Origin of the sequence: Pseudomonas sp. NPDC089392 (genome assembly GCF_044749595.1) — a bacterium.
Classification (GTDB): domain Bacteria; phylum Pseudomonadota; class Gammaproteobacteria; order Pseudomonadales; family Pseudomonadaceae; genus Aquipseudomonas.
The window spans coordinates 1-56,551 of sequence record NZ_JBIVIF010000002.1; the positions used below are offsets into that span (position 1 = coordinate 1).

At 62.0% G+C, this 56,551-nt stretch carries 46 protein-coding genes, 3 pseudogenes and 1 riboswitch (1 of these 50 cut by a window edge); of the genes and pseudogenes, 26 read left to right on the plus strand and 23 right to left on the minus strand.

Annotated elements, in window-relative coordinates; genetic code table 11:
* Positions 1 to 225: 225 nt before the first annotated feature.
* Complete coding sequence (locus ACIP1G_RS01940; RefSeq protein ID WP_400733152.1) at positions 226 to 1,365, plus strand: glycerate kinase; 1,140 nt, start codon at positions 226 to 228, stop codon at positions 1,363 to 1,365.
* Between the two features lie 134 nt (positions 1,366 to 1,499).
* Here ACIP1G_RS01940 and ACIP1G_RS01945 read toward each other — a convergent pair whose 3' ends face one another.
* Entirely contained in the window at positions 1,500 to 2,411 is a 912-nt protein-coding gene (locus tag ACIP1G_RS01945) for a LysR family transcriptional regulator (RefSeq protein WP_400733155.1), read from the minus strand.
* Between the two features lie 126 nt (positions 2,412 to 2,537).
* Here ACIP1G_RS01945 and ACIP1G_RS01950 point away from each other — a divergent pair.
* Positions 2,538 to 3,146 (plus strand): annotated as a pseudogene (locus tag ACIP1G_RS01950) (SDR family NAD(P)-dependent oxidoreductase); the annotation flags it as partial.
* Positions 3,147 to 3,152: 6 nt separating this feature from the next.
* Complete coding sequence (locus tag ACIP1G_RS01955) at positions 3,153 to 4,262, plus strand: SMP-30/gluconolactonase/LRE family protein (protein ID WP_400733811.1); 1,110 nt, start codon at positions 3,153 to 3,155, stop codon at positions 4,260 to 4,262.
* Here the strand turns inward: ACIP1G_RS01955 and ACIP1G_RS01960 are convergent.
* The 5 genes from ACIP1G_RS01960 to ACIP1G_RS01980 all read right to left on the minus strand — a co-directional run bounded on the left by ACIP1G_RS01960 (position 4,252) and on the right by ACIP1G_RS01980 (position 13,653).
* On the minus strand, positions 4,252 to 5,202 hold the full coding sequence (locus ACIP1G_RS01960; protein ID WP_400733157.1) for a site-specific integrase: 951 nt from the start codon (positions 5,200 to 5,202) through the stop codon (positions 4,252 to 4,254). The genes ACIP1G_RS01955 and ACIP1G_RS01960 overlap by 11 nt on opposite strands.
* A 600-nt stretch (positions 5,203 to 5,802) precedes the next feature.
* Complete coding sequence (locus ACIP1G_RS01965) at positions 5,803 to 6,741, minus strand: phosphate/phosphite/phosphonate ABC transporter substrate-binding protein (protein ID WP_400733160.1); 939 nt, start codon at positions 6,739 to 6,741, stop codon at positions 5,803 to 5,805.
* The gene (locus tag ACIP1G_RS01970) at positions 6,729 to 9,056 is read right to left on the minus strand and encodes a putative bifunctional diguanylate cyclase/phosphodiesterase (protein ID WP_400733163.1); all 2,328 of its coding nucleotides are present in this window, start codon (positions 9,054 to 9,056) and stop codon (positions 6,729 to 6,731) included. The genes ACIP1G_RS01965 and ACIP1G_RS01970 overlap by 13 nt, the downstream gene beginning before the upstream one ends.
* 82 nt (positions 9,057 to 9,138) lie before the next feature.
* A complete protein-coding gene (locus ACIP1G_RS01975; RefSeq protein ID WP_400733165.1) occupies positions 9,139 to 10,122 on the minus strand; it encodes an SCO family protein in 984 nt (327 codons plus the stop codon).
* A gap of 135 nt (positions 10,123 to 10,257) precedes the next feature.
* Positions 10,258 to 13,653 carry an Ig-like domain-containing protein gene (locus ACIP1G_RS01980; protein ID WP_400733166.1) on the minus strand — a complete coding sequence of 1,132 codons (3,396 nt, stop codon included), beginning with the start codon at positions 13,651 to 13,653 and terminating at the stop codon, positions 10,258 to 10,260.
* Between the two features lie 251 nt (positions 13,654 to 13,904).
* A riboswitch (TPP riboswitch) is annotated at positions 13,905 to 14,019 on the plus strand.
* Positions 14,020 to 14,098: 79 nt separating this feature from the next.
* Between ACIP1G_RS01980 and ACIP1G_RS01985 the strand changes: the two genes are divergently transcribed.
* The gene (locus ACIP1G_RS01985; protein WP_400733168.1) at positions 14,099 to 14,746 is read left to right on the plus strand and encodes a TenA family protein; all 648 of its coding nucleotides are present in this window, start codon (positions 14,099 to 14,101) and stop codon (positions 14,744 to 14,746) included.
* Positions 14,743 to 15,408, plus strand: coding sequence for a thiaminase II (gene tenA, locus ACIP1G_RS01990; RefSeq protein ID WP_400733171.1), 666 nt, complete (start codon positions 14,743 to 14,745; stop codon positions 15,406 to 15,408). The genes ACIP1G_RS01985 and tenA overlap by 4 nt, the downstream gene beginning before the upstream one ends.
* Positions 15,409 to 15,623: 215 nt before the next feature.
* Here the strand turns inward: tenA and ACIP1G_RS01995 are convergent, their stop codons facing one another.
* The 9 genes from ACIP1G_RS01995 to ACIP1G_RS02035 form a co-directional block, all read right to left on the minus strand.
* Entirely contained in the window at positions 15,624 to 17,240 is a 1,617-nt protein-coding gene (locus tag ACIP1G_RS01995; protein WP_400733173.1) for a dipeptide ABC transporter ATP-binding protein, read from the minus strand.
* The gene (locus ACIP1G_RS02000) at positions 17,240 to 18,079 is read right to left on the minus strand and encodes an ABC transporter permease (protein ID WP_400733176.1); all 840 of its coding nucleotides are present in this window, start codon (positions 18,077 to 18,079) and stop codon (positions 17,240 to 17,242) included. The genes ACIP1G_RS01995 and ACIP1G_RS02000 overlap by 1 nt, the downstream gene beginning before the upstream one ends.
* The gene (locus ACIP1G_RS02005; protein WP_400733179.1) at positions 18,076 to 19,035 is read right to left on the minus strand and encodes an ABC transporter permease; all 960 of its coding nucleotides are present in this window, start codon (positions 19,033 to 19,035) and stop codon (positions 18,076 to 18,078) included. Before ACIP1G_RS02005 ends, ACIP1G_RS02000 begins: the two co-directional genes overlap by 4 nt.
* A 3-nt stretch (positions 19,036 to 19,038) precedes the next feature.
* Positions 19,039 to 20,640, minus strand: a complete 1,602-nt coding sequence (locus tag ACIP1G_RS02010; RefSeq protein WP_400733181.1) for an ABC transporter substrate-binding protein — start codon at positions 20,638 to 20,640, stop codon at positions 19,039 to 19,041.
* 9 nt (positions 20,641 to 20,649) lie between these two features.
* Complete coding sequence (locus tag ACIP1G_RS02015; RefSeq protein ID WP_400733183.1) at positions 20,650 to 21,969, minus strand: LLM class flavin-dependent oxidoreductase; 1,320 nt, start codon at positions 21,967 to 21,969, stop codon at positions 20,650 to 20,652.
* Between the two features lie 52 nt (positions 21,970 to 22,021).
* Positions 22,022 to 24,457 carry a TonB-dependent receptor plug domain-containing protein gene (locus tag ACIP1G_RS02020; RefSeq protein ID WP_400733186.1) on the minus strand — a complete coding sequence of 812 codons (2,436 nt, stop codon included), beginning with the start codon at positions 24,455 to 24,457 and terminating at the stop codon, positions 22,022 to 22,024.
* Positions 24,458 to 24,629: 172 nt separating this feature from the next.
* Positions 24,630 to 25,598, minus strand: coding sequence for an ABC transporter substrate-binding protein (locus tag ACIP1G_RS02025; protein WP_400733189.1), 969 nt, complete (start codon positions 25,596 to 25,598; stop codon positions 24,630 to 24,632).
* A gap of 10 nt (positions 25,599 to 25,608) precedes the next feature.
* Positions 25,609 to 26,433: a class II aldolase/adducin family protein gene (locus tag ACIP1G_RS02030; protein ID WP_400733191.1), complete on the minus strand. Its 825-nt coding sequence runs from the start codon at positions 26,431 to 26,433 to the stop codon at positions 25,609 to 25,611.
* A gap of 589 nt (positions 26,434 to 27,022) precedes the next feature.
* Positions 27,023 to 27,904 (minus strand): LysR family transcriptional regulator, encoded by an 882-nt coding sequence (locus ACIP1G_RS02035; RefSeq protein WP_400733194.1) that lies wholly within the window; start codon positions 27,902 to 27,904, stop codon positions 27,023 to 27,025.
* Positions 27,905 to 28,089: 185 nt separating this feature from the next.
* On the opposite strand from ACIP1G_RS02035, the gene ACIP1G_RS02040 reads away from it, so the two are divergent.
* A complete protein-coding gene (locus ACIP1G_RS02040; RefSeq protein WP_400733196.1) occupies positions 28,090 to 29,733 on the plus strand; it encodes an acetolactate synthase large subunit in 1,644 nt (547 codons plus the stop codon).
* Between the two features lie 105 nt (positions 29,734 to 29,838).
* Here ACIP1G_RS02040 and ACIP1G_RS02045 read toward each other — a convergent pair whose 3' ends face one another.
* Complete coding sequence (locus ACIP1G_RS02045; protein ID WP_400733198.1) at positions 29,839 to 30,939, minus strand: NADH:flavin oxidoreductase; 1,101 nt, start codon at positions 30,937 to 30,939, stop codon at positions 29,839 to 29,841.
* A gap of 123 nt (positions 30,940 to 31,062) precedes the next feature.
* Here ACIP1G_RS02045 and ACIP1G_RS02050 point away from each other — a divergent pair, with 123 nt between their 5' ends.
* The 6 genes and pseudogenes from ACIP1G_RS02050 to ACIP1G_RS02075 all read left to right on the plus strand — a co-directional run bounded on the left by ACIP1G_RS02050 (position 31,063) and on the right by ACIP1G_RS02075 (position 34,925).
* The gene (locus ACIP1G_RS02050; protein WP_400733200.1) at positions 31,063 to 31,953 is read left to right on the plus strand and encodes a LysR substrate-binding domain-containing protein; all 891 of its coding nucleotides are present in this window, start codon (positions 31,063 to 31,065) and stop codon (positions 31,951 to 31,953) included.
* 292 nt (positions 31,954 to 32,245) lie between these two features.
* Positions 32,246 to 32,673 (plus strand): annotated as a pseudogene (locus ACIP1G_RS02055) (GGDEF domain-containing protein).
* A gap of 198 nt (positions 32,674 to 32,871) precedes the next feature.
* Positions 32,872 to 33,357, plus strand: a complete 486-nt coding sequence (locus ACIP1G_RS02060) for an Hcp family type VI secretion system effector (RefSeq protein WP_400733202.1) — start codon at positions 32,872 to 32,874, stop codon at positions 33,355 to 33,357.
* Positions 33,354 to 34,064: a DUF4225 domain-containing protein gene (locus ACIP1G_RS02065; RefSeq protein ID WP_400733205.1), complete on the plus strand. Its 711-nt coding sequence runs from the start codon at positions 33,354 to 33,356 to the stop codon at positions 34,062 to 34,064. The genes ACIP1G_RS02060 and ACIP1G_RS02065 overlap by 4 nt, the downstream gene beginning before the upstream one ends.
* Positions 34,061 to 34,354, plus strand: a complete 294-nt coding sequence (locus ACIP1G_RS02070) for a hypothetical protein (protein ID WP_400733207.1) — start codon at positions 34,061 to 34,063, stop codon at positions 34,352 to 34,354. The genes ACIP1G_RS02065 and ACIP1G_RS02070 overlap by 4 nt, the downstream gene beginning before the upstream one ends.
* Positions 34,341 to 34,925 carry a DUF4225 domain-containing protein gene (locus tag ACIP1G_RS02075; protein WP_400733210.1) on the plus strand — a complete coding sequence of 195 codons (585 nt, stop codon included), beginning with the start codon at positions 34,341 to 34,343 and terminating at the stop codon, positions 34,923 to 34,925. The genes ACIP1G_RS02070 and ACIP1G_RS02075 overlap by 14 nt, the downstream gene beginning before the upstream one ends.
* Positions 34,926 to 35,313: 388 nt before the next feature.
* Here the strand turns inward: ACIP1G_RS02075 and ACIP1G_RS02080 are convergent, their stop codons facing one another.
* The 3 genes from ACIP1G_RS02080 to ACIP1G_RS02090 all read right to left on the minus strand — a co-directional run bounded on the left by ACIP1G_RS02080 (position 35,314) and on the right by ACIP1G_RS02090 (position 39,441).
* Complete coding sequence (locus tag ACIP1G_RS02080; protein ID WP_400733213.1) at positions 35,314 to 35,715, minus strand: GFA family protein; 402 nt, start codon at positions 35,713 to 35,715, stop codon at positions 35,314 to 35,316.
* The gene (locus tag ACIP1G_RS02085) at positions 35,712 to 38,258 is read right to left on the minus strand and encodes an HWE histidine kinase domain-containing protein (RefSeq protein WP_400733216.1); all 2,547 of its coding nucleotides are present in this window, start codon (positions 38,256 to 38,258) and stop codon (positions 35,712 to 35,714) included. Before ACIP1G_RS02085 ends, ACIP1G_RS02080 begins: the two co-directional genes overlap by 4 nt.
* A gap of 244 nt (positions 38,259 to 38,502) precedes the next feature.
* Positions 38,503 to 39,441 carry a LysR family transcriptional regulator gene (locus ACIP1G_RS02090; RefSeq protein ID WP_400733218.1) on the minus strand — a complete coding sequence of 313 codons (939 nt, stop codon included), beginning with the start codon at positions 39,439 to 39,441 and terminating at the stop codon, positions 38,503 to 38,505.
* A 104-nt stretch (positions 39,442 to 39,545) separates the two neighbouring features.
* On the opposite strand from ACIP1G_RS02090, the gene ACIP1G_RS02095 reads away from it, so the two are divergent.
* The 8 genes from ACIP1G_RS02095 to ACIP1G_RS02130 all read left to right on the plus strand — a co-directional run bounded on the left by ACIP1G_RS02095 (position 39,546) and on the right by ACIP1G_RS02130 (position 46,797).
* Entirely contained in the window at positions 39,546 to 40,298 is a 753-nt protein-coding gene (locus tag ACIP1G_RS02095; protein WP_400733220.1) for an SDR family NAD(P)-dependent oxidoreductase, read from the plus strand.
* A gap of 138 nt (positions 40,299 to 40,436) precedes the next feature.
* Positions 40,437 to 41,090 carry a dTMP kinase gene (locus ACIP1G_RS02100; protein WP_400733223.1) on the plus strand — a complete coding sequence of 218 codons (654 nt, stop codon included), beginning with the start codon at positions 40,437 to 40,439 and terminating at the stop codon, positions 41,088 to 41,090.
* Between the two features lie 76 nt (positions 41,091 to 41,166).
* Entirely contained in the window at positions 41,167 to 41,931 is a 765-nt protein-coding gene (locus ACIP1G_RS02105; RefSeq protein WP_400733225.1) for a hypothetical protein, read from the plus strand.
* 17 nt (positions 41,932 to 41,948) lie between these two features.
* Positions 41,949 to 42,371 (plus strand): hypothetical protein, encoded by a 423-nt coding sequence (locus tag ACIP1G_RS02110; RefSeq protein WP_400733227.1) that lies wholly within the window; start codon positions 41,949 to 41,951, stop codon positions 42,369 to 42,371.
* Between the two features lie 66 nt (positions 42,372 to 42,437).
* Complete coding sequence (locus ACIP1G_RS02115) at positions 42,438 to 43,103, plus strand: response regulator (RefSeq protein ID WP_400733230.1); 666 nt, start codon at positions 42,438 to 42,440, stop codon at positions 43,101 to 43,103.
* Positions 43,079 to 44,431, plus strand: a complete 1,353-nt coding sequence (locus ACIP1G_RS02120; RefSeq protein ID WP_400733232.1) for a sensor histidine kinase — start codon at positions 43,079 to 43,081, stop codon at positions 44,429 to 44,431. Before ACIP1G_RS02115 ends, ACIP1G_RS02120 begins: the two co-directional genes overlap by 25 nt.
* Positions 44,432 to 44,741: 310 nt before the next feature.
* Complete coding sequence (locus tag ACIP1G_RS02125; RefSeq protein WP_400733233.1) at positions 44,742 to 45,065, plus strand: hypothetical protein; 324 nt, start codon at positions 44,742 to 44,744, stop codon at positions 45,063 to 45,065.
* Between the two features lie 55 nt (positions 45,066 to 45,120).
* The gene (locus ACIP1G_RS02130; protein ID WP_400733235.1) at positions 45,121 to 46,797 is read left to right on the plus strand and encodes a phosphoethanolamine transferase; all 1,677 of its coding nucleotides are present in this window, start codon (positions 45,121 to 45,123) and stop codon (positions 46,795 to 46,797) included.
* Positions 46,798 to 46,856: 59 nt separating this feature from the next.
* Here the strand turns inward: ACIP1G_RS02130 and ACIP1G_RS02135 are convergent, their stop codons facing one another.
* A complete protein-coding gene (locus tag ACIP1G_RS02135) occupies positions 46,857 to 47,297 on the minus strand; it encodes an Lrp/AsnC family transcriptional regulator (protein ID WP_400733238.1) in 441 nt (146 codons plus the stop codon).
* A gap of 142 nt (positions 47,298 to 47,439) precedes the next feature.
* Here ACIP1G_RS02135 and ACIP1G_RS02140 point away from each other — a divergent pair, with 142 nt between their 5' ends.
* Positions 47,440 to 50,487 carry an aminotransferase class III-fold pyridoxal phosphate-dependent enzyme gene (locus ACIP1G_RS02140; protein WP_400733239.1) on the plus strand — a complete coding sequence of 1,016 codons (3,048 nt, stop codon included), beginning with the start codon at positions 47,440 to 47,442 and terminating at the stop codon, positions 50,485 to 50,487.
* Between the two features lie 172 nt (positions 50,488 to 50,659).
* Here ACIP1G_RS02140 and ACIP1G_RS02145 read toward each other — a convergent pair whose 3' ends face one another.
* Positions 50,660 to 51,100 (minus strand): Lrp/AsnC family transcriptional regulator, encoded by a 441-nt coding sequence (locus ACIP1G_RS02145; RefSeq protein ID WP_400733241.1) that lies wholly within the window; start codon positions 51,098 to 51,100, stop codon positions 50,660 to 50,662.
* Positions 51,101 to 51,385: 285 nt separating this feature from the next.
* On the opposite strand from ACIP1G_RS02145, the gene ACIP1G_RS02150 reads away from it, so the two are divergent.
* The 4 genes and pseudogenes from ACIP1G_RS02150 to ACIP1G_RS02165 all read left to right on the plus strand — a co-directional run.
* The gene (locus tag ACIP1G_RS02150) at positions 51,386 to 52,174 is read left to right on the plus strand and encodes an ABC transporter substrate-binding protein (RefSeq protein ID WP_400733242.1); all 789 of its coding nucleotides are present in this window, start codon (positions 51,386 to 51,388) and stop codon (positions 52,172 to 52,174) included.
* A 65-nt stretch (positions 52,175 to 52,239) separates the two neighbouring features.
* A complete protein-coding gene (locus tag ACIP1G_RS02155) occupies positions 52,240 to 52,887 on the plus strand; it encodes an amino acid ABC transporter permease (RefSeq protein ID WP_400733244.1) in 648 nt (215 codons plus the stop codon).
* A gap of 52 nt (positions 52,888 to 52,939) precedes the next feature.
* Positions 52,940 to 53,557 (plus strand): amino acid ABC transporter permease, encoded by a 618-nt coding sequence (locus ACIP1G_RS02160; RefSeq protein WP_400733246.1) that lies wholly within the window; start codon positions 52,940 to 52,942, stop codon positions 53,555 to 53,557.
* Positions 53,558 to 53,568: 11 nt separating this feature from the next.
* Positions 53,569 to 54,309, plus strand: a pseudogene (locus ACIP1G_RS02165) (amino acid ABC transporter ATP-binding protein); the annotation flags it as partial.
* 55 nt (positions 54,310 to 54,364) lie between these two features.
* Here ACIP1G_RS02165 and ACIP1G_RS02170 read toward each other — a convergent pair.
* Both ACIP1G_RS02170 and ACIP1G_RS02175 read right to left on the minus strand, forming a co-directional pair.
* Positions 54,365 to 55,636, minus strand: a complete 1,272-nt coding sequence (locus ACIP1G_RS02170; RefSeq protein WP_400733247.1) for a cation:dicarboxylate symporter family transporter — start codon at positions 55,634 to 55,636, stop codon at positions 54,365 to 54,367.
* Between the two features lie 108 nt (positions 55,637 to 55,744).
* Complete coding sequence (locus ACIP1G_RS02175; protein WP_400733249.1) at positions 55,745 to 56,170, minus strand: VOC family protein; 426 nt, start codon at positions 56,168 to 56,170, stop codon at positions 55,745 to 55,747.
* A gap of 150 nt (positions 56,171 to 56,320) precedes the next feature.
* On the opposite strand from ACIP1G_RS02175, the gene ACIP1G_RS02180 reads away from it, so the two are divergent.
* Positions 56,321 to 56,551, plus strand: the beginning of a protein-coding gene (locus ACIP1G_RS02180; protein ID WP_400733251.1) for a LysR substrate-binding domain-containing protein. It continues 648 nt past the right edge of the window; 231 of the gene's 879 nt are visible here — the first part of the coding sequence; it begins with the start codon at positions 56,321 to 56,323; its stop codon lies off the right edge, out of view.

Consider the following 56,551-nt stretch of genomic DNA (forward strand, 5'->3'; position numbering starts at 1 on the left):
CGCGCGCAAATCCCACAGGAATAATTGGCCCGAAACAAACGTAGGAGCGGCTTTAGCCGCGAAGCGCCGCGCGGGCGGCGCTCGATTTCACAGGCAACCAAAAATCCCAAGGAGGCAGGCAAAAAGGCATCTGCCCAATCAACCCCGCCAGCGTTTTGTGCATTTGACCGAGGCCACCTTGGCGAACAACTGTCAGCATGCCGCTCTCAGGACAGGAGAATCCCCATGAAGATCGTCATTGCCCCCGACTCGTTCAAGGACAGCCTCGACGCTGCCGGTGTCGCCCGCGCTATTGCCGCAGGCCTGGGCGAGGCGTGGCCAGACGCGGAGTTGGTCGAGTGCCCGATGGCCGACGGTGGCGAAGGCACCATGGATGCGATCCTGGCCGCCAGCCACGGCGAATTGCGCCGCCAGGCCGTGCGTGGCCCGCTGGGGCAGAGCGTCGAGGCCGGTTGGGGCTGGTTGCCACAAAGCCGCACGGCAATCATCGAAATGGCCCAGGCCAGTGGCCTGCAACTGGTGCCAACCGGGCAGCGTGATGCCTGCCGCAGCAGCACCTGGGGCACCGGCGAATTGATTGCCGCAGCCCTGGCTGCTGGCGCACAACGGGTAGTGCTGGCCATCGGCGGCAGCGCCACCAATGACGCCGGCAGCGGCATGTTGCGGGCACTGGGCCTGCGCCTGCTGGATGCCGACGGGCAAGCGCTGGAAGAGGGCGGCCTGGCCCTGGCCAAGCTGGCCCGCATCGACGCCAGCGACCTCGACCCGCGCCTGGCCGAGGTGCAGTTCGAAGTGGCAGCGGACGTCGACAACCCGCTGTGCGGCGCCAACGGCGCGTCGGCAATCTTCGGCCCGCAGAAGGGTGCCAACCCACAGCAGGTGCAGGCGCTGGACCAGGCGCTGGGGCATTTTGCCGACCACTGTGCGCAACTGCTGGGTGAAGATGTTCGCGACTACCCTGGCTGTGGCGCAGCGGGTGGCATGGGCTTCGCGGCCCGCGCATTCATGGGCGCACAGTTCCGCCCGGGGGTAGAGGTGGTGGCTGAACTGGCCGGGCTCGATGCCCTGGTGCAGGGTGCCGACCTGGTGGTAACCGGCGAGGGCCGTTTCGATGCCCAGACCTTGCGCGGCAAGACGCCGATGGGCGTTGCGCGGGTTGCCAAGCGCCATGGCGTGCCGGTTGTGGTACTGGCCGGGACCTTGGGTGAGGGTTACCAGCAGTTGTATGCCCATGGGGTCGATGCCGCCTTCGCGCTGGCGAGCGGGCCGATGAGCCTGGAGCAGGCGTGTGCCAATGCCGCTGAATTGCTGCAGGCGCGGGCTTGTGACATTGGCCGCCTGTGGCGCTGCGCGAAGCGAACTTGATCAATATCCAAAAACCTGCGCTGAACCCTGTGGGAGCGGGTTCACCGAGGCGTCGAACCGCCGCGAACAATGCAACGCGGTGTATGACACTGGCTTCGCCGGTGTTCGCGGGTAAACCCGCTCCCACAGTGTTGCTAGTGGCGTGTGATGCCCTGGTTTTCGAACATGGCAATAAAGTTGGCCAGCGCCGGCGAAGCATTCTGGGCGCTCCACTTCATGTACAGGCCCAGGCCAGGCGAGGGTTGCTCGTCAATCGGGCGGATCGTACAGAAGCGCACACGGTCGCGCGGGGTGGACTCGGCGAATGACGCCGGCACCAGGGCCACGCCAAAACCACAGGCCACCAGGCCGAGCAGGGTATGGATCTGCGCCGCTTCCTGCACCACCTTGGGGTAGAACCCTGCCGCTTCGCACAGGGCGATCAATTGCGCATGGTAGCCGCCGCCCAAGGCTTGCGGGGTAAACACGAAATCTTCATCGGCGAATGCGCGCAGGTCCACTTCACCCTGTTGCGCTTGCGCGTGGTTGGCGGGCAGGGCCATGACAATCTGCTCGTCCAGCAGCAGCCGTGATTCCAGGGTGCCTGCCGGCAGCGGCAACCTGCGCATGAAACCGATGTCGGCCTCACCGGCCAACAGGGCCTTGGCCTGCGAGGCCGAAGGCATCTCGCGGATGGTCAACTGCACGTCCGGGTAAGTTTCGCGAAAGCGCCGCAAGCTGCTGAGCAGCGAGTCGTAGTAGGCAATGGAAATGGCCGTGATGGTCAGCTTGCCGCTGACCCCCTGCGATACATTGCGCGCGTATTCGATACCCTGTTCCAGCTCGGCCAGCGTGCGGTAAGCGGTGTCGAGGAAGGCCGCGCCCGCCGCCGTCAAGCGCACCCCGCGCTTGTTGCGCACCAACAGGCTGAAGCCGAGCTTGTCTTCAAGGCGGCTGATGGCCTGGCTCAGGGGCGGCTGCGCCATGTGCAGGCGCTCGGCAGCCTTGTGAAAGTGCAGTTCTTCGGCAACGGCAATGAACTGCCTGAGCAGGCGTGTCTCGATCATCCAGCATTCCTTCTGCGCGCTGACCTGGCAGTGATATCCATGAGATATCAAAGTTGCATGCTTTTAATATTAAGTCATTGATTTTTTTATTGTTATCGTAAAAAGGAGAAGCGAAGGTAGTCAGAAATGCCCGTTACAGACCCTTTCCACAACAAAGTTGCGGTCATCACCGGTGCCGCACAGGGCCTGGGCTTGGCCTATGCCATGGCGCTGGCCGAACGCGGCGCACGGCTGGTAATCAGTGACCTGGGCACCGACCGCTCTGGCCAAGGGCAGGATGCGTCGGCCCTCGAACACGCGCTGGCGGCCATGCGAGCCAGGGGCTTTGCGGTGGTCGGGCATGCCGGCCAACTGCAAGACGAAAGCGCCTGCCAGGCGTTGATCGCGCTGGCCATCGAGCATTTTGGCGGGCTCGACATCCTCATCCATAACGCTGGCTGGGTTGATTACCAGCGTATCGAAGACCAGCAAGAAGCTTTTCTGCAACGCGCCCTGGGCATCAACGTGCAGGCGCCCGTGTGGCTGGCCAAGCACGCCTGGCCACACCTCAAGCGCTCTGCCGCGCCGCGTGTGGTGCTGACCACCTCGGACCGCGCCATGTACCAGCGCTATGCACAGCCCGGCCTGGTCGCCTATGCCGCTGGCAAGATGGCCCAGGTGGGCATCATGAACGCCCTGAGCATGGAGGGCCTGGAACACGGCATCCTGGTCAATGCGATTTCGCCAGTGGCCAAGACCCGCATGTGGGGCATCAGCCAGCCGCCGCAAGAGCTGAAACCCGAATGGGTCACCCCCGGCGTGCTGTACCTGGCCAGCGCGCTGTGCCATGACACCGGGTACATCTTGCGCGCCAGCAATGGCCAGTTCACTGCCACGCGCTTCAGCGAAAACAGCGGCGTCAGCTACCCCCGCGACCTCGGCCGTGTGCAGGCCAGCAACCTGGCCGAAGTGGCGGAACGCTGGAGCCGTATCAAGGAATGCAACTACGTGCCAGTCAAAGTCGCCAACACGCGTGCCGACCTGGGCGAGAGCCTGGTGTGGGATGAGCGCAACGGCGCGCTGTACTTCGTCGATATTTCTGGCGGGCGCATCAATTGCCTGACGCCCGAGGGCGAAGTGCAAAGCCTGTACGAATCTGCCGCGCGCATCGGCGCCCTGGCACTGACAGACCAGGGCAACCTGATTTTCACCGAGGATGCCAGTGTGGCCATCTTCGACATGCTGCCGCGCAAGGTGCGCCAGCATTCGGCGTCGGTGCATTACCGGCCGACCTACCGCTTCAACGATGGTGCCTGTGACCCGCAGGGGCGCTTCGTCACCGGGCTGATGGATGAAGAGTCCAGTGGCAACAGCGGGGCGCTGTTCCGCTTTGACGGGCAATTGATCGACCAGGTCATTCACGACGACATGGCGCTGCCCACTGGCCTGGCCTGGTCGCAAGACGGCCACACGGTGTACTTCGTCGACTCGGCCGCGCGCACGATTTACCGCGCGCAATACTTGACCGAAGGCCGCCTGGGTGCGGTAACGCTGTTTGCCGAAACCCCCGCCGAACTGGGGCGGCCGGACGGCATTGCCCTGGACCGCGAGGGCGGGCTGTGGGTGTGCCAGTTCAATGGCAGTTGCCTGTTGCGCTATGACCGCAACGGCCACCTGACCGACCAGGTGCTGATGCCGGTACCACACCCTACCAGTTGCTGCTTTGGTGGGGCCGGGATGAACACCCTGTACATCAGCACTGCGCGGTTCGGCATGAGCGCCTCAGACCTTCACCACTACCCGGATGCCGGCGACCTGTTTGCCATCCGCCCGGAAGTTGGCGGCATCGCCCGGCACTGCTTCAAGGAATGAGGTGTTGGGCCTGGCTGGCCGGTAGCACGGCCAGCTCGCCGAAGCGTTGCGCCGAGTCGATGTATCGCAAGGCCGATTTGGCATCTTTCCAGCCCACGTAGCTCATCAGCGACTTCAGTTCCCAACCGTTGGCCGTGGCCCAGGTGGCAAAGCCGCGGCGCAGTGAGTGGCCGGTGTACAGCGATGCGGGTACCCCGGCGCGTTCCAGCATGCGCCGCAACAGGCCGATCAGGCTGTTGCTGTTGAGCGGGTTGTCGCTGAGGTTGCCCCAACGGTCGAGTTTGCGGAATACCGGGCCGTGGGCGATGCCGGCGACCTCCAGCCATTGCATGTAGGCCGTGACCGGGCACAGGGCCTTGAGGGCAGGGGTGCGGTGTTGCACGCCCAGCGCCTCACGGTCGCCCTTGCTGCGCGGCAGGAACAGGGTAATGCCGACACCGGCCTCGGCCTGGATATGCTCGATGCGCAGGCGCGCCAGTTCATCACCGCGAAAACCACGCCAGAAGCCCAGCAGCAGCAGCGCCGCGTCGCGACGTGCCCGGCGCAGGGTGGCCAGGTCGTGGTGTTCACGTGCCTGGCGGGCTTCTTCTTCGAAGCACGCCACGGCGGTTTGCAGGTGCTGCAGCAACAATGGGGCCGCCTGTTTGGGTGGCGTCGGGTGCAAGGTACGGATGCCCCGCAATACCTGACGTACCAGCGGTGCCTTGGTCGGGTCGGGGAAGCCTTGGGCGACGTGCCACTGGCTGAGCGCGGCCAGGCGCTGGCGCAGGGTGCTGACCGCATGCTGGTCGGCGTGGTCGGCCAGGTAGCGGGCGATGCTCTCGGCCGTGGCCGGAAGAAAGCCGCCCCAGTGGGTTTCGAAATGTTCGATGGCGGCTTGGTAACTGCGCCGGGTGTTGTCACGGGTGGCGGCGCGGAGGTAGCGCTCGATGTCGGTCATGGTGCGGGTGTCGGTGTGCGATGGGCACACGATAAACCGAAATGGTTTGCCTGTCCTGCCTCTTACCCGATGTAGGAGATCTTGCAGGCGCTGCGTATTTTTGTAGGAGCGGGTTTACCCGCGAAGAATCCAGCGTGGTGGATGGCACCGGCTCCGCCGGTGTTCGCGGGTAAACCCGCTCCCACAGGGACCGCGCGAGCTTGAAAGGAGATCTTGCAGGCGCTGCTTATCTTTGTGGGAGCGGGTTTACCCGCGAAGAATCCAGCGTGGTGGATGGCACCGGCTCCGCCGGTGTTCGCGGGTAAACCCGCTCCTACAGGTACCGCGCAAGCTTGAATGGAGATCTTGCAGGCGCTGCTTGTTTTTGTAGGAGCGGGTTTACCCGCGAAGAATCCAGCGCGGTGGATGGCACCGGCTCCGCCGGTGTTCGCGGGTGAACCCGCTCCCACAGGGACCGCGCGAGCTTGAAAGGATATCTTGCAGGCGCTGCTTATCTTTGTAGGAGCGGGTTTACCCGCGAAGAATCCAGCGCGGTGGATGGCACCGGCTCCGCCGGTGTTCGCGGGTAAACCCGCTCCTACAGGGACCGCGCGCTTGCAGTTATTGGGGCGGCAACGCCGTATCCATCATCTGCTGCAGCGGCGCATAATTGGCCTGGCTGACGGGCACCAACCCACTGGCATCCTGCGAGGCAACGAACGCCGCGAGCGCCTTCGGGTCATCAAGCATGGCCTTGCGAATACGGCTTTTCAGCGCCGGGCACAGGCTGGCACTGAACACGTACGGGTCGTAGTAGATCGGCCGCGAACGCCACTGCGCCTTGAGCCGTGTTGGCGCGATGGCATGCTGGGCCAAATACGCATCGGTGCGCTCGCTGGCGACAAACGCTGCATCGACCCGGCCTTCCAGCAAGGCTTGCAGCGCCTTGTCATGGTTACCGGCATACACCAGCGCGCCAAAGAACTGCGGCAACGGCATGCCTACCCGGGCGGCAAATTCGACACTGGGCACCAGGCTGCCCGAAGTGCTGGCGGGGTCAGTCAGGGCCACGCGCTTGCCTTGCAGCGCTTCGACACCATCAGGGCTGTCGCCACGGGTGAGCAGCAATGCCTGATAATGGTTACCTGCCGGGGTGTAGGGGCCGGCACTCAAGGTAAAGGTGGCAAACGGCTCGATACGCGGATCACGACGGTGGGCCAGCGCATACGAGGCGGGGCCAAGACGGGCGATGTCCGCACCACCGGAAACAATCGCATCGACCACGCTTTCGTAGGAGGCGGCAATCACCAGCTCCACCGGTACCCCGGCGGCCTGGCTCAGGCGCTGCAGCAGCGGCTGATGCTCACGGGCCAGCTCCACCGGTACCCCGGCGGCCTGGCTCAGGCGCTGCAGCAGCGGCTGATGCTCACGGGCCATGTCTTCGGCGCTTTTTATCGGGATTACCGCCAGGCGCAGGCTGCGCGGCGTGCAGTCGGCCAGCGCGGTACTGACCAACAGGCTGGCCAGCACCAGCGTGGCCAGGGCTTTCAGTGCACGCATGCCTTGTCCTCGATGCCGTTGAAGGGCGGGTATTCACGCAACTGCGCTGGCGACAGCGGGCGGCTGAAGTGGTAGCCCTGGGCGATATCGCAGCCTGCGAGCTTCAGGCACACCACCTGTTCGCGGGTTTCCACCCCTTCGGCCACCACCTCCAGGCCCAGGCGTTTGGCGAGAATGATGGTGGAGGACACGATCGGGCTGTCGTCAGGGCTGTTGGACAGCGGCGCAATCAGCGAGCGGTCGATCTTCAGTTTGCTCAGTGGCAGCGAGTGCAGGTGGGCAAAGCCCGCGTAACCGCGGCCGAAGTCGTCCAGGCTGATGCCCAGGCCGGCGCCGCGCAGGGTGTGCAAGTGCGCCACTGCCGTGCCTTCGGGGTCGAGGATGGTGGTTTCGGTAATTTCCAGCTCCAACCGCTGCGGGGCGATCCCATGGCGCTGCAATTTGCTCAGCAGCCGCGCCGCGAAGTCGGCCTGGCGCAGTTGCAGGGCGGATACATTGACGGCCAGGCGCGTCTCCCGGCCTTGGGTATGCCAGGCCGACAAGGCTTCACAGGCCAGGCGCAGCACCTCCCAGCCCAACTCGACAATAAAACCGCTGCGCTCGGCCAGGCCAATGAAACGGTCCGGGTAAAGCAGGCCGAACTCGGGGTGGTCCCAACGTACCAACGCTTCGTAGCCCAGCACCTGCTGGGTGTCGAGCCGTATCCGCGGCTGGTAGTGCAGCACGAACCGGCGTTCGGCCAAGGCGCAGCCAAAGGCCTGTTCCAGGGTGAAGGCCTGAATGTCGGCCAGGTTCAGCGACGGGTCGAAGAAGCGGTACTGCGCGCGCCCGGCTTGCTTGGCCGAGTACATCGCGGCATCGGCACTGCGGATCAGGCTGTCGATGTCCTGGCCATCGCGCGGGCAGATGCTTACACCTACGCTGGGGCTGGTGTTGACCTCCTGGCCGTCCAGGGCATAAGTGGCCGACAGTTTCTGTACCAGTTCGCGGACCCAGTTATTGATCTGTTCTTCGCTGCGCTCGCCGGCTAGCAGCACCACGAACTCGTCACCGCCAAAGCGCGAAGCCTCGTCGCCGGGCTCCAGCAGGCGCTGGATGCGCCCGGCCACGGCCTGCAGCAGCAGGTCGCCGATCTTGTGCCCGAGCGAATCGTTGATCGACTTGAAACGGTCCATGTCGATGAACAGGATCGCCATCAGCCGGCGCTTGCCACGTTGCCGGGTCAGTGCCAGGCCGGCCACCTCGACGAACTGGCGGCGGTTGTGCAGCCCGCTGAGGTGGTCGGTGGCGGCGGCATGGCTGCTGCGCCGGTGTTCGTCCTCCAGGCGGCCGATAAGCTGCTGGTTGACCTGCTGGGCATGTTCCAGCGCACTGAAAGCCTCCTGGCGCTTGCGCAACAGGCGCAAGGCCCACAGCAGGCTGGCGAGAATCATCAGGGTCATGCTCAGGTTCAGCCAGAACTGCCGGGAATAGGCCAGCGCCGAGGGCGCGAGGATTTCGTCCTGGCGCTGGCTGACCACCACGCTGAAGCCCCGCTCAGGCACGCGCCGGTACAAGCTCTGGTACGCCTCACCGGCCGCGTACTGGTTCAGTATGCCCGCTTCATTGCCGGTGTCTGGCAGCGCGGGCTGCAGCAAGTCACCGGCCACTACCACACCGCTGGTGTCGATGCGCAGCCGCTCCAGGCCGTCCTCCTGCAGCAGGCGCACCAGCCCACTGCGGCCCAGGTCGATATGCTGGAACAGCACTGCCAGGTAGCCGATGTCCAGCTGCACCACCAAAATGTTGTCGATTTCGCGGCCAGGCAAGTCGGTCAGTGGCAGCAGGAAAGGCAGGCGCCAGTTGGGCAGGGTGGCCGGTTGGCCGGGCGCTTGCACGCTGGGTAGAAACGGCTTGAAACCGTAGCGGGCAACGTGCCGTTGCAGCTGGCGTAACCAGTCTTCGGGCAGTGCGGCGGCCTCGTCGGCATGGCTTGCCGACAACAGCCGGCCTTGCCGGTCGTACAGGCTCATGCGTTTGAATACCGGGTCCTCGGCAAGGATACGCGCCAGGCTGAAGTTGCCCTGGCGCAGGACCTTCATGTCGTCCTGGGTGACCCGGCCCACAGCCTGGGCGCGGTCGACCAGCTGGCGCAGGCTTTCGCCGACGATGCTGGCCAGGTTCAGGTGCTCGGCGGCCTTGGCCGACAGCGCGTCCTGGCGGGCGGCGGCTTTTTGCGAAACGTGCAGCCCCCAGACAAAGGCCAGGGTGGCTGCACACAGCATCAGTATCAGCAGCCGCAGGAGGCTGGCGGATGAAAGCGAACGGCGAATCAATGCTGATAGTTCCCGACCCTGGGTGATGGTCGAAAAATACGACAGTAAGATGACAGCCTAATGACTTGATGGCCAAGTGCCTTTAAGGGTTTCCCGTAGCCGCCAGCGGTGCTTGCACGCGCGCGGTCTCCTCCTCGATGTAGCTCATCAATGCGCTGACCTCGGCGTCGCCCAGACGCATGTTAGGCATGGCCAGCCGGTTGTACTGTTCATACAGCAGCATGGCCAAGGGGTCTTTCTGGGCCAGCATCACGTCGGGTTCCTTCAGCCAGCGGGTCAGCCAGTTGGCGTCACGCTGACGGGTCACGCCCAGCAAGTCCGGGCCGATGCCAGGTTGCCCTGGCTCGGTATTGCCCAGGGTATGGCAGGACGAGCAGCGGGTGCGGAAGATCTGCTCGCCACTGCTGGGCGGGCGGACCACGGGGGCCTGGGCATAGTCATTGGCCATGGCGCTGGCTTGCTTCCAGTTGTGCAGGCTGTTGCCCAGGCGGTCGGCGAGGATGTAAGGGCTTTCGAAGGGCGAAGCCTTCATCCAGCGGCCGGTGGCCTGGTTGCCGATGATCAGGCTCAGGTTGTGGTCCTTGGAGCGGCCGTTTTCCAGGCCGTCGATCCACAGCCCCAGGCTACGGCGCAATTGCTCGATGTCGGCGGGTTCGCCGGTGAGCAGTGTCCAGCCAGGGCCGATGCCGAACTTTTCGGCGTAGCGCTTGAGGGTGGTGGGGGTGTCGTTGTAGGGGTCGATGCTGATGGAGTAGAGGAAGATGTCCTTGCCGACCCGGTCGCCGAGAATTTTCTGTACCTGGCGCAGGCGGGCGGTTTCCACCGGGCAGGAGTCGGTACAGCCGGTGAAGATGAAGTTGATGGCGACTACCTTGTCTTTGATCAGGTCGTCGAAGAAATGCACTTTTTTACCGTCCTGGGTGAGCAGGGGGATGTTGGGGAAGTAGTTGGCACCCCAGGGGGTGGCGGCTTCTTCGGCCACTGGTTGTTTTGGCTGCAGCGGCCAGAACGGGATGCTGGCGGCGAACAGCGCGAGTACCAGCAGGAAACGCCATGAGCCGGGCATGATGTGGTCCTCGTCAATTATTGCGACGCGGTGGATGGCACCGGCCTTGCCGGTGTTCGCGGGTGAACCCGCTCCTACAAACCCTGTAGGAGCGGGTTCACCCGCGAAGGGCCGCAGAGCGGCCCCCGCTTCTAGTTACTTGATGCTGATCGGCACAGTCATGCTTTGCCCCAGTGTCGACTTCACGGTCACCGTTGCCGGTGTGGCCGGGCCGTTGCCGGTGGTGGTCGCCGACAACCGCCAGCGGGCGCCGCTGGTGGCGGCGGTCAGCGTGGCATTACCCAGGTTCAGCGGGCCACTGGTGGTTGCCGCCGTCACACTGATGCTGTTGCCGGTGGCCACCGAGGTGGTGCCGGACACGTCCCAGGTGTAGCGGTTACCACTGCGCACCTGCACCACGGCACTGGTGACCTGGATCTGGTCGACCGCCGCCGCCGGGCTTACCGCAATGCTGACCGTGGCCGGGGTTACCGATTCGGCACCTTTGGCATCACGCGCCGTGTAGCTGAAGCTGGCGGTGTACGCTGTGTCGACCGTGGCCGGTGGGGTGAAGGTGACCGTGGTGCCGTCGGTGCTGACAGTACCCTTGCCGGAGTCAGGCTGGTTGAGGCCAGTGACGGTCAGCGGTACGTTGCCATCCGGGTCGGAGTCGTTGGCCAGCACGTTCAGGGTGATCGGCTTGCCAGCGGTGGTTGCCGCACTGTCGTTTGCCGCGACCGGTGGCTTGTTGGCCGGGTCCTCATTGCCACCGTGGCCTTTGGTGCGGAAGGTTGGCAGGCCCACCGAAGGCGCATATTCCACGCCATCCCAGCCAGGCAGCGGGGTTGGCATCACCTGGAACTGCCCCGGGTGTTCAATGTCCCAGCGCAGCAGCATCGACGAGTCCTCATGCTGGGTGTTGTGGCAGTGCTCCATGTAGGTACCGGCAAACTCGCGGAAGCGGATGGCCATTTCCACCTCTTCCGACGAATCGGCGTCTGGCCCGATGCGGTACACGTCCTTGCGTGCCCATTTTTCCCACTCTGGCGGTGCCTTGCCGTCGCGGCTGAGGATCACGCCTTCTTCGAAGTGCACGTGTACCGGGTGGCTCCAGCCGTTACCGCCGTTGACGATTTTCCACACTTCCATCGTACCGTCGCCACTGAAGCCGCCGTCGGTGGACTGGTTGGCCAGTTGCGGTGCTGCGCTGATGCGCCGTGGGTCCATGCTGTAGCCAAAGCCGCCGTCGGTCTTGATGGTCCACGGGTTGGTGTCGGTACCATCGGAGCGACCAAAGATGAACTCGCGGTGGCGGGCATCCTTGATCTTGGCCTGGTCAGCCGCCGAGTTGCGGTCAATCGGCAGCGGGATCATCTTCAGGCCTTCAGCCTTGCCCGGCTTGGCCGGCTCGTAGGCGACCGGGTCCATGCTCAGGTCCTGGCCGCTGTAAGGCTGTACCACCAACTGCAGGAACTTGCCGATCGCAGGGTCGCCATTGTCCCACTTCGGGCCCTTGCTGGTCTGCTTGATCACGGCCTTGTATTTTTCCGACAGCACATCGGCCAGCGAGATGGCGCCTTCCGGGCCCTTGCCGGTCTGGTGCTCCATCAGGTTGACGAAGTACAGCTTGTCGCCGACCTTGATGCCGTTCTTGGCGAAGTTGATGATGATGTCGTAGCGCTCGGCGATGCCTTGCAGCGGCAGGATGCCGTTGTTGTCCTGCAGGTTGCCGTCGCCGTTGAGGTCCATGGTGCCGTCGAACGGCACCGCGTGTTCCATGATGTTGCCGTCGTTGGCGATCATGTGGAACGGCACCCGCGCATACGACACGTTGGAGCCGGACGGCCCTTTGAACTCACCACTGGTACCGGCAATTTCACGCACCACGGCAAACTTGAAGTAGCGCGACACCGAGCCGTTGAGGATACGGAAGCGGTAGGCGCGTGCGCGCACCTTGAGCTTGGGCTGGTACTGCCAGTTGACCAGGATCTGGTCACCGAGGAAGCCGTCGGTGTTGAACGGGTTGAACCACAGCTGGCCGTTGGCATCCCAGGCCTTGTCGGCGATCACCAGGTTGACGTCGTAGTCGCGGTTACCCCACGGCATGGCCGAACCACTGGGGAAACGCAGGTTGACGTTGTCCTGCAAGGCTTCGTTGCCGCGGTCGATGGCGCTGTAGTAGTTCATCATCACGGCGTTGCCTTTGTAGACGTTCTGCGCCGTGAAATCCATCATGTGGTCGTGGAACCAGTGGGTACTCATGGTTTCGCGCCAGTCACCACGAATCTTGATGCTGCCGTTCTGGCAGGTTTTCAAGCCGGGGGTGGCGTCGTTGACGAACAAGGTTTCCCCTGGCGAGCAGGGGAAGGCCGCACGCGGGTCCTGGGCACGGGTGTTGATGGTGTCGTAGCCGGCCAACTGCAACGGCCAGCGATAGTCATAGTACTGACCGGGGAAGAAGTAGGCGTTGGCAAAGCCGTCGCTCTCAGCCGGGGAGTGGCCGTTGTGCTCGTGGGTGGAAATGGTGTGCAGGCCAAAGCCGCCGTTGGCCGAAGGGTCGATCGGCAGGGCGTTGTAATGGCGCATCAGGATCGGCTGGCCATAGCGCACCATCAGCAGCTTGGGCGGGAAGGTGCCGTCGAAGGTCCACACTGACTTATGGTTTTGCAGCGGGAAATTCGGGTGGAAGCGGGTATCGATGCCCTTGGTGGTGCCCAGCGTGGTCGGGATGTCGGACGTCTGGTAGTACAGCCCGCCCGGTGCGAACTCGCCGACCGCATAGTTGTGCATCTGTTTGCGGTCACGCAGGCCGAGGTTGATACGCGCACCAGCCTGTGCGGTCTTGAACCCGGCCTGGGGATAGAACTCGTTCCAGCGCTGGTGCGACCAGCCTTTTCCTGGTGGCCGGCCTTCTGCCGGCGAGCCCACCGGGTGGCGGTTGAGGAACATCTCGATCTGCGCCTTCCACGGGTTGCGATCCAGCACGTTGGCGTACTGGGTCGGGAACGGGTACAGGCCCGGTTGCTTGAGGAAGGCTTCCAGCGCGTTGCCGCTGGGGCCGCTGCGGGCCACCACGTTGGGGTCTTGCGCGGGGGCTGCGCCCAGTGTGGGCACCGGGAAGGTCAGGTCTGGCGCCGGCAATGTCGGGTCAAGTTTTTCCGGCCCGAATTCTTCGAACAGCAGCAGTTGCTGGGTAAACGGTTGCGCACCGAACAGCGGGCTGGGTTTGCCGTTGGTGGGGTATTTGTCGGAGGTCTGCAGCGCCGGCGGCAAAACGTTGTCGGTGCGTACCGTGTTGCGGTCACCGTACACGCCATCGGTCAGCTCCAGGGAGCCTTCGTTGGCCTCTGGCAGGGTGGACAGGTTGAGCAGCGCCTGGGTCGGGTCGGCCGGCTGGTCGGTATAGGCCGACGGGTCGGTCGGCGGCGGCATGCTGTTGTCGTCCATGGGCGCGGCCATGGCCGTGATCAGCCCGAGGCTGAGCATCAGCGCAGTGACGGAAGACAGCTGGAAAGCATGCCTTGCTGGGTGGATCACGGCAGGTGTTTTCATTGACTGATGCCTCGCTTGCGGCTGTATGGCTTTCGGCCATCAATGGCGTTTTGCCCGGTAAATGGCCCCGAGCAACCGCTGTGCCAACAGATATTTCCGTAATGCTTTGTTAAACAAATCCTTGCGGCGCTTGAGGTGCGCTAAATAACGGGGCGTCAAAAATGGGTATAAGTCCCCACTAGCGGGTCACCCATTGCCCAGGGTTTGGGTACTTTGGGTAGTGACAGCACCGGCGCGCTGGGGTATACCTGAGCGCCACCAAGGGGAGCCCGGCAACGGGCTGAGAAACCGCTGGATGCTGCAGCGCGGTGACCCTTCGAACCTGATCCGGATCATGCCGGCGAAGGGATGGGGACTTGAAACCTGCCTTTTTGCCGGCCTCACTGCGAGGCCAGTCCATGCCACCTTCCACGGTCTCGCTGTCACCCCCATCAAGGACAGCAACATGACCGAACGTTTCAGCCAATCCCTGCGCCGCCATAGTGAGCCGACCTGGTCGGCGGCCGTTGGCCACCGCTTCGTGACGCAACTGTGTGATGGCAGCCTGCCGGACCCGATCATGGTCAATTACCTGGTACAGGATCACCGCTTTCTCGACAGCTTCCTGACCCTGCTGGGCGCAGCCATCGCCACCGCCGACACCTTCGAGGCGCGCCTGCGCTTCGGCCGCTTTGCCGGGATGATCTCCAGCGACGAGAACACTTACTTCCTGCGCGCCTTCGAAGCCCTGGGCGTAAGCCCGGCACAACGTAGCGAACCGGCCGATACCGCGCCAACCGCAGATTTCAAGGCCATCATGCGCGAAGCGGCGGCGACTCGGTCCTACGCGGCGGCACTGGCGGTACTCAACGTTGCCGAAGGCCTGTACCTGGACTGGGCGCTGAAGGCGCCAAAACCGATGCCAGACAACTTCGTCCATGCCGAATGGATCACCCTGCACGACAACCCGGCGTTCCAGGACTTTGTTGCCTTCCTGCAGGCCGAGCTGGACCGCGTCGGCCCACAGGAAGCTGCGCTGGCCGGCGACTTCTACCAGCGCACCGTGGCGCTGGAGCTGGCCTTCTTCGATGCTGTGTACCCGGAGGGCAAATGAGCGTGGATATCTTCGACCGCCTCAAGGCGGCAGCCGCACCGCAGTGGAACAGCTACGTGGACCACGACTTCGTGCGTCAGATGGGCGAGGGCACACTGAGCGAAGAAGCGTTTCGGACTTACCTGGTGCAGGATTACCTGTTCCTGATCCAATTCGCCCGCGCCTGGGCGCTGGCTGCCTACAAGAGCCGTCGCCCGGCCGACATCCGTGCTGCGCAGGCCGGGTTGGCGGCGATTCTGGATGAAACCGAGCTGCACCTGCGCCTGTGCGCACGCTGGGGGCTGACCCAGGCCGATATCGAGGCCGCGCCAGAGCACCAGGCCACGGTGGCGTATACCCGCTACGTACTGGACTGCGGCGCCGCCGGCGACCTGCTGGAGCTGCATGCAGCGCTGGCGCCATGCGTGATCGGCTATGCGGAGATTGGCCGTACGCTGGCCGAGCGGATTGGCGACTTGAGCAACCACCCGTACCGCGAGTGGATTGGCGAGTATGCCGGGGAAGGCTACCAGGGGGTGGCAGCGGCCGCGCGCAAGCACCTGGATGAGCTGGCGGCGCGGAGCATGACCGAGCAACGGTTTGCCGAGCTGGTGGGGATCTTTGGCCAGGCTTCGAGCCTGGAGGCTGATTTCTGGCAGATGGGGCTGGACGGCTCGGTCTAGTTCTAGATCGCGACACAAGGCCGCTCCTACACGGGTCTGTGGGAGCGGGTTCACCCGCGAAGAATCCAGCGCGGTGGATGGCACCGGCGTTGCCGGTTTTCGCGGCTAAAGCCGCTCCTACAAAGGGAAACGCGTACCCTTGTAGGAGCGGCCTTGTGTCGCGATGGGCTGCAGAGCAGCCCCACGATCTTCGATCCAGCCCATTTACAGCAGGCTCACCCCACCTCCCGCGCCAACTCCGGCGCCCCTTGCAACACCCGCCCCAACCCCGGCATATCCTCCAGCAGCCGCCGCGTGTACTCACTCGTGGGCCGCTCGAACACCTGCTCGGTAGGCCCCTGGTCCACCAGCCGGCCCTGGCTCATCACCAGCACGTGGTCGCTGATCCCGCGCACCGTCGCCAGGTCGTGGGAAATGAACAGGTAAGTCAGGCCCAGTTCAGCTTGCAGACGCTGCAACAACGCCAGCACCTGTGCCTGCACCGGCGCATCCAGCGCCGACAATGGTTCGTCTAGCACCAGCAGTTCCGGTTCGGCTGCCAAGGCACGGGCGATGGCCACCCGTTGCCGTTGCCCGCCCGACAATTCGCCAGGTCGGCGCAGCAGCAGCTCGGCAGGTAGCCCGACCCGCTCCAGCAGGTCCAGTACCCGCTGCCGATCATTGCGCCGTGCGCCGATGGCGAAGGCGCGCAGCGGCTCGCTGATGATCTGTAGCAGGTTATGGCGCGGGTCCAGTGCCGCCCAAGGGTTCTGGTAGACCAGCTGCACCCGCCGCCGATACGCATGCAACTGGCGGCGCCCGGCACCCAGCACCTGCTGGCCAGCGAACAGCACGCTACCGGCACTGGCCTGCTCCAGGGCCAGGATGATGCGCGCGGTGGTGGACTTGCCCGAGCCAGACTCGCCCACCAGGCTGGTGGTGCTGCCACGCGGCAAGGTGAAGCTGACACCGTCGACCACCCACGCACCGTGCCGGCTGAAGCGCCGCTGCAGGCCACTGACCTGCAACAGCGGTTCGCCAACCGTGCTGGCCGGGGGCGTGCGGCGCTGTTGCAGGCGGGCCAGCGGCGAGGCGGCCAGCAATTGGCGCGTATAGGGGTGCCTGGGGGCGTGCCACAACTGCGCGGGCGTACCGCTTTCCAGCAGCTGGCCGTTGCGCATGACTACAATGCGGTCGGCGCGGTCCAGTGCCATCGCCAGGTCGTGGGTGATCAGCAGCAGGCTGCTGCCGCGTGCGCGCACCAGTTGCTGCAGGCGGTCGAGGATCTGCCGCTGAACACTCACATCCAGGGCGCTGGTAGGCTCATCGGCAATCAACAGTGGCGGGTCGTTGGCCAACGCAATGGCGATCAACACACGCTGGCACATACCGCCGGACAGCTCGTGAGGGTAACGGCCGTACACGTGCTGTGCAGCCTTCAGGCCAACCTGTTGCAACAGCACCAGCCCGCGCTCGCTGGCCTCAGCGCGTGGCACACCGTGCACGGTCATGGCTTCGATCAGCTGCGCACCAATGGTCTTGACCGGGTCCAGCGAGGTGCCGGGGTCTTGTGGTACAAAGCCGACCAGGCGGCCACGGCGCTGGCACCAGTCGCGCTCACTGAAGTGTTCCAGCGCCTGGCCCTGCAGCCATAGCTGGCCGCGCTGCCGTGCCGACGGCGGCAACAGCCCGGCCAAGGCTGCAGCCGTGGTGGATTTGCCCGAGCCGGACTCACCCACCAGGCAGACGATTTCACCGGGGTCGATCTGCAGGTTCAACGCCTGCACGGCGGCCTGGCTGCTGCCTGGGTAGTCGACGCTGAACTGCTGGATACGCACCAATGGGGCGTTCATCACGCTTCTCCCTGTAAACGTTGCAACCCGCGCGCCAGTTGCTGGGTGGCCAGTACCACGGCTGCAACGACCAGCCCCGGCAGGGTGGTGTACCACCAGGCGACGACCATGTAGTTGCGCCCTTCGGCGATCAGCAGGCCCCATTCCGGTTGTGGTGGTGGTGCGCCAAAACCGAGAAAGCTCAGTGCCGACACGGCCAGCACGGCGCTGGCGAATTCCAGCGCGGCCAAGGCCAGTAACGGCCCGGCAGCGTGCGGCAGTACATGCCGCCAGAGGTTGCCCCAGCTGCCCACGCCGGCCACCTGCGCTGCCTCGACAAAGCTGCGGCTGCGCCAGCGCAGCACCTCGCCACGGGCCAGCCGGGCAAAGATGGCCACGGATGACAGCCCGACAGCAACGGCGATTTCCACGGTGCCGAAGCCCAGGGCGGTGACAATTGCCATCGCCAACAACAATGCGGGGATGGCCATCAGTACTTCCACCAGCACCGCCAGTACCCGGTCGGCCAGGCCACCGAACCAGCCGGCGATGCCACCCAGCAAGCTTCCGGCCAGCAGCGCGATCAGCACGGCGATGCTGGTCGCTTGCAGTGACAGCGCGGCGCCATGCACGCAGCGTGCGTACAGGTCGCGGCCAAGGTGGTCGGTGCCGAACCAGTGCAGCGCGGAAGGACCTTGCAGGGCTTGGGTGGGGTCAGCCAACAGGGGGTCGATGCGGCTGAACAGTGCCGGCCAGAAGGCCCAACCCAGCACCACCAGGAACAGGGCAATACTCAGTGTCAGCGGCAGGCTGGGCCAGCGCCTTGTTTGCGCGAAGCGGTAGGCAGGTTGCAGGATCATGCGCGGCCTCCTTGGCGAATACGTGGGTCCAGCAGCGGGTAGACCAGGTCGGTCAGCAGGTTGGTCAGCACATACAAGACGGCGGCCAGCAACACCACGCCCTGGACCACGGCGATGTCCTGGCTGGCGACGGCGGCCTGGGCCAGGCGGCCGATACCGTCAAGCGAGAACACGGTTTCGGTCACCACCGCCCCGGCCAGCATGTTGCCCAGCAAGGTGCCCGCCAGGCTCAGCAGCGGGATTGCCGCATTGTGCAGCACGTGCCCGCACAGCAGCCGCCAGGGCCCGAGCCCCTTGCTGCGCAATGCCTGGACGAAAGGCTGGCGGCTGACGCTGGCCAGCGAGCGGCCAAGTACCTGGGCGATCATCGCCGCACAGGGCAGGGCCAGGGTCAGCGCTGGCAGCACCAGGCTGGCCAGGCCTTGGCTGCCCATGGCCGGCAGCCAGTGCAACTGAAAGGAAAACAGCTGCAGCAATACCAGGCCGACCCAGAATGTCGGTAGCGATACCACCACGGCCGGGGCGTTGTGCAAGGCGCTTTGCAGCGCAGGCTGGCGCACCTGATGCGCCGCCAGGGCCACACCGATGCTCAGTGGCAGGGCCAGGGCCAGGGCGGCGAAGGCCAGCGCCAGGGTAGCGGGCAATGCGTCAGCCAAGGCCTGAACCACCGGTTTGCCGCTTTGCAGTGAATGGCCAAGGTCCAGGTGCAGCAGGCGCCAGAGGGCACCGGCGTACTGTTGCCATAAGCTGCCATCGAGGTGATAGCGGGCACGCAGTTCGGCCACCTTGGCCGGGTCTACGGCGCCAGGCTCGCCGCTTTGTGCCAGCAGGATCGCCACCGGGTCACCCGGTAGCGCATACAGAATGGCAAACGACAGGGTAAACGCCACCCACAGCACCAGCAGTGCCTGGGCAAGCCGCCACAGCACGGCATGGTGATTGGTCAGGGTCGTCATGGTTCAGTGGCCCCCCGGTTGTGCCAGCCAGGTGTCGTAAAACTGCAGGCGGGTCGAGGCTTCGTAGTGCAAGCCGCGCACGGCATCGCGAAACGCCGTGACCGTCGCTGCTTCCACCAGCGGGATGACATGGCCTTGTTCAAGCAGTGCCTGGCTGGCCTGGGCAATCAGCTCGCCGCGGTTGTGCGCTTCCAGGCTGGCCGCCGAGTCGAGCAGGGCCTGGTCCAGTGGCAGCGCGCCGCGCACGTTGACGTTGCGGCCACTGGCGAGGAATACCGTGCGCAGCACGTCCGGGTCGGCGCGGGTCAGGTTGAAGAACCACAACTGGTAGTTCTGCGAGGTCTGCAGCAGGCTCACCTGGCCGATAGTCGACTTGTTCAGGCGCAGCTCCACGCCCGCCTGGCGCAGTTGCTGCTGCACCAGCTCCAGTACCGGGGTGGTGGCCTGCCAGTAGTCGAGGGCAAAGCTCAGCCGCTGGCCATCGCGCTGCCGCCAGCCATCGGCACCTTTGACCCAACCCGCGGCATCCAGCAGCCTGGCGGCGCCTTCGGGGTCGTAGGCGAGGCTGGCACTGAGGTCCTGGTAATACGGCGTGCTGCTGGCCAGTACCGAGCTGGCCGGTTTCTGGTAGCGCGAGATCACGGCCTGCAACTGGCTGCGGTCGATGGCCTTGTTCAGGGCCCGGCGCACGTTGGCGTCGTCCAGCGGCGGGCGCGATTCGTTGGGGGTCAGGTTGAAGACAATGCCTGGGTTGGAACGGGCAATCGACGGCATGCCCTGGGCTTGCAGCACGGCCTCGTCCTGCACCGGTACGCTGGTGTTGACGTCGATCTGCCCGGACAACAGGCTGCCGAGGCGCACGCCGGATTCCGGCAAGATGTGGAACTCGATGGCGTCGAGCCAGGCCCGGCCCTGGTGCCCGGCCAGCGACGATGGCCAGGCATAGTCGGGGCGGGCTTCGATGTGCACCTGGCGGTTGTGCTCGAAGCGTTTCACGTTGAACGGCCCGCTGCCCACCAGCGCACCCTGGCAACGTTCCTCGGCGGAGCGCTGGAGGGTCGCTGGGGCCAGCAAGCCCAGGCTCATGGTCGAACTGGCCTGCAGGAATTGCGCATTGGCCTGGTGGAAAGCGATACGCACGCTCAGCGGCTCGAGCACTTCAATCGACGCCAGGCCGGCCAGGTAGGTACTGGCCAGCTGCGCCTGGGCGCCCAAGGCAACGATGGCCTCGAAGTTGGCTTTCACTGCCGCTGCATCCAGCGGGCTGCCGTCAGCGAATGTGACGCCCTGACGCAGGTGGAAGGTGAACTGGCGCGAATCGTCACTGACCTCCCAGCGCTCGGCCAGCCACGGCACGATGGCGGCCGTTTGCGGGTCCTGGTCGGTCAGCGAGTCGACCAGTTGCCGGCCCACGTTCAGGGCCGTGTTGTTACCCGCCTGCTGGGGGTCGATGCAATTGGGGTCACCGTCGAACGCCACCCGCAGCACGCCGCCAGGTTGCGGGCTGGCCGCGTCGGCGCTGCTGGCGGATTGCGCCGGTTTGTCATCGCAACCGGCCAGGCCCAGGGCAATCGCCAGGCTCAATGAAGCCAAAGGTCGGAACATGAGCACTCCTTAGAAAAAGCGGTTGGCGCGGTAAGGCAGGCCGAGGTTTTCCCGCAGCGTGCTGCCGGCGTATTCGCGCTGGAACAGCCCGCGCCGTTGCAGCTCGGGCACTACGCCGTCGACAAAGTCGTCGATGGCCGAGTGCAGGCCGCTGAACATGATGTTGAAACCGTCGGCGGCGCCGGCCTCGAACCAAGCCTGCAGGTCATCGGCAATGCTCTGCGGGGTGCCGATCAGGATGCGGTGGCCACCGGAGGTCAGCTGGTTGAACAATTGCCGCACCGTCGGCCGCTCGCGGCGGATCAGGTCGAACACCAGTTTTTGCCGGCTTTGGTGGGTGTTGGTGGTGAAGGTTTCCGGCGGCAGTGGTACCACCTCATCGAACGGCAGCTCGGACAGGTCGTAGCCCAGGCTGGCGAAGCGTGAAATGGAACTGAGGAAGGCCTTGGGCTCCAGCAGTTCCTGCTGGCGGTCGTACTTGGCCTGGGCTTCGGCGAGAGTCTTGCCCACCACTGGCGCAACGCCGGGCAGTACCTTCAGCTGGTTGGCGCCACGGCCAAAGCCGGCGGCGGCCTGCTTGGTCTCGCGGTAAAACGCCTGGCCCTGTTCAAGGGTGTGCTGGGCCGTGAAAATCAGTTCACCAACCCGCGCCGCCAGGCGTTTGCCGGGCGCGGAGGCACCCGCCTGGGCGACCACCGGGTGGCCTTGTGGCGAGCGTGCGACGTTCAGTGGCCCACGTACCTGGAAGTGCTCGCCCTGGTGGTTGAGGACATGCAGCTTGTCGATGTCCAGCCAGGTGCCGCTGGCCTTGTCCTGGACGAAGGCGTCGTCGGCCCAGCTGTCCCACAGGCCGCTGACCACGTCGTAGAACTCCTCGGCACGGGCGTAGCGGTCGTCGTGCTCGACATGCTCCTGGCGGTTGAAGTTTTCGCCACCGCCCAGCGAGGTCACCAGGTTCCAGCCGGCGCGGCCAGCACTGAGGTGGTCCAGTGCGGCGAACTTGCGGGCGATGTTGTAGGGCTCGTTGTAGGTGCTGCTGGCCGTGGCTATCAGGCCGATATGCCGGGTACTGGCCGCCAGCGCCGGTGCCAGGATCAGCGGGTCCCAGCGCACGCTGTTGGGGCCGCGTTGCAGGGCGAGGTCGAGCTTGACGTCGAGGGTGTCGTTGAAAAACAGCGAGTGAAAGCGCCCGGCCTCCAGCTTGCGGGCGATGTACTGGTAGTGCTCAAGCTGGCGGAACGTGTCCAGCGGTGCCTCGGGCAGGCGCCAGGCGCTGCCGCTGAGCGTGCCCGGGATGAAGGCGCCGAGCAGGAATTGGCCTTGGGTCATGAAAGGGTCTCCTGGCGCCCGCCGAGCGCGGCGGGCGCGTTGTCGGTGGGGGTCAGAAGTTGTAGGCGATGCGCGTGTACCAGAAGCCGCCGTAAGGGTCGAACGGCGAGATCGCGCCAAATTTCGGGAAGCCGTTGATATCGCCTGCGGGGTAGCCATTGTTGTCGGCGCGCACGTCGAACAGGTTGTTGGCACCCACGGCAATGTCGAAGTGGTCGGTCAGGGCGTAGGCCACTTCCACGTCAGTGAGCCACTTGGCACCGTAGGTCACGTCAAAGTCGGGGTTGGCATCCCGTGCGATGACTTTGTCGTAGCGGGTCAGTGCGGCATTGATGGTGAAGCGCTCGATCTGCCAGTTGGTGCTGAGGATCAGCTTGGTCTTGGGGTTGGCCACGGTCAGGTAGCCCTGGGAGACGCGGTCGAACAGTTCCAGGTTGTTGCCCGCGGCGCGCAGCGAGGCCGGGGTTTGCTTGATGTCGTCGATGTCGGTCTTGTTGTAGTTGAACCCCACGCCGTACTTGGCCCGGCCATAGCGGCCGTAGTCGACCCGGTAGTCGGCCACCAGGTCGACCCCGCGGGTGGTGGTGTCGGCGGCGTTGGTGAAGTACTTGACCCGGTAGCCGGGTTTGTAGCCGTTGGCGACCAGCACCTGATCGACGCCGTTGCCGTACAGGAAGCCGGTGAGGGCGATGCGGTCGCGGATTTCGATCTGGTAGGCATCGAGGGTCACGCTGGCCTGGGGCAAAGGCTGCCAGGTCAGGCCGATGCTGATGTTGCGCGACTTCTCCGGGCTGAGGTCTTCGGCGCCCAGGGCCCTGGCCAGCGGCGAGTCGACACGTACGGTCTTGGCCTCGACAAACTGCGCCACGCCGTTGACGGTGGTGTACTGGTTGGAGGTTTGCGCGTACACCGACTGCGACAGCGACGGCGCGCGGAAACCGTTGCTGATGGTGCCGCGTACGGCGAAGGTGGGGGTGAAGTCGTAACGGGCCGAGAACTTGCCACTGCGCGTATTGCCGCTGCTGTCGTCGTATTTTTCGAAGCGTGCGGCCACCCCCAGCCACAACTTGTCGGTGGGGTTCAGGCCCAGGTCCAGGTAGCTGGCGTAGCTGTTGCGGCTGAGCTGGCCTTCATCTTCAGGGGTAAGCGTGATCGCGCCCTGGGCACCCACCGCGCCCGGCTGGCCGGCCAGCGGGCCGCTGGGGTAGATGTAGCCGCCATTGATGTACGAGAGTGGGTCGTCGGACTCGGTCTTGTAGCGCTCGTGGCGATGCTCCAGGCCCCACGACACCTGCAGCGGCTTGCTCAGGCCGACCTCGAACGCGCGGGTGAGGTCGAGGTTGTTGGTCCACTGGTCGAAGTAGTTGGTGTAGGTGTCGAAACGCGTCGGGCTGGCCGGGCCGAGCGAGGCGTTGAGGGTTTCGTCGGCGCCGGCCTGGCCCTTGTCGCGGCCAAAGGTAGAGCTCAGGTCCCAGTGCCATTCGGCCAGCTCGCCGCGGCCACCGGCAGCGGCCTGGTAGTCGGTTTCTTCCAGGGTGTAGAACGGCGCGGTGCCGTCGGGGTAGATCTCGGGAATGATGTTGGTCGAGTTCGGGCGGCGGTAGTTCTGCCCACCACGGGCGTCACGCTTGCTGAAGGTGGAGAACGAGTACAGGGTCAGGTCGTCGCTCACCGGCAGCTCGGCGTTGTACGACAGGTTGATGGCCTTGATCTTCGGCAGGCCGTTCTTCTGTACATGGCGGCTGGCACTGTCGTTGCGTGGGTCGCCGGCGAAGTACAGGTTGCCGGTGGCCTCGCGCGAGCGGGTGGCGGTTTGCACCGACTTGGCGTCCAGGGCGTAGTTGAAGAAGCCGCCGTTGTCGCCCAGGGCCAGGCCCTGGTTAAGGGTTTGCCGCAAGTTGTCGCCGTCGCCCTTGTAGTACTGGCCGTATTGGGTACTGGCCGAGCCGCCGTTGTCGCGCTGCTTGAGGATGATGTTGATCACCCCGGCGATGGCATCGGAGCCGTACTGCGCCGATGCGCCATCGCGCAGCACCTCGACGTGGTCGATGGCGCTGATGGGGATCATGTCCAGGTCGACCGGGTTGGTGCCGTAGGCTGCCGTGGAATCGAGGTTGATCACCGCGCTGTTGTGGCGGCGCTTGCCGTTCACCAGCACCAGCACGTTGGAACCGTTCAGGCCGCGCAGGCTGTAGGGGCGGGCGATGCTGTCGTTGGAGCTGCCGGAGGGGCGCTGGGAAAACGACGGCAAGGTCCTTTGCAGCGCGCCGCGCAAGCTGGATTCGCCGGTTTGTTCCAGTTGCTTGCTGTCGATCACGTCGATCGGCGCCGGGCTGCTGGTGACGGTGCGTACTTCGCTGCCCCGCGAGCCGGTGACGATCACCGTGTCGAGTGCGGCGTCATCCTCTGCCGCCATGGCCAGAGGGGTAAGCAGGTGGCCGGCGAGCAAGGCGGGTGCCAGGGTTAAAGGGGTAAACACAGACTTCATGACTGTTCCTTGGGTTCGATTGGCAGATCAGGCCCTGGATGTGCGATCGAACGGGCTCTCATAGGTGTTCATGCAGTGCAGGCGCAGCCTGGCCCGCGGAAGGTCCATTGCTCCCGTGGTTGGCGTGCCTGTGGGTCGTCCGGCGCGCGCCGGTGCGTTTGCTGCGGGGTGGCTAGCCGCTAAGCAAGAGGTTGAAGCGCTCGTCCCAGAAGCGCCGCACCTGCAGCGGCTGGCGTAGCAGGCCGCTGTCATGGAACAGGTCGGCAATACGCTGCTGGGCCGCGATGGCGTCTTGGCTGACCGGCAGCAGGCGGCAGGGCAGACGGCGCTGGTCGAACTGCTGCTGGTAAAGTGCGCGGGGGATGCCGGTCAGGCGCTCGTTGCGCTCAGCCCAGGCTTGCGGGTGCTGCTCGACCCAGTCCCAGGTGGCTTTTTCGCGTTGCAGGAAGTCGCGGATCGCAGCTTGTTTGCCCGGCTGCTGCAGCACCTGTGCGGTGGTCGCAATCAGGTAGTTGCCGCACTGGTACCGGCTGGCATCGGCCAGCACCTCGCCGTCCATGCCCACCTGGGCCTGCAGTGCGCCGATACCGCCGGCAACAATCGCATCGAGATGGCCGTTCTGGAACGCCACCAAGGCATCGCGGGCTGGCATCGGCCGGGCCTGGATGTCGGCCAGCGAAAGTTGCTGGTCGTGCAGCAGGTTGAGCAGCAGGTAATGGGTGTCGGTGGCGCGCACGAAACTCACCCGCTTGCCCTTGAGGTCGGCCAGCGTGCGGATGCCGCTGCCACGTTTCACGATCACGCTGCTACGGTTCTGCTCACCCTGGTAGCTGGCGATCAGCACCAGCGGGTTGCCGGCGGCACTGGCAAACAGGGGCAGTACCGGGCTCATGAAGGCGTAGTCCAGGCTGTTGCTGGCGAAGGCTTCCAGCACCATGGCGCCACCGGGTACGTCTACCCACTGCACCGGGTAAGGGGTAGTGGCTTGGCCGGCATCGGCCAGGAAGCTCGCCGCCTGGCCTTTGTAGCGCCACACCCGCAAGGCGTCACTGGCGTTGGCCAGGCGCGGGCACATGCCCGCAGCGAGGGCGGCAGTGGCACTGTACTGCAGGAAGGCGCGGCGGCTAATGGGGTTGGCCATGGTCAGCACCTCAGTCCAGCAGGTCGGGCTGTTGCTGGACGATACGGTCCCACAGCGGCAAGAAGTTCAACCAGGCGAACAGTTCGCGCTGGGCGGGGCTGCTGGCCCCTTCGAGCAGTTCCGGAATGCGTGGCTGCCCGGCGGCGTACGCCAGCAAGTGGGCGCGGGCTGTGTCGTCGGCCAGGATGAAGCGCCAGGCCGCGCTCTCCACCGACTGCCCGGTGACCCACAGCCCGTGGTTCTGCCAGACCAGCAGGTTGTGCTGGGCAAAGGCTTCGACGAAGGCCTGGGCGACCTGGTCGCGGTCTTGCAGCAGGCCACCTTCGGTATTGCGCAGGGCGTGGCGGTCGAACAGCACCTGCTCGCCACTGAAGGCTGAGGCCTCGGCGGTGATGGGCTGGAACAACTGCCCCAGCGACGACCAGACCCGGCCATGGAAGCCATGCAGGTGGGCGATCCCGACCACCTCAGGGCGGGCCCTTTGCAATTGGTAGTGCAACTCCAGGGCGCTGGTGTTGAGCAGGCCTTCGCCTTCGACCACCTGGCCCTGGCCATTGACGCGCAGCAGGTCGCGGGTACGGATTTTCGAAAACGGCACACCCAGCGGGTTGATCCAGTAGTGGTCGGTGTCGATCGGGTCACGGGCGGTGAAGTGGCCTGCCAGGCCCACTTCGAAACCCAGTTCGGCGAACAGCCGGTATGAAGCGGCCAGGCGCTGCTTGCGGTGCAGGCGCTCGGCGGCCGGGTCGTTGAAGGTAGGTGGGGCGCTGAGTTGCAGGCGATGGGCTTGGTTGGGCAGGTTGCGGATGCTGTGGCGCGGGGCGGGTTGAGTCATGGCAGTACCTCACGGAGGGAATGATCGTTGTGCCGGTCATCCGTCCTGCCATGGGCGCTCGCAGGTGGATGAAACGGGGCCTCCACCGTGCGAGGGGTCGGGTCTGAAGGGACTGTAGCAAGGGGCTTGGGGTGGGAAGAAATACTGTTTTGATCTATTTTTATTATTATTTTTTTGAATATAAAAACAGATCTATATTTTAGTTGTGCATTTTTGGTTGTTGGGCGGCGGGGGGGGCGGGGTTGGGGATTCCAGGTGCATGTCTTGGGATTTGAGGTGGTGCACAGATCGAGCGCCGCCCGCGCGGCGCTTCGCAGCACAAGGCTGCTCCTACATCTGTTTCGGGCCAATTATTCCTGTGCCAGGTGGGTTGCAGCCTTGGTGCATGGCTGTCAATCGGTGAAGAGCAACTGCGTCCCCTTCGATATCAAATGGTACGAACAAGGCGGACAGCGGTGACCTCACAGGCGTGACTGGCCCGAAACAGATGTAGGAGCAGCCTTGTGCTGCGAAGCGCCGCGCGGGCGGCGCTCGATCTCAAAGGCGCTGAAAATCTTGTGACGAGCACCAGGGCCGCCACAGCCCGCCATCACCGCTCCAGATAATGCGTCTGCGCCGCAAAATCAATAAACCGCTTGCTAGCCAGCGACAGATACTCCCCCGAGCGCCAGCACAACCTGAAGCTCATCAACTGCGCTGGCTTGAAAGGCACCCCGACAATGCCCGGCGTACGCTGCTGCACCGAACGCAGCAGGGTGGCCACGCCCATGTTGTCCAGCGCCGCCTGCACCACCAGCGAAACGAAGTTGCTTTGCAGTGCTACCTGATAAGTCATCCCATGCTCGGCGAAGAACGCGTCGAGCATCTGGCGTTGCACGAAGGTGCGGTCGAACACCACCATGTCGGTGTTGCGCAGGTACTCGGCGGTGAGGAAGGCCTTGCCGGCATAGGGGTGGTCGGGGTGCATGCACGCCAGCATCTCGTCGCTGCCCAGCAGGATCGACTCCTTGTCGGGCGGCACACGCCGGGACTCCAGCAGCGCCAGGTCGATTTCCCGTTGTTCCAGGCGCTGGCCAATGTCCTCGGCACTGCCTTCGAACACGGTCATGGCAATGCCTGGGTACAGTTGGCGGAAGGCGTTCATCAACCCAGGCACATAGTGCAGGCCGAACATCGGCGGGATACCCAGGCGTACTTCTCCACGCTTCAGGTCGGCCATGTCGCGCAACTCTTGCCGGGCCACATCCATTTCGCGCAGGGCCGATGCAATACGGGGCAGGAACCGCTCGCCCTCGGCCGTGAGAATGACTTTGCGCGTAGTGCGGTTGAACAGGGTCACGCCCAGTTCTTCTTCCAGCCGGGTAACGGCCATGCTCAGCGCCGGCTGGGCGATATGCAGGTGCTGCGCGGCCTTGGTAAAGCTGCCCTGGCGCACGATTTCGACGCAGCAGCGCAATGCCTTGAGGTTCATTGTGGGGGACTACCCATCCTAGGAGTTACATTCATAACGAACTGTGATGCCAAGCATCATAACAATATATTTATTATTATTAACCAGAGGGCCTACGATGCGCGGCACTGAGACATCCTGCAACATCTCAGTCACGCAGCTTAATAAATCTGCAATCCCACAAAGATTTTGAGGTAGTACCCGAAATGGCCAAGGCCGCCGATGTCGTTGTGCAATGCCTGGAAAACGAAGGTGTCGAGTATGTATTCGGCATTCCTGGTGAGGAAAACCTCGACCTGCTCGAATCCCTGCGCAAGTCGAAGATCAAGCTGGTACTGACCCGCCATGAGCAGTCTGCAGGTTTCATGGCTGCCACTTACGGTCGCCTGACCGGCAAGACCGGCGTCAGCCTGTCGACCCTCGGCCCTGGCGCGACCAACCTGGTGACCGCCAGCGCCTACGCCTACCTGGGCGGCATGCCGATGATGATGATCACCGGGCAGAAGCCGATCAAGAAGTCCAAGCAGGGCCGCTTCCAGATCATTGACGTGTGCGGCATGATGGACCCCATCACCAAGTACACCCACCAGTTCGCCTCGGCCGACAACATCCCATCGCGCATGCGCGAAGCCTTCCGCCTGGCTGAAGAAGAAAAGCCAGGTGCGGTACACCTGGAGCTGCCGGAAGACATCGCCGCCGAACAGACCGACGCCCTGCCGATCCCGCGCAGCCTGCACCGCCGCCCGCTGGCCGAGCACGTGGCCATCGAAGCTGCTGTAGAGAAGTTGCTGGCCGCGCGTAACCCGATCCTGGTGATCGGCGCCGGCGCCAACCGCAAGATGACCGCCAAGGTCCTCAAGCAACTGATCGACAAGACCGGCATCCCGTTCATCACCACCCAGATGGGTAAAGGTGTGGTCGACGAGCGCCACCCGCGTTTCCTGGGTAACGCTGCGCTGTCGTCGGGTGACTTCGTGCACCGTGCGGTTGAAGCGGCCGACCTGATCATCAACATCGGCCACGATGTGATCGAGAAGCCGCCGTTCTTCATGGTCCGTGGCGGCACCGAAGTCATCCACATCAACTTCCGCTCTGCCGAAGTCGATGCGGTTTACTTCCCGCAAGTGGAAGTGATCGGCGACATCGCCAACGCCGTGTGGCAGATCAGCGAAGCGCTGAACGACACTTCGCACTGGGACTTCACCCGCCTGATGGCGATCCGTGAAGCCAACGAAGCACAAATCGCCGAAGGCGCCGACGACAACCGCTTCCCGGTCTACCCGCAGCGTATGGTTGCCGACATCCGTCGCGTGCTGCCGTCCGAAGGCATCGTTGCCCTGGACAACGGCATCTACAAGATCTGGTTCGCCCGTAACTACAAGGCGCACAAGCCGAACACCGTGCTGCTGGACAACGCCCTGGCGACCATGGGCGCCGGCCTGCCATCGGCGATGGCTGCGCACCTGGTACACCCGGACCGCCCAGTAATTTCCGTATGCGGCGACGGCGGCTTCATGATGAACAGCCAGGAGCTGGAAACTGCAGTACGCCTGGGCATGCACATCACCGTGGTGATCCTGCGTGACGACGGCTACGGCATGATCCGCTGGAAGCAGGCCAACATGGGCTTCACCGATTTCGGCCTGGACTACGGCAACCCGGACTTCGTCAAGTACGCCGAAGCCTACGGTGCCAATGGCCACCGCGTGGAAAGCGCCGAAGGCCTGCTGCCGCTGCTGGAACACTGCATCAATACCCCAGGCGTGCACGTGATCGACTGCCCGGTCGATTACAGCGAGAACGACCGCATCCTCAACAGCGAGCTGCGTGAGCGCGCGCTGGCGGTGTAAGCCCTGAGGTCCGGCGCCATCCGCAACGGCTGGCGCCGATCCCCTGTAGGAGCGGCTTTAGCCGCGAACACCGGCAAAGCCGGTGCCACCTATCGCGTTCCCCGCTCAGCGAGCAAGCTCGACATCCTTGATATTGGCAATCGGCCCGAGAATCGCCGGATCGAATGCAGCCATCGGCTGCTTGCTGTCCAGCCGTTGCGGGTAATCCGGGTTAGCCAGCGCGGCCTTGCCGAGGGCAATGATATCGGCACCCTCGTCCAGTGCCGTGTCGGCATGTTGTGGATCCTCCAGGCCACCATTGGCAATCAGCAGGGAACCAGGCGCGTAGCGGCGTGCCAGTTTCACCAGGCTGGCGCCGTTGTCGGCAAAGGCGGGCTGCCAGGCTTGGTGTTCGGTGACATGGATGAAATCGACGCCGGCAGCATGCAGCGAGCCGAAGATCACCTCCGCGTCCTGTTCGCCCTGGGCCCATTTGTGCCCGAAGTCGTTCACCTTGCCTTGGGAAATCCGCACCCCCAGCGGTACATCGCCGACGCTGGCGCGAACCGCCTTGATAACCTCCAGCGTCAGTTGCACGCGCCGTTCGCTGCTACCGCCCCAGCGGTCAGCGCGCTGATTGCTGTAGTCGGTGAGAAACTGGTCAAGCAGGTAGCCATTGGCGCCATGAATCTCGATGCCATCGAACCCCGCGACTTGCATGGCCCGTTGCGCGGCGCTGGCGAAGCCGCCGATAGCATCGGCGATGTCTTCATCGCTCATGGCCTTGGGCTCGGCATAGCGCCCCTCGCCGTAATAGAAACGCATCTGCTCGCCGGTGGGCCTTACCGCCGAGGGTGCGGCGGTTTCATGCCTGAAGCGGTTGCCCTGGCTCAGGGCGCCGGCATGCATCAGCTGCGCAAACACCATGCCCTGGTGTGCATTTATTCCTTGAATAACCGAGTGCCAGGCATGCGCCTGCTGGTCATTCGCCATGCCGGGCTGGTTCAGGTAGCCCTGCGAGTAAGCCTGGTCGGTATACAAACCTTCGCTGATCACCAGGCCGAACCCGCCCTTGGCGAAGCGCTCATAGTAATCGGCCATTGCCGCAGTGGCGTCGCCTGCTGCGGTGGCGCTGACGCGGGTCATTGGCGCTACTGCCAGGCGATTGCGCAAGGTGCGCCCCGCAATATCAATTTGAGTTAAAGTGCGTGCTTTGAAAGCTGTCATCGGGGTTCCTCTCCGGCCAGGAATGGCGCATGCGGTAGCAGTTGTGTAGCAAGGCTACTGTTGGCTAAAGGCCTGACCAAGTGCGGCTGTAGAGAAACCGGCTTAACCATAAAGGATATAGTGATGCTCGTTGCAGACCTGCGCGTATTCCTCGCTGTCGTCGCTGCCGGCACCCTTTCGGCGGCTGGCCGCCAGCTCGATGTCTCACCCATGCAGGTTTCCCGCAGGCTCGCTGCACTGGAAGAGGAGCTGGGCGTGCGCCTGTTCCATCGCACCACCCGTGCCGTGGCCCTGACTGCCGAAGGGGAGGCCTTGTTGCCCTTTGCCAGAACGATGACCGACGCCGAGGACAGCGCGCTGGGTGAGCTGCGGCCATCCTCAAGCAACGTCAAAGGCGTGCTGCGCATCACCGCCCCCAGCGTTTTCGGCCAGGGCATCGTGGTCGGTCTGCTGCCGGGATTGCTGGAACAGTACCCAGACCTGCGCATTGACCTGGATGTGTCGGACAAGGTGGTGGACCTGGTCGGGCAGGGCCTTGACCTGGCCTTGCGTGTGGCGCCCCTGGCCGACTCGGAGCTGGTCGCGCGCAAGCTTGCTCCCAACCCGCGGGTACTGTGTGCCTCGCCGGCCTACCTGCAACGCCACGGCCAGCCCGGCACGCTGGCAGCGCTGGAGCAGCACGCCTGCATCATGTTGCAGGCGGTGCCGCGCTGGCCGTTCGTGGTCGATGGGGCCCCGCAGTATCGGCGCCTGCAAGCCCGGGTAAGTACCAGCAGCGTGGACGCTGTCAGGTCGGCCGCTGTCCAAGGGTTGGGCATTGCCATGCTGGCCTATTGGGATGTGTTTCAGCAGATCCGTGATGGCGTGCTGGTGGAAATTGCGCTGCAAGATGCACAGATGGAGCAGCTGGCCGTCTGGGCGGTGATGCCGACCCGCCGCTATGTACCGGCGCGTGTGAAGGTGTTCCTGGCCGCGCTGGAGACCGCGTTGGCGCGCTACAGCCAAGGCATCTGAGCCAGTTCTTGCACGGATGCCGGACTCTTCTACGCTCTGAACGGGGCTGGGGGAGATCCTGGCGGTATCGACTCTGGTCACCCGGCCACTGCGCCAGTTGGCCAGCAGCGCGCAGCAGGTTCACGACCATGACGCCAGCCTGCAGTTGAAAACGGTCAATGCCTGGTACGCCGAGGCCGCTGCCATTCGCAAGGCCCTGATGGCCGGGGTACGTTCGCTGGACCAGAAGATCAGCGACCTCAACCACGTTGCCGAAAGCGACCCGTTGACCGGGTTGATCAACCGCCGGGGCATGAACGCGGCATTGGCCATCCTCGACCAGCAGGGCCAGCAGTATTGTGCGCTGGCGCTGGATATCGACCACTTCAAGCGCGTCAATGATACCTGGGGGCATGACGTCGGCGATGTCGCCCTGCAACATGTCGCCGGCATCATCCAGGCTTGTTCGCGCGCCGGCGACCTGGCCTGCCGTGCGGGGGGGGAAGAGTTTGCCTGCTGTTGCCAGACACCCGCCTGCCGATGGCGACTGAAATTGCCGAGCGTATTCGCACGACGATTGCCAGCAGCCCGCTGGACAAAATTGGGTTGATGACGATTTCCATTGGGGTTGCCTGCCGCGACAGCGCGGAGCAAGCATCGGCTGCCGTGCTGAAAAGTGCGGATGAGCGCTTGTATATGGCGAAGAAAACCGGGCGCAACAGGGTTATGGCGGATGGCTGATCCGTTGGAGCGGGCTTGTCCTGCGATTGCCGGCGCAACCGGTGCCATATCCCGTGTTGCTTGCTTTGCGGGCGCCCCCCGCAGGGCTCCGAATAAACACATCGTTTAAAACATACGCAGCAAATTTCAGACGGTGCCGACATACAGCCTTTCCCTTGCTCCGTAACCTTGGGCGCCCACCTACAAGGAAATATGGACATGGCTAGTAACGGATACATGCGCATCAATGGCGAGCGACAAGGCTTGATCTCCGCAGGCTGCAACTCACAGCCGTCCATTGGTAACCGATGCCAGCTTTCTCACCAGGATGAGATCTTGGTGCTGGCTTTGAACCATGCAATGTCCAACACCGATAACACTCAACGCGCCACTCACCATCCCGTGTCAATCACCAAACTGGTCGACAAGGCTAGCCCTTTGCTGGCTCAGGCCGTGGATTCTCAAGAAGCGCTCGTCTGTGAAATAGACCTCTACCGCACTCACCCCGGAGGTCATCAGGAAAAGTATTTTTCCATCAAGCTGGAAGGCGCCGTGATCGTCGCTCAGGAGCTGGACATTCCCCATACGGTGCTAATGGCCGATCAGCAGGCGCAAGAGCAGTTGCTTATTCGCTACCGCTCGATCAGGTGGACTCACCATGCTGCCGGGACAACCGGGCACGCGGCTTGGGGGCAAATGCCATGAACCGCCAAGAATATGGTGAGCGGCTGGACCAGGCGTTTTGGGAGGTGAATGCTGCGGCAGCCGGGTTGGTCAGTCACGGTTGCACTGTCAGTGCCCGGTACCTGCAGGATCGCAGGTTGCGTATGCAGTTCAATCGGGAGCTCGCCTATTACGCGCAGCGAGTGGTGGACGATGTCGTTCAGCGACGGATCAGTCCGGAAGAGGGGCTGGGGCGCATTCAGGCGGAAAGCTCTAGTTTGGTACCAGAAATACGCCGCGTACTTGAGCAAGTCGTTGGTATGGCTGGCGGCGCTTCGCAAGTTGTTACTGGTGCGGGGAGCTGTATTGGCAGTATGGGCACCCTGTGTGTGGTGCATGGAATGCCTTTGATAGCGCACGGAGGTAATAATTTTTATGAGAATGCTCGCGGTTTATATGAAGGTCGGAGTGATGTGGTCGGTCCGGTAAGGGCGCTCTACCAAAGTGCAGCCAAGGAAATAGGATACAGCGAGAGAGAGGGGAATATTGCATACTACGCTGCCGATCTTGTTCTCTCTGGCAGCGCTCTGGCCCGTAAAGTCCCTAAGCGAGGTTCCTGGAGGTTATTCCGGTATATTAAATCTGATAAAGAATCAAAAATAATGCAGTTGGGTGGTAAGGGACTTATTTTCGAATCTGCTACTTCTTGGTTGGCGCTGAAGCAGCTAGCGGCTGAGGCTGAACAATGAAAGTGTTGGCGCTGATTCTATTTATGGTTTGTGATATTGTATTGAAAAATTTGCTGGGTAAGTATGTTTTCAAGGATTTCTCTGTTGGATGGCAACGCTTGGGTGCTCTCGGTTATTGTATTTTTGTAGGTGCACTTTATTTCGAGCTAATGAGTGGTAGGGGTTTTATTTATTTTGCCGATGAAGGAGAAACGCTTTTCGGGTTTGGTTTCGTGACTTGTCTGTGTCTGGCAATGCTTTATTTTCACGCCCATAGCTATGTAACGCGTTTGTACGATGGACAGTTATGAAGGAATCAAACAGTGGGCAATGGGAGCCTGGCGGTTCCTGCTGCGACACCCTCAGCGACGGATTAGCACTGAGGAGGGGCTGGGGCGCGTTCAGGCGGAAAGCTCTAGTTTGGTTCCAGAAATACACCGCGCTCTTGAGCAAGTCGTTGGTATGGCTGGCGGCGCCTCGCAAGTTGCTACTGGGGTGGGGAGCTGTATTGGTAGCTTGGGCACCCTGTGCGTGGTGCATGGAATGCCTTTGATAGCGCACGGAGGTAATAATTTTTATGATGGCCGAGGGCTCTATGAAGGGCGCACGGATGTGGTGGGGCCAATTCGAAAACTATATCAGGAGGCCGCCAAGTCGGCGGGTTATGGTGAGCGTGAAGGGAATATGGCCTACTATAGCGCAGATCTGGTCTTTTCTGGGCGGGCTTTAGCTCGCAAGGTTCCCAAAAAGGGGACTTGGCGTTTATTTCGCTATCTGGAATCTGATATGGAGAGAAAGTTTCGTCAGCTAGGTAAGGGTGGCCTGTTGTTTGAGTTTGGTGCGTCGGCTTTGACATTGGGGTCACTACATGACGAGTCATAGCAAATGAAAGTGCTTTTATTTGTTGTTTTTGCAATGTGCGATGTGGCATTTAGGATGTACTTGAATAAAACAGTCTTCAGGTCGCTTATGAGTAGCTGGAGGTTGAGTTGTGCGGTCTGTTATTTTGTTCTCATGATGAAGATTTATATGGATATAGTTGGCGGAGAGGGCTTTTTTAGTTTCTCATATCAGTCCGGCGACTTAATCGCTGTATCGATAGTTACTGCTGTTTGTGTTTTAATGCTCATCTTCCATGCTTGGGCAGTTACTTCACGGATGGATAAATAGTTATCCACCCAAGCAAATTTTCCGATTGGGCGTTCGTCCTGCCTTGGGTTCACCGGCCTGTTGCGCGAGTGGTGCGGCCAGCAACACCGTTGACCGGCGTTTACAGCTTGTCCTGCGGATGGTGCGCGCCATCGCTCACCGGTACAGCAGCTTCCAGGTCGTAAGGGTTGACACCTTCCAGGCAGCCAATGTTGTAAGCGCACTGGCTAGGGTCGATGCGTCTTATGTGGTGGGTGTAAACCCCGCACTCAGCGCAGAAAAAGTGGCAAGCCTGCTGGCTGTTGAAGCGATATTGCTTGAGCAACTGTTCACCTTGCAGCACGCGTAAGCCGCTCAGCGGCACACTACCCATCACCGCGCCCCTGCGCCTGCACAATGAGCAGTTGCAGCGTTTGGGATCTACCACGCCATCCGGCAGGTCCAGCTCAAGTATCACCTGCCCGCAGTGGCAGGTGGCCTTGTGGGTGGCCTGGATTTCCGCATTGCCGATTCGCTTGATCATGAACCCGTCCTCAACAAGCCCTGCAGGCTGGCCAGGATAGCGTTGGCATCGTAAGGCTTGCGCGTTACCGGAACGTGCTGCAGATGCTCGGGAATGCTGATGCCTTCGCCATAGCCGGTGGCAAACAGGAACGGAATCTGCCGGCGCGTCAGTTCATCGGCCACGGAAATGGACGTGCCGGTGCCCAGGTTTACATCCAGTATCGCGGCGTCCGGTGTGCGGCTGGCAAGCAGCCGAATGGCCTCGTCCTCGGAACTGGCAGTGATCACGTCCTTGATTTGCGCATCGTTGAGAATCTGCTCCAGGCCAACCGCAATAACCAGTTGGTCTTCAAGTATCAACACGCACAAGCCTGCCCGGGTCGCGAGGGCATCGGCTGCACGTGCAATGGGCGCGGTCAGGCCGGCAGGTTCGGCGGCGTCGGCTACGGACAGGTGTTTGGCAGGAATCCTGAACAACCCTTGCAGGCCTTCGGCGTGATACTCCACCGCGCTGGTGCCGCCAAGGTCGAACGGGATGCTGCGGTCGATCAACACCGAGCCAAAGCCACTGCGGCTGGGCGGGCGCACCGTTGGCCCGCCGCTTTCACGCCAGCTGATGGCGCAGGCGTTGCTGGCGTCGATGGCCCAGCTTACCGCAAGCTTGCCACCGGCCCGCGACAGCGCGCCGTACTTGGCGGCATTGGTAGCCAGTTCGTGCAGCACCAACGCCATGACCGAGTAGGCGCGGGCATCAAGGGTAACGTTGGGGCCCTGCAGTTCGATCACGCCGGCAGCGGTGCGATAGGGCGAAAGCTCGGCTTCGAGCAGCATGGCCAGGCGCCCGCCACCGTCGCCACGCACCACTTGATCGTGAGCCAGGGATAGCGCCTGGATGCGCCCCTTCAGTGTCGCCACGTAGTCCTGCAGTGTCTGGCTTTCCGAGGTCGGGTGGGCAACCAGTGCACCGATCAGCGAGAGGATGTTCTTGACCCGGTGGTTGAGCTCCTCGTTGAGGATGCGCTGACGCACTTCAGCCTTCGAACGCTCGCTGGCCAGCAGCTCGCTGTTGTACAGCACCACTTCGACGATGGCGGTGCGGATGGCATCGCCAAACTGGCGGTCCTGCTCGGTCCAGGGCAGCGACTGCTGTTGAACGGTTTCTTTCCAGATGGCAAAGCTCTTGCGCGGCGTCAGGCGGTCGCCCAGTACGCCGCTGTCATAGGTCTTGTTCGGGTCCCCGGCCCAGTCGAGTGTCTCGACCACCTCCTTGCGGAAGAAAATCAGGTAATCCCTGGGGTGTTGTGACATCGGGATGATCAACACGCCAGACACGTCGGTGAAGTACGCCTGGGCTGAGGGCAGCACCATGGACAGGCGATTGGACGCCCAGGTGCGGCCTTCGCTGACCATATCCGCCAGGCGCAGCAAGTCGGGTACAGCCGACTTGGGTGGCGCCAGCCCGGCGGATGACCAGCGGCCTTGCAGCGACATGCCGATGCCGTCGCATGGGATCAGTGACATGAGCCGGGGCAGGCGTGCGTGGAAGAACGCATCGATGTCCGCAGCCTGGTTGGCAGCGTGAAGCATGTCGTCCAGCGCTTGGTGGACGTGTACGGCAGCTTCGAGCTTTTGCCGGCTGCGCAGGGTCTCGATATGCAGCGAGAAGAACTCGCCGAACATTTCCGCTGCCACCCGCTGCCCCATGGCCAGGGTGCGCGGCGCGTAGTGATGGCAGGCGATCATCCCCCACAGTTCGCCGTTGACGATGACCGAAATCGACATCGAGGCACCTACGCCCATGTTGCACAAGTATTCGCAGTGGATCGGCGAAACACTGCGCAGGTGCGCGTAGGACAGGTCGAGCGGTTCGCCTGACGGGTCGAGCACAGGCTCGATGGCCACTGTCTTGAACTGCGCGTCGGAGATGACCCGGATCGGGTTGCGCAGGTAAAGCGCGCGGGCCTGCTGGGGAATGTCGGAGGCGGGGAAGTACTGGCCCATGAAGCTCTCCAGGTCGCTGCGCCTGGCCTCCGCGACCACCTTGCCGGCACCGTCGGCACCCAGTTGGTAGATCATCACCCGGTCGTAACCGAGCACGGCCCGGACAAAACGGGCCGCGTCGCGGAACAGCTTGCTGGTCTGGTCGATCTCGCGCAGTTGGGCGATCAGGGTACGGGCCAGTTCGATGGGTTCGGCGATGCTGGCGCCAGCGGGTTCGAACTCCAGAATCGCCGTGCCTTTGAACAAGTGCGCGGCGATATCGACGGCTTGGCCGTTGGGCAATATCACGCCAAAGCTGAGCGCCGGGCGCGAGGCTTCGCGGGTACGGGCCAATGCGTTGCGCAAGGTATGGGCTACCTCGTCCCCCAGCACCGTATGCAGCTTCTGGTTGTTGATGTCGCCGGTTACACCCAGTAGTTCCCGCACGTTGACCGAGTGGCGCAGGACCACGGTGGCCGATGCATCACAGGCCAGCAGGTAGCCATGGGGCTGGATGCTGCCGGGGATCTGAATGGGTTCGCGGTCGCAGTTGGTCAGGTTGACTTGGGGGTCGGAGGTCATTGGCCCGTGCCTGAGAAGGAATGAAAGGTTGCCCGACAAGGCCGCAGCACTGTGGCGCAATCTTCGTCAGCCTAGCAGGCATCACCATTTAGGTATATTCGGCAGAAGAGGGCAGATGAGCCTTCTTACCTCACTACTCAGGCTATCTCATTACCCTGCAGGAGCAGCCTTGTGCTGCGAAGAGGCCTGTAGGGCAAAAGATCCTCTATGGCTGTAATGGCCTCTTCGCAGCACAAGGCTGCTGCTACAGGTCCCATGCTTCCCTTGAAGTTGATGCCGGCCAGGCGGGCTGTGACAAATGCTCCAGGAAGAACTCTGCCAAGGCCTGAACCTTTCTAGGCCGGCTACGCGCCGAAGGCGTGACGAAATACAGCCCTCCCTGGGTCATGCTCCATTCAGGCAAGAGCTGCTCAAGGCGGCCATCGGCCAGGTACTCGGCAGCGATGAACTCAGGCAACTCGGCAATCGCCAGGCCTGCCAGCAAGGGGGCGACAAGGGCATCGGCGTTGGTGACCCGCAGCGGCCCACGCGGCACCACATCCTGTTCACTGCCATCGGCATGGGTAAAGCGCCAGACCTGGCTGCGGGCGCGGTAGGCATAACTCATGCAGGCATGGTCGGCCAGTTGGCGCGGGTGCAAGGGGCGGCCATGCTCGGCAAGGTAGCCAGGCGCCGCCACCAGATACTGGGTAACCGGGCAGATGCGCCGTGCCACCAGGGAAGAGTCGGGCAGGGCAGCAATACGTAGCGCGGCGTCGAAGCCGTCGGCGACCAGGTCTACCGTGGAGTCGGACAAATGAAGATCGACCTCCAGCTCTGGATAGCGGGCCAACAGCTCAGGTAACAACGGCGCGACCCAGCGCAAACCGAATGACATCGGCACGGCCAGGCGCACCAGCCCCCGTGGCTGCACAGCCATCTCCTGCGCGGCACTCTCCATTTCCTCCGCCTGGCGGTACAGCGCGCTGGCCTGGTCGACCATGCGCTGGCCGAACTCGGTCAGTGAAAGCTGGCGCGAGGTCCGGTTGAACAGGCGCCCGCCCAGGCGTTCCTCCAAACGTGCCACTGCCCGCGACACGGTCGGTACCGACACCGCCATGGCGCGTGCGGCGGCTGCATAAGAGCCTTCTTCAGCCACCTTGGCAAACATCGCCAGGCCTTCGAAATCCGGGATTCTTGCCATTTCAAATCTGCAATGATGTGTTGCCAATGATTCTATTTTGAAATTAAGCCGGGGTCGATACGCTTCTTCTCACACCCACTCACCCACTCAACGGGAGCAACACCATGAGCAAGAAACTCGCAGGCAAAATCGCCCTGGTCACCGGCGGCACCACCGGCATCGGGCTTGCCACTGCAAAACGCTTTGCAGAGGAGGGCGCCCACGTCTATATCACCGGCCGCCGCCAGGCCGAACTGGACAAGGCTGTGGAACTGGTTGGCAACGCCACAGGTGTTGCCGTGGACTCCACCCAGCTCGATCAGCTGGATGCGCTGTACGCCCGGATTGGCCAGCAGCATGGGCGCCTGGACGTACTGTTTGCCAACGCTGGCGGTGGTTCCATGCTGCCATTGGGCGACATCACCGAGGCTCACTATGACGATACCTTCGACCGCAACGTCAAAGGCGTGCTGTTTACTGTGCAAAAGGCACTGCCGCTGCTGGCGCGCAACGCTTCGATCATTCTCACCGGCTCTACGGCGGGCAGCTCCGGCACTGCGGCGTTCAGCGTGTACTCGGCCTCCAAGGCCGCCGTACGTGCCTTTGCCCGCAGCTGGATTCTGGACCTCAAGGACCGTGGTGTAAGGGTCAACACCCTGAGCCCAGGTGCAACGCGTACGCCTGGCCTGGTCGACCTCGCGGGGCCGGATGCAGCGCAACAGCAAGGCCTGCTGGATTACCTGGCGGCGCAGGTGCCGCTGGGCCGGGTAGGGGAGCCGGTTGAAATCGCCAATGCCGCGGTGTTCCTGGCCAGTGACGATGCCAGCTTTGTCAACGGTGCGGAGTTGTTCGTCGATGGCGGGCAGGCACAGATCTGACGGGCGTTGGAGCGAGGGCAAAGGCGGTATGTTACCCATATCGCCTGTGGAGTACAGATGTTCTCCTGTCGACTAACCCTTGAAGGCAGGCTGTGATCAATGGTCTTATCGCGCGCCTAGCCCAACTGGTACTGAAGCATGAACCGCCCGCTGTTTGTTTCCATGGATGGGCCCAAGGGCACCGGCAAGACCACACTGCTGGAAGCCGTTACCCAAGCCCTGAGGGCGGACAACATGAAGGTGATCCGCCTTTGCGAGAAAAAGAGCGACCCCTTCAGGGGGGTAACCATGGCCCTCGTCAACCAGCTCGTCAGGCACCCCTCGCGGGAGCTGGAGTGGCAGGTGTGCGAGCGCTTTGCCGATAGCCGTGCCTGGATTTCCCAACACGTGCTGCCTCGCCAGCCCCAGGGCAGCATCATCCTGATCGATCGCTGGTACCCGTCCGATGCCGCGTTTCGCCGCACCGTGCCGTTTGCCGAGATCTTGCGCTTGAACATCGAGCGCGGTGTGCAAGTGCCAGATTTGCATGTGGGGGTTGTCACCAGCCCTGAAACCTCTTGGTCAAGGGCTGCGGCACGTACACGGGGGCTGGGGAGTACGGTGCTCCTCAGGCTGGAGGAGCAGGTTGCCTGTACCGATGCGTTCGAGCGTGCGGTTGCCGAACAGGGTTGGATGCTGTGCCGTAACGAAGGCAGCATCGAGGCCGCAACGCAGCAGGTGGTCAGCGAGATAAAGCGTGTGCTTGGGGAGGCCAAGGAACGCCAGCAGCATCAACACCTGCGGGAAGGCTGAGGCGCTCAGGCTCACCTAAGTTTTCATCAGTAACCTCGCGCTCAGATACCCCGGTGGGACCTGAGGAGGTCACTCGATGGATGCCCCGAACAGAGGATGGCTGAATAAAGTACCGGAAGTGACGTTGTCCTTCTGGATCATCAAGGTCATGTCCACCACGGTGGGAGAGACGTTCGCCGATTTTCTCGCCGTCGACATAGGGTGGGGGCTTGCCATCACCAGTGCAGTGATGGCCGTGCTATTGGCTGGCGCGTTGGCGCTGCAGTTGCGTAAACGCCACTGTGAGCCCTGGATCTATTGGCTTTGCGTGGTGCTGGTGAGCATTCTGGGTACCCAGATCACCGACATCCTGACGGACGAACTGGACGTCAGCCTGTACGCCAGTACGGCGTTCTTCTCGGTGCTGCTGGCGGCCAACTTTACGGTCTGGTATGCGCTGGAGCGCAACCTGTCCATACGTGAAATCGTCACAGCCAGGCGTGAGTGGTTCTACTGGAGCACCGTGCTGTGCACCTTCGCGCTGGGCACTGCCGGCGGTGACCTTGCCACCGAGGCACTGGGGCTTGGCTTTGATATCGGTGTTGTGATCTTTGCCGCAATGATCGCCGTTTGCCTGCTTGCCTGGCGCCTGGGGGCCAACACGGTCCTGGTGTTCTGGGTTGCCTACATCCTGACTCGGCCGCTCGGGGCTTCCCTGGGGGACCTGCTGACCCAATCGCATGACTATGGCGGCCTCGGCATGGGGGCCACCTGGACCAGTGCAATCTTCCTTTGCGTGATCTTCATCCTGGTTGGCGTTGCCCAGTTCAGTGCCGAACAAACCAAGCGGCTCGCCCGTTGATAATGAGGTAGTAACCCATGATTTCGATCCGTTCCTGCAAAATGACGGCGGCTATTGCCTGCACTGTCGGTGTACTGCTGCTAGCCCAAGGTTGCTCCAAGCCAGAGCAGGCGCAACAGCCGGCTGCAGGCGCCCACGCAGCGACCAAGCTGGGTGACCTGAGCACATTCCGCGCCATTGCCGAGGATGTCGCGGCCAAGGTCGATGCCCAGGACCTGCCCGCTGCCAAGGCGCGCATCAAGGACCTGGAAAAAACCTGGGACGATGCCGAAGCCGGGATCAAACCCCGTGCCGCGAGTGACTGGCATGTGCTGGACAAGGCGATCGATCGGGCACTGGATGCCTTGCGCGCTAGCCAACCAAAGCAAAGCGACTGCAAAGCCGCCATGGATAACCTGCTGAAAGCCTTTGACAGCTTGCAAGGGCCGCGACAAGGCTGAGCGAGGTGCAGGCAACACCTTTGCACTCGGCTATCGTTCCTTCACGCGCTGAAAATGGGGAAGGCAATGCGGGTTTTACTGGTCGAGGATGACAGCATGATCGCCCAGGCACTGCAGGACGCGCTGTCAGCGGCAGGTTATGCCGTGGATTGGGTGGGTGATGGCCTGGCGGCCGAGGCAGCCTTGCGCGCGCAAGCCTACGACCAGGTGCTGCTCGACCTGGGCTTGCCCGGGCAAGATGGCCTGCAGTTGCTGCAACATCTGCGCGCGGCCGAAAACCCGGTACCCCTGCTGATCATTACCGCGCGCTCGGGGCTGGATGACCGTGTGCGCGGGCTGGATGGCGGGGCAGATGACTTTTTGCAAAAACCCTTCGAAATGGCCGAGTTGCTCGCCAGGATGCGTGCCGTCATGCGGCGCAGGGGCGGGCGCGCGGCACCTGAACTGGGCAATGGTACGGTCAGCCTGGACCCGGTCAGCAAATGCGCTCGCGTGCTGGCTCAGCAGCCTGTCCAGCTTTCCAACCGAGAATTTGCCTTGCTTCAGGCCTTGCTGATTCGCCCGGGGGCGATCTTGTCTCGGGCTGAACTCGAAGACCGGCTTTACGGGTGGGGCAATGAGGTTGAAAGCAACGCGGTCGAATTCATCATCCATGCCTTGCGCCGCAAGCTGGGCAAGGATGTGATTCGCAATATCAGGGGGTTGGGATGGATGGTCGCAAAAGACACCTGAACCAGTCCCTCCAGCTACGCCTGTCGGTAGGGTTGTCTGTGGCGATCCTGCTGGTAGCGACGTTGAGTGGGGTATTCAGTTACCTCTCGGCCTACGATGAGGCGCTAGACCTGCAGGACAACAGCCTGCACCAGGTTGCGGCCTTGTACATGCGCCAAGGCCTGGCATTCAGTTACCCGGCCAGCGTACAGCCAGCCGTGGGCGACGATGAAGAAACCCGTATCGTCATCCAGTATCTGGCCGATGGCCAAGCCGTCAGCCATGCCGATGACAGCCGGCTGCCGTTGCCCATTGCGGGCTCTGTGGCCAACGGTTTATCTACGGTTACCGTTGGTAGTGAACCCTTCCGCGTGCTGGTGAGCACGGACACGGCTGGCAAGCGCTTTGCCGTGGCGCAGGAAATCGACAGCCGTAATCGCGCCGCCCGCAACAGCGCTTGGCGCGCATTGCTGCCATTTGCCATCCTCTTCCCCATTTTGCTCCTGGTGGTGGCCAACCTGATCCGCGAGCTGTTCAGGCCAGTCGGAACCTTGGCGGCAATGCTGGATACCCGCGATGATCAGGACCTACGGCCGATTGATGAGCGCCTGCTGGCCAGCGAGATACGCCCTTTTGTTCAGGCGATAAACCGCTTGCTGGCGCGTGTTGCGCGCACCCTGGAAAGCCAGAAGCGTTTTGTCGCCGATGCGGCCCACGAGCTGCGCACCCCCCTTACAGCACTCTCGCTGCAGGCAGAAGGCCTTGCCCCCGAAGTGCTGTCGACCCGCGCCCAGTTACAACTCGCCCAACTGCGCCGTGGTATCGCCAGAAGCCGCAAGCTCATCGAGCAGCTGTTGGCGCTGGCTGACGCGCAGCTTGGCGATATGCCACCCGGCGCGGTGTCCCTGCATGAGGCCTGCCGCCTGGTGCTGGAAGACCTGATGCCATTGGCGGAACAGAAGCAGCTCGACATTGGCCTGGAGGGTGGCGATGCGTTGTTGCCCATGCGGGAAATCGAATTGACCACCATCATCCGGAACCTGGTTGAAAACGCCATTCGCCATGCCCCTATTGCAGGCCATGTGGATCTGCAGGTCAAACAGGGCGCTGGCCTGGTCATGCTCTGTGTCAGTGACGATGGTCCGGGCATTGACGCGCAAGAGTGGGCGCGTGTGTTCGAGCCCTTTTATCGTGGCACCGACCCTGTCGGCGAGGGTGCCGGCCTGGGCTTGTCGATTGTGCGAACCATCGTCCAACGCTCCGGCGGGGAGGTGGATGTGGGGTACACAGATGAAGCGGGCAAGCAGGGCTGGCGTGTTTGTTTACGTTGGGTGATCAATAACGACTGACGATGTCGGTTGTGGGCCTATCCAGTCCTGTAGAAACTGCTATAGTCGGCGATCTACCCGAGGACGAGTTTGCACAAGGAGTGCCTGCTCTTGAATGCCCGCGACATTTCAAAACCTTCCGCTTCTGTTTCTCATTCTCCCAAGCACAACTGCACCCGGGCCCTTGCTCCGTTCACGCCCGTTGTGACTAACCGCGTGCTGCCAATACCGCCGATGTTCAAGACGTCTTGAGCATGTTTTTTTCACGCGTTTTTTATACCTGAACCGATAAAACAATAACCAGTGCGCTTGAGCGCACGGAGACAAGGGCATGCATGACACCATGTTCAGCTACCGTTTGATCTTTCTTTTGTTGTTCATGGCCTCGATCGTTACATGGGTGTTTCTGTGGTTGGCCGGTTACTTTCCAGGTCGCCACTCAACACAACTGCATGGCGTAAAGGCCGACACCATGACGGCGCTGGCATTGGCGCTGGTGTTGGCATGCGCGGTGCTGGACTACGCGCGCTTGCTGGAACGCAACCTGTTGCTGGCGCTACTGCTATGCGTGGGTCTGTTATTCCCTTGGGGCGCATTCTTTATCCACAAAGTGTGTACGTCCGTGCGCAGGCGCCTGCTGTCGTCGCATCACTAGTATCGGCGCTCACGTTATTTGCAACAGTAAACCCTATGGACAAGGAATCGCCATTGTGGAACAAGCTTCCAAACTAAAAATGCGCATCAATCCCATTTCGCTACTATTGTTGTGTGCGTTATGGATGACACTGGTGGTCAACTCGGTATTCTGGACAACTGTCTGGCGGGCTATTGACGGGTTTGACAATGGCAACCCTTTCTTTTTACTTAGCCTGCCACTTTTTGTAATTGCCTGGCACTTCATCATTCTCTGGGCGCTGTGCTGGGGGCGATTGCTGCGGCCCATGCTGGCGCTGCTGATAGGCATTGCTTCTGCCGCGAGTTATTTCATTTCCCACTATGGCATCGTCATCGACGCCGCCATGTTGATGAACCTTTTCCAGACCGACGTGGCGGAAGCGCGTGACTTGCTCAGCCCCGGGCTGGCGCTGTGGTTGTTGGCGACAGCGGTTCTGCCGATCATCATCCTCTACCGTGTGCCGCTCGCGCGCCCCAGCTGGCGCCGACAGACCGTCTGGCGCCTGGGGAGCCTGGGCCTGGTGATCGCAATGGTGGGTGTCATTCTGGCTACGCAGTACCAGTCCTACGCATCGCTGTTGCGCAATAACCGGGAAGTTCGGCTGATACTGGTCCCTTCGAACGTACTGGGGGCTGTGCATAGCTATGGGAAACACGCCTTCGCCAAACCTCAGGCATTCGTGCAGGTCGGGACTGACGCGCAGCAGCGTGTCGAGGCAAACAGTGCAGGGCGTAACAAATTACTGGTTCTGGTGGTTGGCGAGACGGCCAGGGCAATGAACTTTTCCCTTAATGGCTATGAGCGCGCAACCAACCCTGAGCTGGCGACACGGCAGGTCTTGAGCTTCCGTGATGTCAGTTCCTGTGGCACGGCCACTGCCATTTCTGTGCCTTGCATGTTCCAGGACCTGGGCCGCGACGACTGGAAAAACCAATACGCTGACCACCGGGAAGGGCTACTGGACGTGCTGCAGCGCGCCGGTATCGCAGTGCTCTGGCGCGACAACAACTCCGGTTGCAAAGGTGCTTGCGATCGTGTGCCAAACGAGGATCTTTCCCGTGCTGGCATCGCGCAACATTGTGTAAAGGGCGAGTGTTTCGATGAGGTACTGCTCGCGGGCCTCCAGGGCTACCTGGACCAGCGCACCGGTAATTCGGTGGTGGTGTTGCACATGAAGGGCAGCCATGGGCCCGCTTACTACAAGCGTTATCCGCAAGCGTTCGAGCGTTTTACGCCGGTATGCAGCGACGCCCAGCTTGACCAATGCGAGGACCAGGCGATACGCAATGCTTATGACAACACGCTGCTGTATTCCGACCACGTGCTGGCGCAGGTGATCGATGTGCTCAAGCGCAATGCCACGCGCTTCGACAGCGCCATGCTGTATGTGTCAGACCACGGCGAGTCGCTTGGGGAAAAGGGCGTGTACCTGCATGGGCTGCCTTACGCCATGGCCCCGCAAGAGCAGACCCATGTGCCCATGGTGGTGTGGCTGTCGCCGCAGCTGGCAGTACGCCGCGGGATTTCTCAAACGTGCCTGGCGCAGCGCACGAACGTAACGCTGTCCCACGACAACCTGTTCCATTCCGTGCTGGGGCTGATGGATGTACAAACGCAGGCATATCGCGCGCAACTCGACATGTTCCAGCCTTGCCAGGCAGCCCATTTGACTGGCCAGCTTCCGCCACTGGACCCAGTGGCCGAGCAGTGATTTGTCGGGGGCAAGGTTATAGGCGGGTAATACAAGCCTGTCCGCGCCCCAGCAGTGTGTCAGGCGCCCTGGCGGTCGATGTCGCGGCGCAGCACGACCGACGTGGTAATGTCATCCACTGACTCGTGACGTGCCACGTTGTCGCGCACCTGGTTGAGGTCGTCGATTGTGCGGGTCTCGACTTCCACTACCAGGTCAAGCTGGCCGCTTACCGAGGAAACGCGGCGTACGCGCGCGTCTGTTGCCAGTTGGTCCAGCAGCCCCATGGCAGGCGTGCGTTGCAATGTCACCAGCAAGATCGCGCGTATGACGTTGGCGTCTATTTCGCCGATGTCGGCACGATAACCGCGAATGATCCCGCTGCGTTCCAGGTTGGCCACGCGCTCGGTCGTGGCGCTTCTGGAAAGGCCGATGCGGCTGGCCAATGCCTTCAGCGCAATGCGCGCGTCCTTCGAAAGTACTTCAAGAATCTCACGATCTTTTGCGTCCAGGTCACGCATTGCACCACCCAATAAGCTCGCCGTCTTTATGCCGGTCGGAACCGGCATAATGCCTGTTGATCCCGACCGTATGCAGGGTGTCGGTTTCGGCAGTGCGTGACAAGCTATTGAAAAACTATTTGCTCGCTCGGAACGTGATGATATGACAGACCTTTCCCACCCGGCACCTCGGTTTTCGGCAAGCGATGCAGAGGGCCTCGCAAAAGATTTCTTCAATGTCACCGGCACGGCAACGCCCCTGGACGGGGAGCGTGACCGCAATTACCGGCTGGACACTGGCGTAGATGCAGGCTGGATCCTGAAAATCGTCAACGCCACCGAGCCCAGGGTTGAAAGTGAGTTTCAAGCCGCGCTGCTCGATCACCTGGCGGTGCATGGCGCGCACTTGGGCGTACCGCACTTGCGGGCCAGTGTGGCGGGCGACTTCTTGCCGAGCGTGGCCAGTGCCACGGGCGAACAGCACGCTTTGCGCCTGGTCAGCTGGTTGCCGGGTACGCCGCTGGCCGAGGCCAAGCGCAGCTTTGCGTTGATGAGCAACTTCGGCCGGGCGCTCGGTGAACTTGACCGCGCCCTGCAGGGCTTCATGCACCCGGGTGCTGTGCGCGACCTGGACTGGGACCTGCGCCATGCCGCGCGCTCACGTTCACGCCTGCACTTCATCAGCAGCCCTGAGCGCCGGGCAATTGCAGAGCGTTTCATCACCCGCTTTGAACAGACCGTACAGCCTAAGCTGGCCTCACTGCGGGCGCAGGTGATCCACAACGACGCCAACGACTGGAACATACTGGTCGACGCCGAAACTGCCGGTAACGTGACTGGCTTCATCGACTTCGGCGATGCGGTGCACAGCGTGTTGATTGCCGAGGTTGCTATCGCCAGTGCGTACGCCATTCTCGACATGGACGACCCGATCGGTGCCGCTGCTGCGTTGGTGACCGGCTTCCATGAAAAGTACCCGCTGCAAGCACAAGAGCTTGATGTACTGTTCAACCTGATCGCCATGCGCCTGGTCATCAGCGTCACGTTCTCCGCTTCTCGGCACGATCAGACCGGTGACAACCCCTACCTGGCAATCAGTGAAGCGCCTGCCTGGCGCCTGCTGGAGCAGCTTGATTCCATGAACCCGCGGCTGGCCACCGGTATCCTGCGCAAGGCATGTGGTTTCGATGCCATCGAAGGTGCGGGCGAAGTGCGCCGCTGGATCGCCGCCAACCACAAATCGTTTGCCGACCTGGTGCGCCCATCGGCTGCCATCCTGAACAAGGTGATTGCCCCGTTTGGCGACGCTAACCACGAGATGACCATCGCTTCAGCCGAGCAGCGCCCAGCCGATGCGACCCGTTGGTGGGATGCGTTTTCTGCCGCGCACAAGGTGCCGCTGGCCATCGGGCCGTGGGGTGAGTTGCGCACCATCTACACCGACAGCGCCTTCGAGTCGCGTTTCATCAAGGGGCAACGGCGCACATTGCATGTGGGGGTCGACCTGGTGATGCCCGCAGGTACGCCGCTTTACGCGCCCGTCGCCGGCACCGTCAAGAGCGTTGAGGTTGAACCCGACCCGCTGGTTTATGGTGGCCTGGTGATGATCGAGCACACGCCGCCAGGTTGCCCGCCATTCATGACCCTGTGGGGGCACATGGCCCATGAGGCGCTAAGCCGCTTGCAAGCCGGTGACAAGCTCGAAGCCGGCGACCTGGTCGGTTACATGGGCACGGATCAGGAAAACGGCGGGTGGATTCCCCACCTGCACCTGCAGATGACCACCGATACCCAGCTGAGCGCGAGCGAGATCATTGGCGTAGGTGAGCCAGAGTACCGTGAAGTCTGGGCCGACCTGTTCCCTGACGCATCGGCGCTGGCCGGTATCCCAGCCGAAACCTACAGCCAGCAGGGGTTGAGCAAGGCCGAGATCATCGCCAAGCGCAAGGCGTCGCTGCTGCCGAACCTGTCGATTTCGTACAGCGACCCGATCAAGTTCGTGCGCGGCGATGGCGTGTGGCTGATCGACAACTTCGGCCGGGCCTACCTGGACTGCTTCAACAACGTTTGCCACCTGGGCCATAGCCACCCCGACGTGGTCGAAGCGCTGACGCATCAGGCTGCGCTGCTCAACACCAATACCCGCTACCTGCACGACAACATCGTCGAATATGCCGAGCGCCTGACCGCTACGCTGCCAGAGGGCCTTTGCGTAGCGTCGTTCGGCTGTTCGGGCAGTGAAGCCAACAGCCTGATGCTGCGCATGGCGCGCAACTATACCGGCAGTGACCAGGCGATCGTGCTGGACTGGGCCTACCACGGCACCACGCAGGAGCTCATCGACCTGAGCCCCTACAAGTACAAGCGCAAGGCCGGCAAGGGCAGGGCGGCGCACGTTTACGAGGCTATGGTCCCGGAGAGCTACTACGCCCCCGAGGACTGGCCAGTGGAAGAGCACGGCAAGCGCTTTGCCGAGTCGGTGGCAGAGCAACTGCAGGCCATGCGCAAGGCCGGCAAGCGCCCCGGGTTCTTCCTCGCAGAGTCGATCCCCAGCGTGGCGGGGCAGGTGTTCCTGCCCGAGCACTACCTCAAGGAGGTGTACGCCATGGTGCGTGCCGAAGGCGGGCTGTGCCTGGCCGATGAGGTACAGGTCGGCTTTGGCCGCGTCGGTAGCCACTGGTGGGCCTTCGAGACCCAGGGCGTGGTGCCGGATGCCGTATCCATGGGCAAGCCGATTGGCAACGGCCACCCGATGTCGGCGGTAGTGACTACGCGTGAGGTTGCCGACGCATTCAACAATGGCATGGAGTATTTCAATACCTTCGCGGGCAACCCGGTGTCGTGCGCGGTTGGCCTGGCGGTGCTCAATGCAATCGAGCGCGACCAGTTGAAAGAGAACGCCTTGGACGTTGGCAATTACCTGCTCGATGGTTTCCGCAAGCTTCAGCAGCAATTTGACGTGATTGGTGATGTGCGCGGGTTGGGCCTGTTCCTCGGTATCGTGCTGGTCACTGACCGCAAGTCGAAGGCACCGGCCACCGCCTTGGCCAGGAAAGTGGCTGATGGCGCAAGGGAGCGCGGCGTGTTGATCGGTACCGAAGGCCCGCATGACAACGTGCTGAAAATGCGGCCATCGATGATTTTCAGCCGGGCCAATGCCGACTTCCTGCTTGAAGTACTGAAGGACAGCTTTGCGGCAGCGCTGAAGTAACAACTGTTGTTGGCAGGCGCTCCGCGTACCCTGTGGGAGCGGGCGCGCCCGCGAAGAATCCAGCGCGGTGCATGGCACCGGCTGCGCCGGTGTTCGCGGGCACGCCCGCTCCCACAGGCGCCCCGCTAAATCAATGAGTTATGTGCAGAGCAGACCATTGTGCAAACAGGCATCAGGCGGTCTGCCGGTCGATATCGCGCCGCAAGACCACCGCGGTGGTGATGTCGTCTACCGAATCGTGGCAGGCAACGGCGTCGCGTACCCGGTTCAAGTCATCAATCGTCCGTGCCTCAACTTCGATCACCAGGTCGAGTTGCCCGCTGACTGATGAAACCCGCTTCACCTGGGCATTCTGTGCCAGCAGGTCCAGCAGCCCCAACGCCGGGGTGCGTTTCAGCCCTACCAGGATGATCGCCCGTATGACATTGGCATCGATTTCACCAATGTCTGCGCGATATCCTCGAATCACCCCGCTGCGCTCCAGGTGCAAGACCCGCTCGCTGGTGGCACTTCTTGACAGGCCAATTCTTGCAGCCAGTGCCTTGAGCGCCACGCGTGCTTCCTTGGAAAGTATTTCGAGGATTTCCCGATCTTTGACGTCTAATTCGCGCAATGCTGAGACTCCCGCCTGATCACCGGTAAATGGTCGGCCGCGCCTGCAAAGTGCAGGTGCAAACCCACCCGATACTTGCTGCCTTTTAGTGCATTGCAAGACACTACTTCAGTTTGTTCCGGGCTCGAAGTAGCGCCGACATAATGTCGGTCGATTCCGGCAATGTGCCAGTCGAACACGCACATTGCAGGGTGATTTCACGGTTTCACTGTGCAAAGCTTTCGGTGAAGGTTGGGGCCTCGGCGCCCAAGACAATAAGAATACAAACTTCCAAGGAGTGCCTCGATGCTGGCAAGAAAAACCAGAATGCTACTGGCTTCCACCGCTGTTGCGGCGGCTACATTGTTCTCTCACGCCATAGCACAAGCCGATGACTTGCAGGCTATCCAGGAATCGAAAGTACTGCGTGTGGCCATGAGCGGCCAGTACTCACCGTTCAGTTTTGCTAATGAAAAAAATGAAATTGTCGGTTTCGACGCCTCCATTGGTGAAGCACTCGCCCAGCGCCTGGGCGTTAAAATAAAAATTATCACCACACCGTTCGACGGCATTATCGCCGGCTTGTTGGCCAAGAAGTACGACGCGGTGATCGCTTCGATGACCATTACGCCCGAGCGCCTGAAGGCTGTTGACTTTGTGGGCCCTTATTACCACGCCGGTCGTACCATCGGGGTCAAGGAAGGCTCGCCAATCAAGGGGGTTGATGATCTCAAGGATGTCACCGTTGGCGTTACGCTGGGCGACTCGCATGACAAATGGGCGCGTGCGCGCGGTAACTTGAAAGTGCGTACCTATAAAGGCTTGCCGGTAATGCTGGTGGATCTGGATGCCGGTCGTATCGACGCGGTGGTAATGGACAGCATTCCGGTGATGGTTGCAGTGAAAGAGACAGGCCAGAAAGTTCGGATCATCAGCTTGCCGGACGAACAGGGCGGTCGCGAAGGCCTGGGCATTGCCATCCGTAGAAACAACCCTGAACTCAAAGCCGAGCTGCAGAAGGCCCTGGACGACATCCTGGCCGATGGCACTTACAAAGAAATCTCCATGAAATGGGTGGGTAGCGACATTCGCTGACGCACACCAGGAATGGCCTGGCCGACAGGTTGGGCCGGGCTAGCTGATTTTTGTGAGTGCTTCTTATGGATCTATCATTAATCCATCGCACCTACCCGTTTTTCATGGAAGCCGCTTGGGTAACTGTGCAGATCTCGTTGCTTTCATTATTGCTGGGTTTGTGCCTGGCGATCATTCTGGTTGCTTGCAGGTTATCGCCGTTACTGATCTTGAGGTGCGTGGCTAAAATTTACGTCAGTGTGTTTCGCGGCACACCCTGCCTGGTGCAGTTGTTCATTATCTATTTTGGTGGGCCACAGATTGGTATTGAACTGGAACCGTTCTCTGCGGCGGTAATTGGCTTGGGCATGAACATCGCGGCCTACATGTCTGAATCCATTCGAGGCGCTATCGATAATGTCGACCCTGGCCAGGAAGAGGGTGCAAGGTCGATTGGCTTCAGCCGCAGGCAAACGCTGTTGTACATCATCATTCCGCAGGCAATGAAACTCATGATCAGGCCACTTGGCGTCAATGCCATCGGCCTGATCAAGGGGTCTGCCCTGGTGTCGGCCATTTCGGTGGTTGAACTGACCTACACCGCGCAGCGTTTTATCAGTTCAACCTACAAGCCGTTCGAGATATTCATGGTGTCGGCGTTGCTTTATATCGTCATGGTCTACTCGGTCAAGTACCTGGTAGAAGTGCTGGACAGGCGATACGCGATCAAGTGAGGGGTTGCCAGTGGAAGGATTAAACCTGAGTGTCATCACACCGTATTATGAAATGTTGGCGACCGGCCTGTGGTGGACGGTGGTCATGTTTCTCTGCTCCAGTGTCATCAGCCTGGTCGTGGGCGTGCTGTTTGCCTTGATCGACCTGTATGCGCCCAAGGCCATGGCACTGCCCGTGCGTTTCGTGACCTGGTTGCTGATGGGCACGCCCTTGTTGTTGCAACTGTATCTGATCTATTACGGGCTGGTTCAGGTGGGTATCGATATTCCGGCGCTGGCGGCGGGCATTATCGGGCTGAGCCTGCATGTTGCGGTGTACAACGCCGACGTGATCAAGTCCGGGATCGAGGCGGTTGACCCAGGGCAGATAGAAGGCGCGCGCTCGATTGGCCTGAGCAGGGCAATGACCCAGCGCTACATCATTGTTCCGCAGGCGCTCAGAAAGACCATTGCGCCCCTGGGCAACAACCTCATCGTGTTGCTGAAGGACACCTCGCTGGTCTCGATCATTGGTATTGCCGAACTCGTCTACAGCGCCCAACTGGCGGTCAGTGAAACCTATAGCCCGTTCGAGTTCTACATTGCCGTCGCGGTGATCTACTACGTAGCCAACCTGGTGCTTGAGGCGGGGCTGCATATTGTTCAGGCAAAGGTCGAGATGTCACGATGAATAACAACGCTATGGTAGAAGTGAAGGGTGCTCGTAAAGCCTATGGCGAGCTCGAAGTGCTCAAGGGCATAGACCTGTCGGTGTCGCGTGGGCAAATCTTCGCCATCATCGGCCCGAGCGGTTCGGGCAAAAGTACCTTGCTGCGCTCCATCAACCATCTAGAAGTGCTTAATGGCGGTGAAATCTGGCTTGACGGCAACCAGGTCAACCGGCCGTTGAAAGGCCGAGCTTTCGAGCAGCACATCAACCAGGTGCGCCAGCAGATGGGCATGGTGTTTCAGCATTTCAACCTGTTCCCGCACCTCACTGTCTGTGAAAACATCGCGATAGGGCCGGTGAAGCTCAAAGGCTATTCGAAAAGTGCGGCCAGGGAACTGGCCCTGGAGTACCTGCAGAAGGTCGGGCTGGGTAACAAGATCGACGAGTACCCGTCGCGTTTGTCTGGCGGGCAGAAGCAGCGCGTGGCCATTGCCCGGGCATTGGCCATGCAGCCCAAGGTCATGTTGTTCGATGAAGCGACCTCGGCGCTGGACCCCGAGCTTGTGGAAGAGGTGAACCTGGTCATGAAGCAGCTGGCGGCTGAACACATGACCATGCTGATCGTCACCCATGAGATGCGCTTTGCCGGCGAGGTGGCCGACCAGATCGTGTTCATGGATGGCGGTGTGGTCGTGGAGCAGGGGGCACCGGGTGAAATCCTGAGCAATCCATTGCAGGACCGCACCCGGGCTTTTCTGAAGAAGCATCTGCACGACCGCTACCCTGCAAATTCAACCGTTGGCATGCAAGGGCGAACGGTGGCCTGCCTCAGGCGGTTACATCGTCGTTGTTCATCGCGCTTTCAGGCTGCGCCCGCTGCAAGCGAACCCCTTCCCAGCGAGCGATCACCAGCGGCGCGATAGCGTTGCCGAGCACGTTCAGCGTGGTCGTTCCGCTTTCGATCACGCGGAAGATGCCCGCCACCAGTGCCACAGCTTCCAGCGGTAGCCCGGCAGAGGCCAGCGTGGCCGAAAGGATGATGATTGCAAAACCCGGAACACCGGCCGCCCCTTTGGACGTCAGGACCATGGTGACCACCAGTAGTATCTGCTGGGACAGACTCAGGTCGATACCATAAAGCTGGGCAATGAAGATCGTCGCGACACCCAGGAAAATCGATGCGCCGTCCAGGTTGAAGGCATAACCGACCGGCACCACGAAACTGACGATCCGCCTCGGTACGCCATAGCGTTCAAGCTTCTCCATCAGCTGGGGCATGACTGCCGCCGATGCCGCACTTGAGCACGCCAGGATCAGCTCGTCCTTGAAGTAGCGCACAAGCTTCATCAGGTTCTCCCCGATCAACCAGCAGATGCCGCCGAGTACGATCAGGGCAAACAGGGCCAATGCCAGGTAAACCACGCCGATCAGCTTCATCAGCGGCAGTAGCGAGGCGAAACCGAAGGTGGCTACGGTAGAACCGATCATGCCGAACACACCAACAGGGGCGTATGCCATCACATAGTTGACCAGCTTGAACATTGCATCGGCAGTGCCTTGCAAGGTCGCCACGACAGCAGCACTCTTTTCCCGTGGCAATGCGTTCAGGGCCATGCCGAACAGGACCGCGAAGAACAGGATGGACAGCAGCTTGCCTTCGGACAGCGCCTGGAACAGGTTGTCCGGAACGATGTTTTGCAGGATCAGCAGCGCACCTTTGCTCGGTTCCGACTTCAGGGTTGCCTCGGCATGCCCCAGGCCAGTGATCAGCGTGCCCGAGCCAGGCTGCAGCAGGTTGGCGAGCACAAGCCCGAAAATGATGGCCAAGGTGGTAATTGCAAAGAAGTAGCCCAGGGACCTGGCGCCCATGCGGCCGAACGACTTGTTGTCACCGCCGCCAGCAATGCCAAGTACCATGCAGCAGAATACGATGGGTACAACAATCATCTTCATCAACTTGATGAAGATATCGCCCAGTGGCTTGAGGATTTCAGTACTGACCCAGGCTTGATATTCCGGGTGTGTATTCAAGTAGCTGCCGACCAGGATGCCGAGCAGCAAACCGGCAACGATCTGCCAGACCAGTGGAATTCTTTTCATAACGCCAGCCTTTTATATTTATATGGGGAGTGCTGTGCTGTCGGCAGTAACGCATTGCGTGAGTGAAGTACTCACGCAATGGGCACGCATGTACGGGGGCTTGGAAAGTTACTTGGCGAAGATCTGCCCCGGGTCCTTGAAGGCTTTGAACTCAAGGGCGTTGCCGCAAGGGTCGAAGAGGAACATAGTGGCCTGTTCACCCACCTGGCCCTTGAAGCGCACGTAGGGCTCGATGACAAACTCGGTGCCCAGGTCGGTCAGGCGCTGGGCAAGCGCTTCCCATTCATCCCACTGCAGAATCACGCCAAAGTGCGGGGCCGGAACATTGTGGCCGTCTACCTGGTTGCTCAGCGCCTGCGCCTGGTAGGACATTTTGGGATGTTCGTGGATTACCAGTTGGTGGCCGTAGAAGTTGAAGTCCACCCACTGCGCCGCCGAGCGGCCTTCTTCCAGGTTGAATACTTCGCCGTAGAACTTGCGTGACGCTGGAATATCGTAAACGGGAATGGCCAGGTGGAAAGGGGACAGGCTCATCAGAAACTCCTACAGGGCGATATGGACAGCAGTTGCAACAACGTGCCGTCACGGTTTGGGTTTGTACTTGTGGTGTGGGTCGATTCTAGGAGTAGTCAAAGCATAAAAAAATCAATATATTTTTCTTAAAAGCACAAAAGGAATTTATGAATGATCCGTGAGCTCAAGACCTTGATCGCCGTGGCCCGGGAAGGCACGTTCGCTGCGGCCGGGCTCAAGGTGAACCTGACCCAGGCAGCTGTCAGCGCACAGATGCAGCGGCTAGAGGCTGAACTCGGCTATGAGATTTTCGAGCGCAAAGGGCGTAACGCCCAGCTGAACCGGCGCGGGCAGCAGATTCTGAATCAGGCACAGGAAGTGATCAGGCTGTACAACAGCCTG

Bases quoted from the DNA above. Each gene is read 5' to 3' on its own strand.
- ACIP1G_RS02020 (WP_400733186.1), bottom strand. From the start codon at position 24,457: ATGAAGTCTGTGTTTACCCCTTTAACCCTGGCACCCGCCTTGCTCGCC.
- ACIP1G_RS02175 (WP_400733249.1), bottom strand. From the start codon at position 56,170: ATGAGCCTGTCCCCTTTCCACCTGGCCATTCCCGTTTACGATATTCCA.
- ACIP1G_RS02085 (WP_400733216.1), bottom strand. From the start codon at position 38,258: ATGACCTCCGACCCCCAAGTCAACCTGACCAACTGCGACCGCGAACCC.
- ACIP1G_RS02045 (WP_400733198.1), bottom strand. From the start codon at position 30,939: ATGACAGCTTTCAAAGCACGCACTTTAACTCAAATTGATATTGCGGGG.
- ACIP1G_RS02105 (WP_400733225.1), top strand. From the start codon at position 41,167: ATGGATGCCCCGAACAGAGGATGGCTGAATAAAGTACCGGAAGTGACG.
- ACIP1G_RS01980 (WP_400733166.1), bottom strand. From the start codon at position 13,653: ATGAAAACACCTGCCGTGATCCACCCAGCAAGGCATGCTTTCCAGCTG.
- ACIP1G_RS01965 (WP_400733160.1), bottom strand. From the start codon at position 6,741: ATGCGTGCACTGAAAGCCCTGGCCACGCTGGTGCTGGCCAGCCTGTTG.
- ACIP1G_RS02065 (WP_400733205.1), top strand. From the start codon at position 33,354: ATGAACCGCCAAGAATATGGTGAGCGGCTGGACCAGGCGTTTTGGGAG.
- ACIP1G_RS01955 (WP_400733811.1), top strand. From the start codon at position 3,153: ATGTGGGGCATCAGCCAGCCGCCGCAAGAGCTGAAACCCGAATGGGTC.
- ACIP1G_RS01960 (WP_400733157.1), bottom strand. From the start codon at position 5,202: ATGACCGACATCGAGCGCTACCTCCGCGCCGCCACCCGTGACAACACC.
- ACIP1G_RS02025 (WP_400733189.1), bottom strand. From the start codon at position 25,598: ATGGCCAACCCCATTAGCCGCCGCGCCTTCCTGCAGTACAGTGCCACT.
- ACIP1G_RS01975 (WP_400733165.1), bottom strand. From the start codon at position 10,122: ATGCCCGGCTCATGGCGTTTCCTGCTGGTACTCGCGCTGTTCGCCGCC.
- ACIP1G_RS02000 (WP_400733176.1), bottom strand. From the start codon at position 18,079: ATGATCCTGCAACCTGCCTACCGCTTCGCGCAAACAAGGCGCTGGCCC.
- ACIP1G_RS02010 (WP_400733181.1), bottom strand. From the start codon at position 20,640: ATGTTCCGACCTTTGGCTTCATTGAGCCTGGCGATTGCCCTGGGCCTG.
- ACIP1G_RS02005 (WP_400733179.1), bottom strand. From the start codon at position 19,035: ATGACGACCCTGACCAATCACCATGCCGTGCTGTGGCGGCTTGCCCAG.
- ACIP1G_RS02060 (WP_400733202.1), top strand. From the start codon at position 32,872: ATGGCTAGTAACGGATACATGCGCATCAATGGCGAGCGACAAGGCTTG.
- ACIP1G_RS02125 (WP_400733233.1), top strand. From the start codon at position 44,742: ATGCATGACACCATGTTCAGCTACCGTTTGATCTTTCTTTTGTTGTTC.
- ACIP1G_RS01940 (WP_400733152.1), top strand. From the start codon at position 226: ATGAAGATCGTCATTGCCCCCGACTCGTTCAAGGACAGCCTCGACGCT.
- ACIP1G_RS02070 (WP_400733207.1), top strand. From the start codon at position 34,061: ATGAAAGTGTTGGCGCTGATTCTATTTATGGTTTGTGATATTGTATTG.
- ACIP1G_RS02170 (WP_400733247.1), bottom strand. From the start codon at position 55,636: ATGAAAAGAATTCCACTGGTCTGGCAGATCGTTGCCGGTTTGCTGCTC.
- ACIP1G_RS02095 (WP_400733220.1), top strand. From the start codon at position 39,546: ATGAGCAAGAAACTCGCAGGCAAAATCGCCCTGGTCACCGGCGGCACC.
- ACIP1G_RS02135 (WP_400733238.1), bottom strand. From the start codon at position 47,297: ATGCGTGACCTGGACGCAAAAGATCGTGAGATTCTTGAAGTACTTTCG.
- ACIP1G_RS02040 (WP_400733196.1), top strand. From the start codon at position 28,090: ATGGCCAAGGCCGCCGATGTCGTTGTGCAATGCCTGGAAAACGAAGGT.
- ACIP1G_RS02100 (WP_400733223.1), top strand. From the start codon at position 40,437: ATGAACCGCCCGCTGTTTGTTTCCATGGATGGGCCCAAGGGCACCGGC.
- ACIP1G_RS02035 (WP_400733194.1), bottom strand. From the start codon at position 27,904: ATGAACCTCAAGGCATTGCGCTGCTGCGTCGAAATCGTGCGCCAGGGC.
- ACIP1G_RS02075 (WP_400733210.1), top strand. From the start codon at position 34,341: ATGGACAGTTATGAAGGAATCAAACAGTGGGCAATGGGAGCCTGGCGG.
- ACIP1G_RS02050 (WP_400733200.1), top strand. From the start codon at position 31,063: ATGCTCGTTGCAGACCTGCGCGTATTCCTCGCTGTCGTCGCTGCCGGC.
- ACIP1G_RS02015 (WP_400733183.1), bottom strand. From the start codon at position 21,969: ATGACCCAAGGCCAATTCCTGCTCGGCGCCTTCATCCCGGGCACGCTC.
- ACIP1G_RS02155 (WP_400733244.1), top strand. From the start codon at position 52,240: ATGGATCTATCATTAATCCATCGCACCTACCCGTTTTTCATGGAAGCC.
- ACIP1G_RS01985 (WP_400733168.1), top strand. From the start codon at position 14,099: ATGACCGAACGTTTCAGCCAATCCCTGCGCCGCCATAGTGAGCCGACC.
- ACIP1G_RS02030 (WP_400733191.1), bottom strand. From the start codon at position 26,433: ATGACTCAACCCGCCCCGCGCCACAGCATCCGCAACCTGCCCAACCAA.
- ACIP1G_RS01945 (WP_400733155.1), bottom strand. From the start codon at position 2,411: ATGATCGAGACACGCCTGCTCAGGCAGTTCATTGCCGTTGCCGAAGAA.
- ACIP1G_RS02110 (WP_400733227.1), top strand. From the start codon at position 41,949: ATGATTTCGATCCGTTCCTGCAAAATGACGGCGGCTATTGCCTGCACT.
- ACIP1G_RS02160 (WP_400733246.1), top strand. From the start codon at position 52,940: ATGTTGGCGACCGGCCTGTGGTGGACGGTGGTCATGTTTCTCTGCTCC.
- ACIP1G_RS02140 (WP_400733239.1), top strand. From the start codon at position 47,440: ATGACAGACCTTTCCCACCCGGCACCTCGGTTTTCGGCAAGCGATGCA.
- ACIP1G_RS02120 (WP_400733232.1), top strand. From the start codon at position 43,079: ATGGATGGTCGCAAAAGACACCTGAACCAGTCCCTCCAGCTACGCCTG.
- ACIP1G_RS02090 (WP_400733218.1), bottom strand. From the start codon at position 39,441: ATGGCAAGAATCCCGGATTTCGAAGGCCTGGCGATGTTTGCCAAGGTG.
- ACIP1G_RS02080 (WP_400733213.1), bottom strand. From the start codon at position 35,715: ATGATCAAGCGAATCGGCAATGCGGAAATCCAGGCCACCCACAAGGCC.
- tenA (WP_400733171.1), top strand. From the start codon at position 14,743: ATGAGCGTGGATATCTTCGACCGCCTCAAGGCGGCAGCCGCACCGCAG.
- ACIP1G_RS02150 (WP_400733242.1), top strand. From the start codon at position 51,386: ATGCTGGCAAGAAAAACCAGAATGCTACTGGCTTCCACCGCTGTTGCG.
- ACIP1G_RS02115 (WP_400733230.1), top strand. From the start codon at position 42,438: ATGCGGGTTTTACTGGTCGAGGATGACAGCATGATCGCCCAGGCACTG.
- ACIP1G_RS01995 (WP_400733173.1), bottom strand. From the start codon at position 17,240: ATGAACGCCCCATTGGTGCGTATCCAGCAGTTCAGCGTCGACTACCCA.